This window comes from Mesorhizobium sp. M1428, from assembly GCF_040317515.1.
Classification (GTDB): domain Bacteria; phylum Pseudomonadota; class Alphaproteobacteria; order Rhizobiales; family Rhizobiaceae; genus Mesorhizobium.
This window is the reverse complement of record NZ_JAMYKT010000003.1, coordinates 226,776-282,710: the sequence shown is the minus strand read 5'-3', so window position 1 is coordinate 282,710 and position 55,935 is coordinate 226,776. Positions and strand designations below refer to the sequence as shown.

Annotated in this window: 56 protein-coding genes, 1 tRNA gene and 2 pseudogenes (2 of these 59 running past the window's edge); 32 read left to right on the top strand and 27 right to left on the bottom strand. The window is 62.2% G+C overall.

The window, feature by feature from the left end:
- Both NKG60_RS06540 and NKG60_RS06535 read left to right on the top strand, forming a co-directional pair.
- Positions 1-13, top strand: partial view of a CPBP family intramembrane glutamic endopeptidase gene (locus NKG60_RS06540; RefSeq protein ID WP_352974535.1) — the final stretch only. The gene continues 791 nt to the left of window position 1, outside the view; only the last 13 of its 804 coding nucleotides appear in the window; the start codon falls outside the window, past its left edge; it ends in the stop codon at positions 11-13.
- Positions 14-120: 107 nt separating this feature from the next.
- A pseudogene (locus NKG60_RS06535) lies at positions 121-354 on the top strand (winged helix-turn-helix domain-containing protein); the annotation flags it as partial.
- 249 nt (positions 355-603) lie between these two features.
- Here NKG60_RS06535 and NKG60_RS06530 read toward each other — a convergent pair.
- Complete coding sequence (locus tag NKG60_RS06530) at positions 604-1,104, bottom strand: hypothetical protein (RefSeq protein ID WP_352974676.1); 501 nt, start codon at positions 1,102-1,104, stop codon at positions 604-606.
- Here NKG60_RS06530 and NKG60_RS06525 point away from each other — a divergent pair.
- Positions 1,088-1,633 carry a tetratricopeptide repeat protein gene (locus NKG60_RS06525; RefSeq protein ID WP_352974674.1) on the top strand — a complete coding sequence of 182 codons (546 nt, stop codon included), beginning with the start codon at positions 1,088-1,090 and terminating at the stop codon, positions 1,631-1,633. The two genes, NKG60_RS06530 and NKG60_RS06525, sit on opposite strands and share 17 nt — an antisense overlap.
- 39 nt (positions 1,634-1,672) lie before the next feature.
- On the opposite strand, the gene era is transcribed toward NKG60_RS06525, so the two are convergent.
- From era to rpoZ, 9 genes are all read right to left on the bottom strand, one after another.
- Positions 1,673-2,599, bottom strand: coding sequence for a GTPase Era (gene era, locus NKG60_RS06520; protein ID WP_352974533.1), 927 nt, complete (start codon positions 2,597-2,599; stop codon positions 1,673-1,675).
- Positions 2,596-3,321: a ribonuclease III gene (rnc, locus tag NKG60_RS06515; RefSeq protein ID WP_352667350.1), complete on the bottom strand. Its 726-nt coding sequence runs from the start codon at positions 3,319-3,321 to the stop codon at positions 2,596-2,598. The genes era and rnc overlap by 4 nt, the downstream gene beginning before the upstream one ends.
- Before the next feature lie 4 nt (positions 3,322-3,325).
- The gene (gene lepB / locus NKG60_RS06510; RefSeq protein ID WP_352974531.1) at positions 3,326-4,075 is read right to left on the bottom strand and encodes a signal peptidase I; all 750 of its coding nucleotides are present in this window, start codon (positions 4,073-4,075) and stop codon (positions 3,326-3,328) included.
- 77 nt (positions 4,076-4,152) lie between these two features.
- Positions 4,153-4,566, bottom strand: a complete 414-nt coding sequence (acpS, locus tag NKG60_RS06505) for a holo-ACP synthase (RefSeq protein ID WP_023719885.1) — start codon at positions 4,564-4,566, stop codon at positions 4,153-4,155.
- The gene (locus NKG60_RS06500) at positions 4,563-5,144 is read right to left on the bottom strand and encodes a DUF2062 domain-containing protein (protein ID WP_352667353.1); all 582 of its coding nucleotides are present in this window, start codon (positions 5,142-5,144) and stop codon (positions 4,563-4,565) included. Before NKG60_RS06500 ends, acpS begins: the two co-directional genes overlap by 4 nt.
- A 231-nt stretch (positions 5,145-5,375) precedes the next feature.
- Positions 5,376-5,756, bottom strand: coding sequence for a VOC family protein (locus tag NKG60_RS06495; RefSeq protein WP_352667356.1), 381 nt, complete (start codon positions 5,754-5,756; stop codon positions 5,376-5,378).
- A 13-nt stretch (positions 5,757-5,769) separates the two neighbouring features.
- Positions 5,770-6,348, bottom strand: a complete 579-nt coding sequence (pyrE, locus tag NKG60_RS06490; RefSeq protein ID WP_352974528.1) for an orotate phosphoribosyltransferase — start codon at positions 6,346-6,348, stop codon at positions 5,770-5,772.
- A gap of 59 nt (positions 6,349-6,407) precedes the next feature.
- The gene (locus NKG60_RS06485; RefSeq protein WP_352974526.1) at positions 6,408-8,636 is read right to left on the bottom strand and encodes a RelA/SpoT family protein; all 2,229 of its coding nucleotides are present in this window, start codon (positions 8,634-8,636) and stop codon (positions 6,408-6,410) included.
- Positions 8,637-8,747: 111 nt separating this feature from the next.
- Complete coding sequence (gene rpoZ, locus NKG60_RS06480; RefSeq protein ID WP_352667364.1) at positions 8,748-9,149, bottom strand: DNA-directed RNA polymerase subunit omega; 402 nt, start codon at positions 9,147-9,149, stop codon at positions 8,748-8,750.
- A 279-nt stretch (positions 9,150-9,428) separates the two neighbouring features.
- On the opposite strand from rpoZ, the gene NKG60_RS06475 reads away from it, so the two are divergent.
- Positions 9,429-10,010 carry a LabA-like NYN domain-containing protein gene (locus tag NKG60_RS06475; protein WP_352974524.1) on the top strand — a complete coding sequence of 194 codons (582 nt, stop codon included), beginning with the start codon at positions 9,429-9,431 and terminating at the stop codon, positions 10,008-10,010.
- A complete protein-coding gene (locus NKG60_RS06470) occupies positions 10,007-10,684 on the top strand; it encodes a uracil-DNA glycosylase (protein ID WP_352974522.1) in 678 nt (225 codons plus the stop codon). The genes NKG60_RS06475 and NKG60_RS06470 overlap by 4 nt, the downstream gene beginning before the upstream one ends.
- A gap of 26 nt (positions 10,685-10,710) precedes the next feature.
- Here NKG60_RS06470 and NKG60_RS06465 read toward each other — a convergent pair whose 3' ends face one another.
- From NKG60_RS06465 to dapA, 4 genes are all read right to left on the bottom strand, one after another.
- Positions 10,711-11,136 (bottom strand): hypothetical protein, encoded by a 426-nt coding sequence (locus tag NKG60_RS06465; RefSeq protein WP_352974520.1) that lies wholly within the window; start codon positions 11,134-11,136, stop codon positions 10,711-10,713.
- Between the two features lie 203 nt (positions 11,137-11,339).
- Positions 11,340-12,068 (bottom strand): GH25 family lysozyme, encoded by a 729-nt coding sequence (locus tag NKG60_RS06460; protein ID WP_352974518.1) that lies wholly within the window; start codon positions 12,066-12,068, stop codon positions 11,340-11,342.
- 100 nt (positions 12,069-12,168) lie between these two features.
- Positions 12,169-12,648 carry an SsrA-binding protein SmpB gene (gene smpB / locus NKG60_RS06455; protein ID WP_023768487.1) on the bottom strand — a complete coding sequence of 160 codons (480 nt, stop codon included), beginning with the start codon at positions 12,646-12,648 and terminating at the stop codon, positions 12,169-12,171.
- 25 nt (positions 12,649-12,673) lie between these two features.
- The gene (gene dapA, locus NKG60_RS06450; protein WP_352974516.1) at positions 12,674-13,555 is read right to left on the bottom strand and encodes a 4-hydroxy-tetrahydrodipicolinate synthase; all 882 of its coding nucleotides are present in this window, start codon (positions 13,553-13,555) and stop codon (positions 12,674-12,676) included.
- Between the two features lie 326 nt (positions 13,556-13,881).
- On the opposite strand from dapA, the gene NKG60_RS06445 reads away from it, so the two are divergent.
- Both NKG60_RS06445 and NKG60_RS06440 read left to right on the top strand, forming a co-directional pair.
- Positions 13,882-15,921, top strand: a complete 2,040-nt coding sequence (locus NKG60_RS06445) for a lytic transglycosylase domain-containing protein (RefSeq protein ID WP_352974514.1) — start codon at positions 13,882-13,884, stop codon at positions 15,919-15,921.
- A 158-nt stretch (positions 15,922-16,079) separates the two neighbouring features.
- A complete protein-coding gene (locus NKG60_RS06440) occupies positions 16,080-16,994 on the top strand; it encodes an alpha/beta fold hydrolase (protein WP_352974512.1) in 915 nt (304 codons plus the stop codon).
- 283 nt (positions 16,995-17,277) lie between these two features.
- On the opposite strand, the pseudogene NKG60_RS06435 reads toward NKG60_RS06440, so the two are convergent.
- Together NKG60_RS06435 and NKG60_RS06430 are read right to left on the bottom strand one after the other, a co-directional pair.
- Positions 17,278-18,335 (bottom strand): annotated as a pseudogene (locus tag NKG60_RS06435) (tyrosine-type recombinase/integrase).
- Positions 18,336-18,572: 237 nt separating this feature from the next.
- The gene (locus NKG60_RS06430) at positions 18,573-19,766 is read right to left on the bottom strand and encodes a porin (RefSeq protein ID WP_352974509.1); all 1,194 of its coding nucleotides are present in this window, start codon (positions 19,764-19,766) and stop codon (positions 18,573-18,575) included.
- A gap of 449 nt (positions 19,767-20,215) precedes the next feature.
- Here NKG60_RS06430 and NKG60_RS06425 point away from each other — a divergent pair.
- The 3 genes from NKG60_RS06425 (at position 20,216) to NKG60_RS06415 (ending at position 22,056) form a co-directional block, all read left to right on the top strand.
- Positions 20,216-20,306, top strand: a tRNA-Ser gene (locus NKG60_RS06425).
- A gap of 185 nt (positions 20,307-20,491) precedes the next feature.
- Complete coding sequence (locus NKG60_RS06420) at positions 20,492-20,770, top strand: GIY-YIG nuclease family protein (protein ID WP_502912297.1); 279 nt, start codon at positions 20,492-20,494, stop codon at positions 20,768-20,770.
- 134 nt (positions 20,771-20,904) lie between these two features.
- Complete coding sequence (locus NKG60_RS06415) at positions 20,905-22,056, top strand: porin (RefSeq protein ID WP_352974506.1); 1,152 nt, start codon at positions 20,905-20,907, stop codon at positions 22,054-22,056.
- 263 nt (positions 22,057-22,319) lie between these two features.
- On the opposite strand, the gene NKG60_RS06410 is transcribed toward NKG60_RS06415, so the two are convergent.
- Positions 22,320-23,972 carry a tetratricopeptide repeat-containing sulfotransferase family protein gene (locus NKG60_RS06410; protein ID WP_352974504.1) on the bottom strand — a complete coding sequence of 551 codons (1,653 nt, stop codon included), beginning with the start codon at positions 23,970-23,972 and terminating at the stop codon, positions 22,320-22,322.
- A 121-nt stretch (positions 23,973-24,093) separates the two neighbouring features.
- On the opposite strand from NKG60_RS06410, the gene NKG60_RS06405 reads away from it, so the two are divergent.
- The gene (locus NKG60_RS06405; RefSeq protein WP_352974501.1) at positions 24,094-25,200 is read left to right on the top strand and encodes a pyridoxal phosphate-dependent aminotransferase; all 1,107 of its coding nucleotides are present in this window, start codon (positions 24,094-24,096) and stop codon (positions 25,198-25,200) included.
- 32 nt (positions 25,201-25,232) lie between these two features.
- On the opposite strand, the gene NKG60_RS06400 is transcribed toward NKG60_RS06405, so the two are convergent.
- On the bottom strand, positions 25,233-25,733 hold the full coding sequence (locus NKG60_RS06400) for a MarR family winged helix-turn-helix transcriptional regulator (RefSeq protein ID WP_352974499.1): 501 nt from the start codon (positions 25,731-25,733) through the stop codon (positions 25,233-25,235).
- A gap of 199 nt (positions 25,734-25,932) precedes the next feature.
- Between NKG60_RS06400 and NKG60_RS06395 the strand changes: the two genes are divergently transcribed.
- From NKG60_RS06395 to NKG60_RS06350, 10 genes are all read left to right on the top strand, one after another.
- Positions 25,933-26,211: an acylphosphatase gene (locus NKG60_RS06395; protein ID WP_352974496.1), complete on the top strand. Its 279-nt coding sequence runs from the start codon at positions 25,933-25,935 to the stop codon at positions 26,209-26,211.
- A 149-nt stretch (positions 26,212-26,360) separates the two neighbouring features.
- Positions 26,361-27,023 carry a TetR/AcrR family transcriptional regulator gene (locus NKG60_RS06390; RefSeq protein ID WP_352974494.1) on the top strand — a complete coding sequence of 221 codons (663 nt, stop codon included), beginning with the start codon at positions 26,361-26,363 and terminating at the stop codon, positions 27,021-27,023.
- Between the two features lie 48 nt (positions 27,024-27,071).
- The gene (locus NKG60_RS06385; protein ID WP_352974492.1) at positions 27,072-28,235 is read left to right on the top strand and encodes an isovaleryl-CoA dehydrogenase; all 1,164 of its coding nucleotides are present in this window, start codon (positions 27,072-27,074) and stop codon (positions 28,233-28,235) included.
- 82 nt (positions 28,236-28,317) lie between these two features.
- Positions 28,318-28,710, top strand: coding sequence for an AbrB/MazE/SpoVT family DNA-binding domain-containing protein (locus tag NKG60_RS06380; protein WP_352974490.1), 393 nt, complete (start codon positions 28,318-28,320; stop codon positions 28,708-28,710).
- On the top strand, positions 28,707-29,090 hold the full coding sequence (locus tag NKG60_RS06375; RefSeq protein ID WP_023677795.1) for a type II toxin-antitoxin system VapC family toxin: 384 nt from the start codon (positions 28,707-28,709) through the stop codon (positions 29,088-29,090). The genes NKG60_RS06380 and NKG60_RS06375 overlap by 4 nt, the downstream gene beginning before the upstream one ends.
- 4 nt (positions 29,091-29,094) lie before the next feature.
- Positions 29,095-30,702 (top strand): carboxyl transferase domain-containing protein, encoded by a 1,608-nt coding sequence (locus tag NKG60_RS06370; RefSeq protein ID WP_352974489.1) that lies wholly within the window; start codon positions 29,095-29,097, stop codon positions 30,700-30,702.
- Between the two features lies 1 nt (position 30,703).
- Positions 30,704-31,234, top strand: coding sequence for an O-acetyl-ADP-ribose deacetylase (locus NKG60_RS06365; RefSeq protein ID WP_352974488.1), 531 nt, complete (start codon positions 30,704-30,706; stop codon positions 31,232-31,234).
- A gap of 206 nt (positions 31,235-31,440) precedes the next feature.
- On the top strand, positions 31,441-31,743 hold the full coding sequence (locus NKG60_RS06360; RefSeq protein ID WP_352974485.1) for a hypothetical protein: 303 nt from the start codon (positions 31,441-31,443) through the stop codon (positions 31,741-31,743).
- A gap of 57 nt (positions 31,744-31,800) precedes the next feature.
- On the top strand, positions 31,801-32,175 hold the full coding sequence (locus tag NKG60_RS06355) for a hypothetical protein (RefSeq protein ID WP_352974483.1): 375 nt from the start codon (positions 31,801-31,803) through the stop codon (positions 32,173-32,175).
- A 112-nt stretch (positions 32,176-32,287) separates the two neighbouring features.
- A complete protein-coding gene (locus tag NKG60_RS06350) occupies positions 32,288-34,276 on the top strand; it encodes an acetyl/propionyl/methylcrotonyl-CoA carboxylase subunit alpha (RefSeq protein ID WP_352974481.1) in 1,989 nt (662 codons plus the stop codon).
- Positions 34,277-34,374: 98 nt separating this feature from the next.
- Here the strand turns inward: NKG60_RS06350 and NKG60_RS06345 are convergent, their stop codons facing one another.
- Both NKG60_RS06345 and NKG60_RS06340 read right to left on the bottom strand, forming a co-directional pair.
- Positions 34,375-35,496: an ABC transporter substrate-binding protein gene (locus tag NKG60_RS06345; RefSeq protein WP_352974478.1), complete on the bottom strand. Its 1,122-nt coding sequence runs from the start codon at positions 35,494-35,496 to the stop codon at positions 34,375-34,377.
- 387 nt (positions 35,497-35,883) lie between these two features.
- A complete protein-coding gene (locus tag NKG60_RS06340) occupies positions 35,884-36,150 on the bottom strand; it encodes an SEL1-like repeat protein (protein ID WP_224590565.1) in 267 nt (88 codons plus the stop codon).
- 458 nt (positions 36,151-36,608) lie between these two features.
- Here NKG60_RS06340 and NKG60_RS06335 point away from each other — a divergent pair, with 458 nt between their 5' ends.
- The 5 genes from NKG60_RS06335 to NKG60_RS06315 all read left to right on the top strand — a co-directional run bounded on the left by NKG60_RS06335 (position 36,609) and on the right by NKG60_RS06315 (position 40,351).
- Positions 36,609-36,953 carry a DUF2147 domain-containing protein gene (locus NKG60_RS06335; protein WP_352490872.1) on the top strand — a complete coding sequence of 115 codons (345 nt, stop codon included), beginning with the start codon at positions 36,609-36,611 and terminating at the stop codon, positions 36,951-36,953.
- A 209-nt stretch (positions 36,954-37,162) separates the two neighbouring features.
- Complete coding sequence (locus tag NKG60_RS06330; RefSeq protein ID WP_023718367.1) at positions 37,163-37,315, top strand: hypothetical protein; 153 nt, start codon at positions 37,163-37,165, stop codon at positions 37,313-37,315.
- Between the two features lie 30 nt (positions 37,316-37,345).
- Positions 37,346-37,540 (top strand): hypothetical protein, encoded by a 195-nt coding sequence (locus NKG60_RS06325; protein ID WP_352862695.1) that lies wholly within the window; start codon positions 37,346-37,348, stop codon positions 37,538-37,540.
- A 190-nt stretch (positions 37,541-37,730) separates the two neighbouring features.
- Positions 37,731-39,233: an AMP nucleosidase gene (locus NKG60_RS06320; RefSeq protein WP_352490870.1), complete on the top strand. Its 1,503-nt coding sequence runs from the start codon at positions 37,731-37,733 to the stop codon at positions 39,231-39,233.
- A gap of 80 nt (positions 39,234-39,313) precedes the next feature.
- Positions 39,314-40,351 (top strand): endonuclease/exonuclease/phosphatase family protein, encoded by a 1,038-nt coding sequence (locus NKG60_RS06315; RefSeq protein ID WP_352974475.1) that lies wholly within the window; start codon positions 39,314-39,316, stop codon positions 40,349-40,351.
- A gap of 15 nt (positions 40,352-40,366) precedes the next feature.
- Here NKG60_RS06315 and NKG60_RS06310 read toward each other — a convergent pair whose 3' ends face one another.
- The 3 genes from NKG60_RS06310 to NKG60_RS06300 form a co-directional block, all read right to left on the bottom strand.
- Positions 40,367-40,963, bottom strand: a complete 597-nt coding sequence (locus tag NKG60_RS06310) for a DUF922 domain-containing protein (protein ID WP_352974472.1) — start codon at positions 40,961-40,963, stop codon at positions 40,367-40,369.
- A 110-nt stretch (positions 40,964-41,073) separates the two neighbouring features.
- Entirely contained in the window at positions 41,074-42,753 is a 1,680-nt protein-coding gene (locus NKG60_RS06305; protein ID WP_352974470.1) for an electron transfer flavoprotein-ubiquinone oxidoreductase, read from the bottom strand.
- Positions 42,754-42,859: 106 nt separating this feature from the next.
- Complete coding sequence (locus NKG60_RS06300; protein WP_352974673.1) at positions 42,860-43,042, bottom strand: hypothetical protein; 183 nt, start codon at positions 43,040-43,042, stop codon at positions 42,860-42,862.
- Here NKG60_RS06300 and NKG60_RS06295 point away from each other — a divergent pair.
- From NKG60_RS06295 to NKG60_RS06285, 3 genes are all read left to right on the top strand, one after another.
- Positions 42,993-43,637 carry a hypothetical protein gene (locus tag NKG60_RS06295; protein ID WP_352974468.1) on the top strand — a complete coding sequence of 215 codons (645 nt, stop codon included), beginning with the start codon at positions 42,993-42,995 and terminating at the stop codon, positions 43,635-43,637. The genes NKG60_RS06300 and NKG60_RS06295 overlap by 50 nt on opposite strands.
- 37 nt (positions 43,638-43,674) lie before the next feature.
- On the top strand, positions 43,675-44,556 hold the full coding sequence (locus tag NKG60_RS06290; RefSeq protein ID WP_352974465.1) for a uracil-DNA glycosylase: 882 nt from the start codon (positions 43,675-43,677) through the stop codon (positions 44,554-44,556).
- 105 nt (positions 44,557-44,661) lie between these two features.
- A complete protein-coding gene (locus NKG60_RS06285) occupies positions 44,662-45,480 on the top strand; it encodes a helix-turn-helix domain-containing protein (protein ID WP_352974462.1) in 819 nt (272 codons plus the stop codon).
- Here the strand turns inward: NKG60_RS06285 and NKG60_RS06280 are convergent, their stop codons facing one another.
- The gene (locus NKG60_RS06280) at positions 45,481-46,458 is read right to left on the bottom strand and encodes a DMT family transporter (RefSeq protein WP_502912296.1); all 978 of its coding nucleotides are present in this window, start codon (positions 46,456-46,458) and stop codon (positions 45,481-45,483) included.
- Complete coding sequence (locus NKG60_RS06275; RefSeq protein ID WP_352974671.1) at positions 46,455-46,679, bottom strand: hypothetical protein; 225 nt, start codon at positions 46,677-46,679, stop codon at positions 46,455-46,457. The genes NKG60_RS06280 and NKG60_RS06275 overlap by 4 nt, the downstream gene beginning before the upstream one ends.
- Positions 46,680-46,833: 154 nt before the next feature.
- On the opposite strand from NKG60_RS06275, the gene pepN reads away from it, so the two are divergent.
- From pepN to NKG60_RS06260, 3 genes are all read left to right on the top strand, one after another.
- Positions 46,834-49,479 (top strand): aminopeptidase N, encoded by a 2,646-nt coding sequence (pepN, locus tag NKG60_RS06270; protein WP_352974460.1) that lies wholly within the window; start codon positions 46,834-46,836, stop codon positions 49,477-49,479.
- Between the two features lie 335 nt (positions 49,480-49,814).
- A complete protein-coding gene (locus NKG60_RS06265) occupies positions 49,815-52,142 on the top strand; it encodes a PAS domain-containing sensor histidine kinase (protein WP_352974459.1) in 2,328 nt (775 codons plus the stop codon).
- Complete coding sequence (locus tag NKG60_RS06260) at positions 52,143-52,403, top strand: type II toxin-antitoxin system prevent-host-death family antitoxin (RefSeq protein WP_352974456.1); 261 nt, start codon at positions 52,143-52,145, stop codon at positions 52,401-52,403.
- A 618-nt stretch (positions 52,404-53,021) separates the two neighbouring features.
- Here the strand turns inward: NKG60_RS06260 and NKG60_RS06255 are convergent.
- Complete coding sequence (locus NKG60_RS06255) at positions 53,022-53,501, bottom strand: EF-hand domain-containing protein (RefSeq protein WP_352974454.1); 480 nt, start codon at positions 53,499-53,501, stop codon at positions 53,022-53,024.
- A 146-nt stretch (positions 53,502-53,647) separates the two neighbouring features.
- Positions 53,648-55,935 carry the 3' portion of a bifunctional [glutamine synthetase] adenylyltransferase/[glutamine synthetase]-adenylyl-L-tyrosine phosphorylase gene (locus NKG60_RS06250; RefSeq protein WP_352974451.1) on the bottom strand. 679 nt of this gene lie beyond the right edge of the window, so the window shows 2,288 of its 2,967 coding nt (coding positions 680-2,967); its start codon lies off the right edge, out of view; the stop codon is at positions 53,648-53,650.

Below are 55,935 nucleotides of genomic sequence, written 5' to 3'. Positions count from 1 at the left end.
TGGCGCCGTCTAATTTGCGGCGCCCAAATCCAAAGCACCGCTTTCGGCGGCGACAGACCTTGACCCAGCCCTCCAGCCGTAGGCCAATGCAGGCACGGCTTCAGGGAGCGGGCCGTTTCGATGGCGGTTTCGGCCACTGATCAGGTTTTTCAGTTCGGCGGTTTCACACTCGATCTGGGCAAAGGTACGCTCGGCCGGGCCGAACAGCCGGCCTTCCTTCGGCCGAAAGCCTACGCATCGCTGACGCATCTCGCCCGCCATATCGGCCGTGTGGTGCCGAAGTCGGAATTGATGGATGCGGTCTGGCCGGGTGTTTTCGTCACCGAGGACTCGCTGACACAGTCGATTCGCGAGATCCGTAAGGTGCTCGGCGAGGAAACGATACGGACCGTATCGAAACGCGGCTACATGCTGATCCCTGAAATCGAACCGGTGCCCGAACCCGGCGCGCAGCCGATCGTGGCGGTGCTCAGGTTTCGCAATGACGGCGCCGATCCGGCCGACGAAGCGATCGTCGACGGTATTGCCGAAGACATTATCAACGGCCTCGCCCGCTTCGGCACGCTGACGGTCCTGGCGCGCAATTCGAGCTTCTCGTTTGCCTCATATTCGCCCAGCGAATGGCCTGTCGTACGCTCGCGCATCGGCGCCGACTATCTCGTCGAGGGTTCGGTGCGGCGGCAGGCAGACAGCATCGTCTGTGCGGTCAATCTCGTTGACGCAGCCAGCGCTGCCCAGCTCTGGGGGGATCGCTACCAGGCCGATTACGCCGGCCTGTCCGCCATCCAGCAGGAGATCGTCGAAAAGATCGTCGGCCGGCTGGTGGTTCGGGTGAACAATGCCGGCCTGCAACGTGCCTCGCGGCAGCCGGTAGCCAGCCTCGCCGCCCATGAACTGGTGCTGCGCGGCGTCGCTTTGCTGCGCGATCCTGCGCAAAGCGAACTGAAAGAAGCGGCCGCATTTTTCGAAGCGGCGATCGTCAGGGATCCGGCCTTCGGCCTTGCTTACACCTATCTGGCGCTGGCGCATGTGCTCAACAGCGAATTCGGGCCCGTCAGCGACGCCGTTCTGACGAAAGCCCGCGACCTTGGCCGAGCGGGGCATCGCATGGTCGCCGGACCAGGCAACGGCACACCGCATCCAGTCGCTGGTGCGGCTCAATGTGCGCGACCACGAGGCGGCCGAGCATCATTTACGCATGGCGCTCGAGCTCAATCCTGGCGACGCCGACTGTATCGAGCAGATGGGACATCTGTTGACGATGCGCGGCCGGCCGCTCGACGCGCTCGCCTGGCTGGCGCGCGCCATCCGCATCAACCCGCTGCATCCCCATTGGTGTCAATACGATCGCGCACTCGCGCTATACATGCTGGGCGAATACCGCACGGCTGCCGAGGCGTTGGAGCTGGCGACGCGACCGACGCCGTGGATCCGCACCCGGCTTGCCGCCTGTTACGCTCAGCTGGGCGACATGCAGGAGGCAAGGCGCCAGGCTGCGCTGATCAACGCCGACGGCTCCGATTTCTCGCCGCTCGACTATGCAAGAACGGGCATCCCGTTCGAAAACGTCTCCGACGCCGAACATCTTGTCGACGGCGTGTCGCTGGCCCTTGGGTATCGCTCAATATCCTGAGGCGGCCAACAGGCCGCTCGGCGGATCGCCCAAACAGGCTCAGTGCGGAAATTCGAGCCCCATTTCACGGTAGCGCTCGGGATCGTCGCCCCAGTTCTCGCGCACCTTGACGAACAGGAAGAGGTGCACCTTCTGCTCGAGTATGCCTGCGATTTCCATGCGCGCGGCCTGGCCGATGGCGCGGATCGTCTCGCCCTTATGGCCGAGCACGATCTTCTTCTGGCTGTCGCGCTCGACATAGATGGTCTGGTCGATGCGCACCGAGCCGTCCTTCTTCTCTTCCCATTTCTCGGTCTCGATGTGGGAGGAATAGGGCAGTTCCTGATGCAGCCTGAGATAGAGCTTTTCGCGGGTAATCTCGGCCGCGAGCTGGCGCATCGGCAAGTCGGAGATCTGGTCTTCCGGATAGTACCAGGGGCCGGCCGGCAAGGTCTCGGCGAGATAGTCGAGCAGGTCCCTGCAGCCGGACCCGGTCAGCGCCGAAACCATGAAGGTGCGCTTGAACGGCACCCTTTCATTGGCTGCCGCCGACAATGCGAGCAACGTCTCGTGCTTGACCCGATCGACCTTGTTGAGGATCAACACCATCGGCTGCCGGACGTCCTTCAGCCGCTCGAGGATCGCGTCGGCATCGCCCCGGACGCCGCGCTCGGCATCGATCAAGAGCAGCACGATATCGGCGTCCTTGGCACCGCCCCACGCGGTCGTCACCATCGCGGTGTCCAGCCGGCGCTTCGGCTTGAATATGCCCGGCGTGTCGATGAAGACGATCTGCGCGTTGTTATGGGTGGCAATGCCGCGCACGATAGCGCGCGTGGTCTGCACCTTGTGCGTCACGATCGACACCTTGGCGCCGACCAATTGGTTGACCAGCGTCGATTTCCCCGCATTGGGCGCACCGATCAGCGCGACGAAGCCGGAGCGGGTAGCGGGAGCTTCTGTTGCCGGAGCTTCGGTGGCGGTCATGCGGCACTCCCTTGATTAAGCCAGACGCCTTCCCGCTGCAGAAGTGCCGCGGCTGCAGCCTGCTCCGCCTCGCGCTTGGAGCGCCCGCTGCCGGTCGCCGGCGGATAGGCGCCGACCTTGACGCTGACGGTGAACAGCGGATCGTGGTCCGGTCCCTCGCGGCTGTCGATTATGTAAACCGGCACTGCGCCTGCCGCCTGATGCGCCCATTCCTGGAGTTCGGTTTTCGCATCGCGACGGGCGGCGTCAATGGCTTGCGATCGCGGCTGCCAGTATCTGTGGATGAAGGCACGGGCCGCTTCCAACCCGCCGTCGAGATAGAGCACTGCGATCAGCGATTCCAATGCATCGGCGCGCAGATTGACGCGCTTGCGCCCATCGAGGCCACGTACGTCCGAACCGGCGCGAATAAGTTCCGGCAGGCCGATCTCCTCGGCGATCTCCGCCAGGGCCTCGGCGTTGACCAGCGCATTCAATCTCAGCGACAGCTCACCCTCGGCAGCGTCGGGAAATGCCGCCAGCAGCATATCGGCAACGACAAGTCCGAGAACGCGGTCGCCCAGGAATTCGAAACGTTCGTAGTCGATGCCGGCATGACTGCCGCGAGCGCTGGCATGGGTCAGCGCCCGCTGCAGGCGCTGATGGTCGCCAAAACTGTGGCCAGTACGCTCCCTGAGCGCCTCGGCGAGCGCATCGGCGGTCAGCCGTTTCGTCGCCGCCATGGCCCTAATTGACGAAATGGAACAGGCGCGACGCGCGCATCAGCGACGGCCATTTCCAGATTTCAAGCGGGCTGGCGCTGCCGCCGATCGAGAAGAAAATGAGGTTGGCGCGGCCGACGAAATTCTCGTCCGGCACGAAGCCGACGGTGAAGCGGCTGTCCGACGAGTTGTCGCGATTGTCGCCCATCATGAAATAGTGACCGGGCGGCACCTTGAACTCTTTGGTATTGTCGCCGATCGAGGCCTGCGTCAGGTCGAGCGTGTCGTAGGTGACGCCGTTCGGCAGCGTCTCGCGATAGACATCGACCGGCCCATTCTCCTCGGTGATGTCGCGGTTGTCGATCTGCCCGACCTTGACGCGCGGCACGCCTACGTCGTTGATGAAGAGTTGGCCATCCTTGACCTGGATCTTGTCGCCCGGCAGGCCGACGACGCGCTTGATATAGTCCACGGAAGGATCCGGCGGAAACTTGAACACCACCACATCGCCGCGCTTCGGCTCGGAGCCCCAGATGCGGCCCGAAAAGATGTTCGGCCCGAACGGCAGAGAATAGCGGGAGAAGCCGTAAGACCATTTGGTGACGAAGAGATAATCGCCTTCGAGCAAAGTCGGCCGCATCGAGCCTGACGGAATCGAGAACGGCTGGAACAGGAGCGTGCGGATGACCAGCGCAAGCAGCAGGGCCTGGACGATGACGCTGACGGTTTCGCCAAGTCCGCCGGATTTCTTCTGGGTTTTTTCAGCCACGCTCATGTCGTCCTCGATTGTGCGTTGGATGGTATAGAGTCTCGGCGCGCGCTGGGCAACGTCATGCCGGTGGTCAGATGCAATCAATGTGGCGCTTCTTCGACCGGCAACGCTTCAATGATCACAAAGGCTTGAGCAAGCGGAAAATCATCGGTGATGGTGAGGTGGATCACCGCGCGGTGCCCTTCAGGCAGGATTTCGTCCAGCCGCGCTGCCGCCCCGTTGGTCAGCGCCATGGTCGGCTTGCCGCTGGCCAGATTGACGACCCCCATGTCACGCCAGAACACACCCTGCGCCAGACCGGTGCCCAATGCCTTGGCGCAGGCTTCCTTGGCGGCGAAACGCTTGGCGTAGGAGGCCGCACGCGCCGCGCGGTTTTCGGAGCGCGCCTGTTCGATCTCGGTGTAGATGCGTTGGATGAAGCGCTGGCCATGACGTTCCAGCGACTTCTCGATGCGTCTGATGTCGATGAGGTCGCTGCCGATACCGATAATCATTCGGCGGGAACTTCCGGCCCGGTTTTTCCAGCCTTTGCCGCTCTTTCGGCCAGCCGCTTGCGGCGCTGCTCCTGGAAAGTGACCATGCCCCAGCGGGTGATGCCGTAGAACAGCAGGCCGAAAGCCAGGCCGAGCGGTATTGCGCCGATCGTCATCGGCTTCAGCACCGGTCCCCACAACTGCGCAAAGGAAAGATTATGCAGCATGTCGCCGAGATGCGCGGGTGGGCCATGCGCCGGCAGGTGTTCATGCAGGATCAGCTTGCCGACCTCCCAGGAGGCGGCCCATAGCAGCGGAAAGGTCAGGGGGTTGCCGAAGACCGTGCCGAGTGCCGCCGCGACCAGATTGCCGGCGATCAGCCAGCACAGGATGGCAGCAATGATGAAGTGGAAGCCAAGCGGGAAAAACGACGCGAATACGCCCGCCGCAACACCGGCGGCCACTGCGTGCGGCGTGGCCCTAAGCCGCAGGATGCGCTTGGAAAAATACCGCAGCGAGCGCGAGAACGAGCGGCGCGGCCACAAATAAGTACGCACCCGCTCGAAAAAACCATCAGGCTTGCGCCGTCGAAAAAGCACTCTGTTCCTGTTCCTAGTTCCATCGATGGCTTCATCGCCGGCTTTTCCAGCCAGGCGCGACAGCCCATGCTGCGCTCTGCGGTCGCCGAAAAGCAACTACGACTTTGATATAGCGATGCGCTGGCCGAAGAACAACGAGGCCGAGGGCATCCGCTCGGTGGCCGGTCGCGCCAGCCCTGGGTATCGTCGTTCTGAACAGGGTATGATCGCGGCGAATTTAAGGAGCGCCGCTTAGGTTCGATATTCGCTGACCTCGACGAGGTTGCCGTCCGGGTCGCGGAAATAGACCGATATCATCGCGCCACGAGCGCCGGCACGCTCGACCGGGCCGACCTCTATCACCACGCCATTGGCGGCGAGGCTGGCACATATCTCGGCGAGCGGCCGGCTAGCAATCAAGCAGAAATCTCCGGAGCCCGGCGTCGGCGCCTTGGCCTTCGGCTCGAAGGTACGCCCGACCTGATGCACATTGATCTTTTGCGTTCCAAACAGCAGCGCCGTTGGTCGATCCGGCTCGTCGAGACGCTCGAAGCCAAGCACGCGCTGATAGAAGGCGCAGGTATCGTCCACCGACCGAACTGTCAGCACGAAATGATCGATGCCGGCGATCACGGCAGCGCCTCCGTCATATATTGCGGCTGCCGGGCTTGATCGCCGGTATGGCGGCGAGTTCGGGCGGCAGCCTGTCGGCCGGATAGGCCGGAACTTCATATTCGGCGAGCGCGATCAGCGGCACGCCGACATCGGTCTTGCCGGCCGAGCGGTCGATGATGCATGCGGCGGCAACGACTTCGGCGCCAAGGCCGCGCAGGCAGTCGATGGTCTCGCGGATCGACAGGCCGGTGGTGACGATGTCCTCGACAATGACGACGCGCGATCCCTTGGAGATCTCGAAGCGGCGCAGCCTGAATTCGCCCCCTTCCCGCTCGACCCAAATCGCCGGCGCGCCAAGATGGCGCGAGGTCTCATAGGCCGGGATCAGCCCGCCGATCGCGGGGCCGACGACGTAGTCGATCCTGCCGGGCACGCTAGCGCGGATCTTTTCGGCGAGCGCCTTGCACAAGCGCTCGGTCTTGTCGGCATGCATGAAAACGCGCGCCTTTTGCAGGAAGACCGGGCTGCGCAGGCCCGACGTCAGGATGAAATGCCCTTCGAGAACGGCGCCGGCCTCGCGGAAAATGCCCAGCACTTCATCGGTGTTCATTGTTCGCTCCATGCCCATGGTGAATGGTGAATGGTAGGGAGAGCACTCTCTTTCACTATTCACCCATTCACGCGTCGCGCGTCGCTGACGCTCGAATTGTCCTTTAGCTGCGACAGCAGCCGGTTCAAGTGCTTGAGGTCCCACACTTCGAGATCGATCAGCATTTCGGTGAAATCGGGCGCGGTGCGCACCATCGACAAGGTGTGGATGTTGGCATCGTTGGATGCGACGACTTGCGCAATGTCGGCGAGCGAACCCGGTGCGTTGATGGCGGTGACCGAGACGCGCGCCGGGAACCGCTCCTTGGTGCGCTCGTCAATATCCCAGCGCACGTCGATCCAGCGCTCGGGCTGGTCATCAAAGGCCTGCAGCGCCGGCGACTGGATCGGATAGATGGTGATACCGGTTCCCGGCTGCACGATGCCGACAATGCGGTCGCCTGGCACCGCCCCTTCCGGCGCGAAGCGCACCGGCAGATCGCCGCGCACGCCGCGGATCGGCACCGCATCGTCGCGCGGCTGGTTTTTGTCCTTGCGGGCGGCGCGGCCCGGAATCTGGAACAGCATGCCGGCGGCGTTGCGGATCTTCGACCAGCCCTCCTCGCGCTGCTTGGGCGCGACCAGCGTGACACGCTCGTCCTTGTAGTCGGGAAACACCGCCTTCATGACATCGGTGGAGGCAAGTTCGCCTCGGCCGACCGCGGCCAGCACATCCTCGATGTCCTTGCGCGCCAGCCGGTGCAGCACAGGCTTCAGGCTTTCCTTGGTGAAGGTCTTGCCGGACCGTTCGAAGGCGCGCTCCAGAATGCGGATACCGAGACCCGAATATTGCTTGCGAATAGCGTTCTTGGTCGCGCGGCGGATGGCCGAACGTGCCTTGCCGGTAACGACCACCGATTCCCACGCCGCCGGCGGGACCTGCGCCTTCGAGCGGATGATCTCGACCTCGTCGCCGTTCTTCAGCTCCGTCATCAGCGGCATGATGCGGCCATTGACCTTGGCGCCGACGCAAGTGTCGCCGACATCGGTGTGGACGGCATAGGCAAAGTCGATCGGCGTGGCGCCGCGCGGCAGCGCGATCAGCATGCCCTTCGGCGTGAAGCAGAATACCTGGTCCTGGAACAGTTCCAGCTTGGTGTTTTCGAGGAAGTCCTCGGGATTGTCGCCTTCGGCAAGCTGCTCGATGGTGCGGCGCAGCCACGCATAGGCATTGGTCTCCTTCGAGATCGCATGGGCGGCGCCGTTCATCTTGCCGCCGCTATCCTTATAGATCGAATGAGCGGCGACGCCGTATTCGGCGATCTTGTTCATCTGGTGGGTGCGGATTTGCAATTCGACGCGCTGGCGCGACGGGCCGACGATGGTGGTGTGGATCGAGCGGTAGTCGTTCTGCTTCGGCGTCGAGATGTAGTCTTTGAAGCGGCCGGGCACCATCGACCAGGTGGTGTGGATGGCGCCGAGCGCGCGGTAGCAGTCCTCGACCGTCTCGACAACGACGCGGAAGCCGAAAATGTCGGACAGCTGCTCGAACGACAGCGCCTTGGCCTCCATCTTGCGGAATACCGACCACGGCTTCTTCTGCCGGCTCTTGACCTCGGCCTTGATCGAATATTTGTCGAACAGCGTGGAGAGCGCCTTCTCGATCTCGGACAGCACGCCCTTGTTGCGCTCGAAGATTTCGGCGAGCCGTGCGGTGACGGCGCGGTAGGCTTCCGGATTGATGAAGCGGAAGGCGATCTCTTCCAACTCCTCGCGCATGCCTTGCATGCCCATGCGGCCGGCCAGCGGCGCGTAGATGTCCATCGTCTCTTCGGCAATGCGCAGGCGCTTGGCTTCCGGCACATGGTCGAGGGTGCGCATATTGTGCAGGCGGTCGGCGAGCTTGACCAGAAGCACGCGCACGTCTTCCGAGATCGCCAGCAATAGCTTGCGCAGGTTCTCCGCCTGCTCGGCCTTCTTCGAGACGAGGTCGAGCTTCTTCAGCTTGGTCAGGCCCTCGACCAGCTTGCCCATTTCCGGGCCGAACAATTCGTCGATCTCGGCCCTGGTCGCCGTGGTGTCCTCGATCGTGTCGTGCAGCAAGGCAACAGCAATCGTCGCCTCGTCCATGTGCATTTCGGTGAGGATGGCGGCGACTTCGAGCGGATGCGAGAAATAGGGATCGCCGGAGGCACGCTTCTGGTGGCCATGCTTCTGCATGGCGTAGACATACGCCTTGTTGAGCAGCGCCTCGTTGACGTCAGGCTTGTAGCGCTGCACGCGCTCGACAAGCTCATACTGCCGCATCATGGGCGGGATCTCGCAATGCTGAAATGAATCATGCGCCGCACTGGCGTACGGCGCATGTCATAGATAGCCACGAAACTGCCGACGCGAAAGTGTCGGCAGCTGTCGCTAAGATCAATAATCGTCGCTTTTTTCCGGTGGCACCAGGCCCTCGATGCCGGCCAACAGGTCTTCTTCGGTCATGCGATCGAAGGTGACGTTGTCCTCGGCGTCGTCGGCATCGGTGGCCACAACGGCGCTGCCGGTCTGGTCGGCAATCGCCTCGCCATCGGCTTCCGGCTCATCGACCTCGACATGCTTCTGCAGCGAATGGATGAGATCTTCCTTGAGGTCGTCCGGCGACAGCGTCTCTTCGGCGATTTCGCGGAGCGCAACGACCGGATTCTTGTCGTTGTCGCGCGGTACGGTGATCTGCGCGCCCTGGCTGATCTGACGGGCGCGGTGGCCGGCCAGGAGCACCAGCTCGAAGCGGTTGTCGACCTTGTCGATGCAATCTTCAACGGTTACGCGGGCCATGAGTTGCCCCTTTCATGCCTGGATTTGATGGAAAACAGGCGCGGTCCATAACCCGAACGCCGCCAAAATACAAGCTTCTATGGCGGTGCGCAGCTCTGATGCGGGCCGCCTGCGACGACACAGCGCCGATCACAATTGCTTGCGGTGCGGCATGGTGCCTTGGATTGCCGTAAAACTGGCGTTATCTCGAACGATGAAGGCCAACAGGTCTATTATCAGACCGGCCGATAGTCGCCACGCATTTAGACGACCGCTTATTTCGAAAAAGGACATTTTTCCATGTTCGATCCTCGTGAAAAAATCGCTCTCTTTATCGACGGTGCCAATCTCTACGCCACCTCGCGCGCGCTGGGCTTCGACATCGACTACCGCAAACTTCTGGCGAGCTTCCAGAAACGCGGCTATCTGCTGCGCGCTTATTACTACACCGCGCTGGTCGAGGATCAGGAATACTCCTCGATACGGCCGCTGATCGACTGGCTCGACTATAACGGCTTCAAAGTGGTGACCAAACCGGCCAAGGAATTCACCGACTCGACCGGCCGGCGCAAGATCAAGGGCAATATGGATATCGAGCTGACCGTCGATGCGCTGGAGCTTGCCGACGTCGTCGACCATTATGTCATCTTTTCGGGCGACGGCGATTTCCGCACGCTGGTCGAGGCGCTGCAGCGGCGCGGGCGCAAGGTGTCGATCGTCTCGACCATGGCCTCGCAGCCGCCGATGATCTCCGACGATCTGCGCCGCCAGGCCGACCATTTCATCGACTTGATGACGCTCAAGAATGAAGTCGGCCGCGATCCGTCGGAGCGGCCGATGCGCCGGCCCGAGCCAGCCGAAGTCGACGAGGAAGACTATTGACGGTCGTTGCCTTGACCGCGCCCCTGGTCGTCTCGCCCGAACCCGATCGCGATTGCCCGCTCTGCCCGCGGCTGCACGACTTCATCGCCGAGTGGCGGCGGCGCGAGCCGTCCTGGTTCAACGCCCCGGTGCCGACCTTTTTGCCGCCGGAAGGCGAGGATGCGGTGCGTCTGCTGATCGTCGGGCTGGCGCCTGGCCTGCGCGGCGCGAACCGGACGGGGCGCCCCTTCACCGGCGATTTTGCCGGCGACCTGCTCTACGACACATTGATCGCGCACGGCTTTGCGCGCGGCGAATTCAAGGCGCGACCTGATGACGGGCTGGAGCTTGTCGGTACGGCGATTACCAATGCGGTGCGCTGCGTGCCGCCGGAGAACAAGCCGGTTGGCGCCGAGATAGCGACTTGCCGGACGTTCCTGGTGCCGACGATCGCGCGATTTCCAAACCTGCGCGCTGTGCTGGCGCTGGGCTCGATCGCGCACCAGTCGACCGTGCGGGCGCTCGGCCAGCGCGTCGCCGCCTTTCCGTTCCAGCATGGCGGGCAGCAGCAGGCCAATGGCATCACGCTGTTTTCCAGCTATCATTGCTCGCGCTACAACACCAATACCGGCGTGTTGACGGAAGCGATGTTCGTCAACATCTTCAGTCAGATAGAAGCTTTTCTGAAGACATAGAGTCGGACGAGGCCCGCCGGCAAGCCCTAGATTCGGGCGATCGCGGACAACCAGGCCAGGAGATCCAGCAACCACAGAAACAGTGCAAGCTGCAGCGCGACGCGCAGGCGTTGGATGATCCGCCAATTGCTGGCCATGTCGGATTTGATGCGCAGCGCAAGCGCTCGGTGCATCCCATCCATGGTTGCGGGAGGGTGCTGATCGACGAAATCCTGGAGCAGCTTCTCGGGATCGAAACGGAACGTATAGTTATAATATGGCCACACCATAATCGCGACCAGCAGTCCGATAAGAAGAAGCAATGTCAGCGCCAGCCAGTCCCAAGGCCCTACGCCATCCTGGAGCGCCCTGCCTCCAAGGAGAGAACTCGCGAACACGGTTGCGAAGATCAGATTGCCGGCACGCGTATTAAGACTTTCAACCACGCCCTGCTGGTGCTGGAGGCCACGCACCGCCTCCGCATAGACAAATGCCAGGCGGGGTCGCCGCCGTCCGTCGCAGCAGGCGTGGCGTTGCTGTCATTGGTTGATGAGGGGCGCTCCGGCATCAAATGCATTTAGCACGGCGCCGCCCGCGATATGAATAGCTACACTTGCGAAGGCTCCGTCGTTCCGTCTTCGCGCCACCGAGGGTGCTCCCGTCGACAGGAATAGCGTCAATCCGTCGACATCGCTTCAGGCGCTGCGGCAAACAACGCGGCCAGCGTCGCCGGCCCGCCTTGGAGAACATTCAGGTCGACGTCGCCGCTGATGCCGTCGACGCGGCCCCGGTTGTGGTACTGCCAGTAAATCCAGTCGTCATGGCCCGGCCGCAGCACCAGCGAACGCAGCCAGCGCGGGCGGCCGGCTAGCTGCCCGGCATAGGCTTGCGCCGCCTCGTCGGTCACGTAGAGGATCGCCCTCTTGCCGAACGCCGCCTCGACCGGGCCGAGGAAGGCGGAGAGTTCGGCGCTCAGTTGTTCGGGGGTTGGCCGCTGGGGGCAATTGCCGCCGAACTCGATGTCTACCACCGGCGGCAGCAAAGGCTGATCGCGCGGCACCACCGAGATGAAATTGCGTGCCTGATCCGCACCCGGTCTGCAGAAGGTGAAGAAATGATAGGCACCGACGGCAAGACCGGCGGCGCGGGCCGCGCGCAAATTGGCGGCGAAGGCATCGTCGACATGATCGCCGCCTTCCGTCGCCTTGATCACGGCGAAGGCGACATCGTCGGCGGCAACACGCCGCCAGTCGATCTGCCGCTGATGATGGGAGACGTCGATGCCCCTGACCGGATATTTGCCGCGGTCCGGAGAAAACGTCTGGAAGTAGGTATAGCCGCCGGCCAGAACGAGGCCCGCCAGGAGCAGACCGGCCGCGCCCCATACGACGATCCGGTTTTTCAAACGAGACCTATCCCCTTTGGTCCGCCCTGCCTGCCGCTATGGCTCCGGACGTTCGTCGTTCGAAAGGCCAAATCATTGGCTCCGCCTCGCGGACCGCTCCTCACCCTCGCTCCTTCAGCAGCCGGCCCTTCTCACGCGACCAATCGCGCTGCTTTTCGGTCTCGCGCTTGTCGTGCAGCTTCTTGCCGCGGCCAACGGCGAGCAGCAGCTTGGCACGGCCTTGGTCGTTGAAGTAGATCTTCAGCGGCACCAGCGTCATGCCTTCGCGGTCGACGCTTTGCGCCAGTTTGGCCATCTCACGCTTGTTGAGCAGCAGTTTGCGGCGGCGGCGCGGCTCATGGTTGAAGCGGTTGGCCTGCAGATACTCCGGCAAATAGGAGTTGATCAGCCAGATCTCGCCGCCCTCGACCGAGGCGTAGCTGTCCTGGATATTGGCCTGGCCCTGGCGCAGCGATTTCACTTCCGTACCGGTCAGCACCAGGCCGGCCTCGATCGTGTCGAGCACCTCATAGGAAAACCGCGCCTTGCGGTTTTCCGCAACGGTCTTGTTGTTGGGATCGGCTTTTCTGACTTGATTCATGATGCGGAGAGGTGGCGCCTCATCCCTAGTTTATCAAGCCGGCGTGCTTCATCGCCGCGTCGATCTTCTCGGCGGTCGACGGCTCGACCGTCATTAGCGGCGAGCGCAGCACGTTCTCGACCTTGCCCAGCTTCGACAGCGCATATTTCGCGCCGGAAACGCCGGGCTCCATGAAAATCGCTTTGTGCAGCGGCAACAGACGGTCCTGCAGGTCGAGCGCCTTGGCGCTGTCGCCGGAAAGCGTCGCCTCCTGGAATTCAGCGCAAAGCCTGGGTGCGACATTTGCCGTCACCGAAATACAGCCGACGCCGCCATGCGCGTTGAAGCCGAGCGCCGAGGCGTCTTCGCCGGAGAGCTGGATGAAATCCTTGCCGCAGGTGGCGCGCTGCTCCGAAACCCGCTCGACCTTGCCGGTGGCATCCTTGACGCCGACGATGTTCTTGAAGTCGTGCACCAACTGGCCCATCGTCTCGGGGCTCATGTCGACCGCCGAGCGCGGCGGAATGTTGTAGATGATGATCGGCAGGCTGGTTGCCTTGGCGACGGCGGCGAAATGCGCATAGAGGCCGCGCTGTGTCGGTCTGTTGTAATAGGGCGTGACGACAAGGGCCGCGTCGGCGCCCGCCTTCTCGGCATACTGGACTAGGCCGACCGCCTCTTCGGTGTTGTTGGAGCCGGCGCCGGCGACGACCGGAACCCGGCCCTTGGCGACCTCGATGCAAACCTTGACGACTTGGCGGTGCTCGTCATGCGACAGCGTCGGCGACTCGCCGGTGGTGCCGACCGGGACCACGCCCGTTGTGCCTTCGGCGATCTGCCAGGCGATGAACGCGCGAAAGGCTTTCTCGTCGAAACGGCCGCTCTTTTCGAACGGTGTGACGAGCGCGGTCAGCGAGCCTCTTAGCATGTCGTCCAACTCCTTGGGACTAGCGCATGACCCCGAAAATCGCAGTCGACTTCGGAAAGGATCATGCGCCAATTTAAATTGCTACAGCGTCCTTTGCACGTCTGAGAAGACGCGCGGCGCTGTAGGTGTTTGTCGTGCGCGCCTTCTAGCCGAAAGCGAAGCGGCGCACCATAGTCTCGACATTGTTGCGCGGCAAGCATTGCGCCAGCAATTGCAATTCGAACGACCTCGATAAGGTTTTCTTTACGGGCCCTTCATCACATACGAATAGGCTGCAGTTCATCTGTGCCAGTTGTAGCATCGAAGAATAGGAAATAACCAAATCCATGCCGACCAGGCGGCCTCATCTTTTCGCGCTTCTCGGCGCGATCGTTGTGCTGATCCCCGGCGCGGCGACCGGCGGCAGCGTCGATGGGCAGGTCACGTCGGCGATCCCGATGACGGAGCCGCAGAACAATGCACTGCAGCAGTTCCCGTCGCCATCCGCCAGCGTCGCGGCGCTGAAGAGCGGTCTCGATGCGCTGGCGGCAAACGACATTCAGCGCGCGCGCCAGCTGCGCGAGGCGCTGCCGGCAAAATCGCTCGACCGGCACATCCTTGCCTGGGCGATTGCGCTCTATGGCGGCGACCAGGTGCCGAGCGGCGACGTCGCGGATGCCGCGAAGATGCTGCCGAACTGGCCGGGCACGATCGCCTTGCGCAAGAACAGCGAGCGCGCGCTCTATCGCGAGAACCCCACGCCACAAGTCGTGGTGCGGGCGTTCGACGGCAGCCAGCCGCTGACCTTCGAGGGCGTGGTGATCCTAGCCCGCTCCTATGTAGCGCAGGGCGATACCAAGGCGGCGCGCTCGGTGCTGTCGCCATTCTGGCGCACCGAAAAGCTCGAAGCCAGGGACGAGGCGGCGGTCATCCGCGAGTTCGGCGCGCTGATCCCGACCGCCGACCATCGCTTCCGCATGGAGCGCATGTTCTATGCCGACCGGGTCGCTTCGGCGCTGCGCGTCGCCGATCTCGCCGGCGCCCAGCAATTAGCGGCTGCCTGGGCGGCAGTCACCAAAGGCGACAAGAACGCGGCCAAGCTGCTGAAGGCGGTGCCGGCAGCGCAGCGGGCGGCCGGCTTTCTCTTTGCCGAAGCCGAATATCTGCGCAAGCAACAGAAATTTTCCGACGCCGCCGCGCTGGTGCTGAAAGCGCCGGGCGACCGTGACGCTCTGGTCGATCCGGACGCCTGGTGGGTCGAACGCCGGGTGCTGTCGCGCGAGCTGGTCGACCAGGGCGACATCAAGACCGCCTACAGAATAGTCGCCGCGCATGCTGCCGAAAGTCCCGCCAATGCTGCCGAGGCGGAATTCCATGCAGGCTGGTACGCGCTGCGCGGCCTCAACGACCCGAGCACCGCCGCCAAGCATTTTGCGCGAATCGCGGAGTTCGCCCAAGGACCGATGTCGCTGTCGCGCGCCTATTACTGGCTCGGTCGCGCCGCCGAGGTCGGCGGTCCCGGCAGTGCCAAGGATTATTTCAGCCGTGCCGCCAGCTACGGCACGACCTTTTACGGCCAGCTTGCCGGCGAGCGTGTCGGCCGGCAGACCCTCAACATCGTCTACCCCCAACCAAGTGCCGCCGACCGCCAGAATTTTGCCGCCCGCGAGGCGGTCGGCGCCATCGAGCGGCTGCAGCAGGCCGGCTATGACCGCTATGCCGAAACACTCTACCGAGACCTTGCCGGGCAGCTGAACAGCCCCGGCGAACTGGCGCTGCTTGCGGCGCTCGCGGAAAGACAAGGCAACCATTTCATGGCGCTGAAGGTCGGCAAGATCGCCGGCGCCCGCGGCATCGACGTCGGCGCGCTGTCGCATCCGCTCGGCGTCATTCCCGACACAGCCAACGTCTCCGGCTCGGGCAAGGCGCTGGCCTATGCGATTGCCCGCCAGGAAAGCGAGTTCAACATCGGCGCCGTCTCCAGCGCCGGCGCGCGCGGACTGCTGCAGCTGATGCCAGGCACCGCCAAGCAATTGGCGAAGAAGGCCGGCATGACATTTTCTCAAGCCCGGCTGACCACCGATGCCGGCTACAATGCAACGCTGGGGGCCGCCTTTCTCGGCGAGCAGCTCGGCCGTTTCGACGGCTCCTACGTGCTGACCTTCGCCGGCTACAATGCCGGCCCCGCCCGCGCTGCCCAGTGGGTCGCGAAATACGGCGACCCGCGCGGCAAGGACGTCGACGCCGTTGTCGACTGGATCGAGCGGATTCCCTATACGGAAACAAGAAGTTACGTTCAGCGCGTGATGGAGAATTACGAGGTCTACAAGATGCGTATCTCCGGCAAGTACGACATCGTCGGGGACCTGGTGAATGGCCGAGGGTGACGACCGGGCTTCAAGCCAAGTCAGGTTGCGATCCTTCGCGCCCCCCGCTGTCCCGCCGACATCTCGAAGATTCTCAGCGCCGACGCTTCGATTTGACCGCCCCTGCCCTCGCCTGTAGCAGTCGGGAACGATCCGGCAACTGTGAGGAAGCGGTCCTTATGGCAATCGAGCAAGGCTTCTCCGATTTCTTCTACGCCGCGCCGGACGGGCTGTCCCTGCACGCCCGCATCTACGGCGAAGCGAATTCCGGCGGTTGGCCAATCGTTTGCCTTCCCGGTCTGACCCGCAATTGCCGTGATTTTCACGATTTGGCGCTTTATCTGTCGACGCAGGCGAGGCGTAAGGTTGTTGCTTTCGACTATCGCGGGCGCGGTCAGTCCGCCTACGATGCCGATATCGGCCATTACAATATCGGCATCGAAGCGGGCGATATTCTCGCCGGGCTGGCAGCACTTGGCATCGAGGCGGCTGCCTTCATCGGCACCTCGCGCGGCGGACTGATCATCCATGTGCTCGGGGCGATGCGGCCGGCCGTGCTGAAGGCCATCGTCTTCAACGACATCGGCCCGGTGATCGAGTCGCAAGGTCTCGCCCATATCCGCTCCTATCTCGACCCCATGCCTAGGCCGAAGACATACGCAGAGGTGGTCCGCGATCTGCGCAGCACCCATGGCTCGGATTTTTCGGTGCTGACCGATGCGGATTGGGAGCGGATGGCGTCAGCCCTCTACCGCGAGGCCGAGGAGGAATTTCTGCCCGATTTCGATCCGAAACTGGTCGATACCCTGGCTGGCCTCGATCCCAGCCGGCCGCTACCCGATCTTTGGCCGCAGTTCGACGCGCTGGCGGCCATCCCGATGCTCGTCATACGCGGCGCCAACTCGAAGCTGCTGTCCGCCGAAACGCTCGAGCAGATGCGGACGCGCCATACCGATATCGAGACGATCACTGCCGACGGCCAGGGGCATGCACCGTTTTTGGAGTCCGGGATCCTGCCGGGCAGGATCGCTGGTTTTCTTGACCGGGCCGAGCGGACGGGGCGGCTGGAAGTAACTCTCGGCGGGATGAAGTAGTTTTGGCGCTCGTTTTGCTGATCAAAGCATTATGGCAGCGATCGACAGTTCCGCTTACATTTTCTGTGAATACTTTTAAATGTCGACGGTGCCCCTCATCCGCGTGCCGGCACCTTCTCCCCGTATACCGACGGGGAGAAGGGGGATGATCGCAACGCTGGGGATTAGCGAAATCTTTCGCAAGGACGCCTTTCTCCCCGTCGCTTCACGGGAAGAAAGGCCCGGTAGGGCAATGAGGGCAGCGCAACCCTGAGCGGCTGGCTGATACCTCACGTCAGATCCGTCAGGATTTGGCGCTTCTCTTCGCTGGCTTTGGGGCCTTGCTTGCGGCCGGCTCGCCTTTTGGCCCTCGCCTTGCCGGAGGTGGAGCAGACAAAGCGCTTGCCGCGCCACTGTCCGCGCCACTGGACCGCGGCGTCTCCAGCACAGTAACGCAGCCATCGAGATCGTTGGTGGCCAGATGCGCGTAGCGCATGGTCATCGACAGCGTCTGATGGCCGAGCCACATCTGCACGCGCCTGATGTCGATGCCGCCCTGGACGAGACGCGAGGCACAAGTATGGCGCAATATATGCGGCACGACCTGATCGTCGGCGCCAAGCCCGACTTCGGCCTTGGCATCGTTCCAGATGGCGCGAAACTGCGCTTGGCTGAGCTTGGTGAACGGGCCTTTGGGCCGGCGGCCCTCGGTGGCCGGCAGCTTGATCACCTCTTTTACCCGCTCGGTCATCGGGATGGTGCGGCTGCGGCCGGACTTGGTGATCCAGAAACTGACGCGGTGCTCCTGGATATCGTTCCAGATCAAGCCCAGCGCTTCGCCGAGGCGGCAACCGGTGTCAACGAGAAGACGGAAAGCCGATAAGCGTCCTCGCTGCGGCTCTTGATGGCGGCGAACAGCCGGGCCTCCTCGTCTCTTTCGAGGAAACGAATCCTTCCCGCCCGCTCCTTCTGGCGGCGGAACTCGGGCAGGCTGTGGATATCCCCCATCTTGTAAGCCTTGCGCAGCAGTTTGCTGAGGGCAGCCATCTTCCGGTTGATGGTTGCGTTGCTGTTGCCGCGCTGGCGCAAGGTGCCGATAAGATTGTCAAGGGTGCTTTGGTCAAAGGCGCTGAAACGCTCCCCTAGGAGGATCTCGTCTATCTCGCCGATGAAAGAGCTGACATTGTATTTATGCCGCCCGTCATCCCAAAGTATGTCCCGGTATGCTGAAAAAAGTTCTCCGATCCTGTGCGACTTTACTTCTCGTATCTTGTTGTAACTGTATTTTATTTTTGCAGTTTGAGAAGAAAACATCGAAAAATGATCAGAGGTTCCTCCCTCTTGAATCGCATCGTTCGTCATTATTCGCCACACCCCCGAGTGGATAGGCCTAGACCTACCTGCTTGGCGGTGCCCTTTCAAGAGTTTTAAGCGTTGCGGCCGATTTCATCCACCGGTGGCGGATCCCAACGACATCGTTCCACAACCCTGTTCAGCTACCGAACCCCCTTTTCCTTCTGTTTGCTACCAGTCGCGAAAACAAAAACAGCCCGGGCGTTAAGGCGCCCGGGCTGGATTCACTTGCTTTAAGTCCAGCCCTTAGAACGAGCGCTGGAAGCGGAGGATACCGCCGACGGCGTTCTTCTTGTCGCCCGGGATGCCGGTCCAGTTGTATTCATAGGGACCGATGCCGTCGAAGCTTGAGACCTTATGGCTGTTGTGAGCATAGTCCACTTCGGCCGTGATCGTGAAGCCGGGAACGATGTCGTAGGCGATATTGGCCGCGACGCCAGCTTCCTTGGCTTCGTCATACGACGCCTGAACGTTGAACGAGGTCTTCTCGTTGATGGTGTAAGTACCACCGCCCCAGACTGCCCAGTTACCGCCCCACTGCTTGTAGTAATTGCGCGGAGCGTTGTCGTCAGTGCCGTAGCCGGCCATCAAGAACAGCGACAGGTTCTGCATCGGCGTCACGTCAAGGCGAACCTTGCCGGCCCATTCTTCCAGGCTGCTGTCATAGGCAACAACACCGCTGATGGATCCCCAGCCCTGCGTGTACTTCACGCCGCCAACTACATACGGAACATAGCTGTCGATCGAGTCGTGACCGAAATTGAAGGCAACTGGAGGTCCAACATCAGCAACGACAAAGCCTTCACCCGTTTCCAACGAAGCCACCGCCGAGAAGCCGTTGCCGGCATCGAAGTAATACTGGACGACATTGGTGTCGAAGCCGCCGTAGGGAACGATCGTATCCTGGATAACGTTGCCGGCGTAGCCGGTGAACGTGTTGAAGGCTGTTTCGTCCTTACCGACGCGGAGACCACCAAGCTGGATCCAGGCGAAGTTCAGCGAAACGCCTCTGCTACCAAAGTCGGAAAAGGCGGTGTCGTCATAGTGACCCGTTCCCCAGTTGAAGCGGGTCTCGGTGTAGGTCTTCAAGGTGCCCATCTCGGTTTCCTGGCCGGTCCAGGTCCTCAGCGTGAAGCGAGCCTGCTTGTAGTAGCCGTCGTTGACGTTGTCTTCACCATTGATGGCATCCTTAAGGTCCTGGTACCTGGCGCCGTCGAACGAGCCAGCCTGGCCAACGCCGATGTCATAGCGGACGTAGCCGCCGATGCGCAGGCAGATTTCGGTGCCGGGGATGTAGTAGTAGCCAGCGCCGTAGACGTCGCAAATCTTGACGTATTCAGCGGGTTCCGGCTCGGCGACGACGACAGCGTCGGCGGCGCGCGCACCGGAAACTGCGATCAGTGCCGCAGCGGAGCCGAGAAGAAGGCTCTTGATGTTCATTTTCTGACCTCCAGTCAAAAGTTAAAAAACGGGTCTGGGTATTCTTTGCTGAAGGACAGCGTTCCCTGCCCCATCCCCACTACCGAAAAAGATGCGCACCGCGCCGCTCCTTCAAACCCGACATTACCCATGAGACGGCCGCGTTCAACCACGATCGTACCGGCAAAAGGTTTGTGTTGGCGCTATCCCCCAGCGTTGTTGCACAAATGACACGATTTGGCCTCACTCCGAAAGCTCCCGTTAACCAACAGCCCTTCGCAAGCCGTTGCAAACGGCGGATTCCGGCGACGGTCGGCCCGAAATGTGACCATGACCCGAGTCGCGAACACGGGAATTGCCGCAGAATCGCCACATCGCCGGGCGGCGCTTTGGCGAAGGGTCGATTTTTCAAGGATAATAGCGCCAGCTTGTTGATTGTGCCGGCGCTTTTCTTTATCCACCGGCGCAACGGAGAGGTGGCCGAGTGGTCGAAGGCGCTCCCCTGCTAAGGGAGTAGAGGTCAAAAGCTTCTCGTGGGTTCGAATCCCATCCTCTCCGCCACCCTACACCCGCGGGCTTCGGGTGGCAGGCCATCCTGCTTCGCGCTGCGCGCTTCGCAGGACAAGTCCAACGAATCCCCTCTCCGCGCGAAGCAGGATGCCCTCCGAAGCCGTAGCGAAGGAGGGCCGCAACCTCTTGGAACGCTTGCAAAATCGGGGTTGGCCTATTCGTCCTTGCGAAGGAGGATGCACTCCAATGCGTTGGCGAGGGAGGGCCGGTTCGTGTGGTATGTATATCTGCTGGAAAGCAAGACTGCGGAAGGCGAGCGCTATATCGGTGTGACCTCGGACCTGAAGCGACGGACCGCCGAGCATAACGCCGGAAAATTCAGCCATACCTCCAAATTCCTGCCATGGCGGATCGTGACCTGCATCGCCTTCTCGAACCAAGCCAAGGCGACCTCATTCGAGCGTTATCTCAAATCCGGTTCCGGGCATGCTTTTGCCAGCAAACGCCTTTGGTGACCATCTGCCGCTCCTCACGTGATCGTGCAATAATCAGCGGTTTTCCCAAATAATTACGCAATCTCAGCTACTTACGACAGAAACACACGGTGCCAATTCCGCTCTTTCGTTCGATTCTGACTGGAGGTCAGAAAATGAACATCAAGAGCCTTCTTCTCGGCTCCGCTGCGGCACTGATCGCAGTTTCCGGTGCGCGCGCCGCCGACGCCGTCGTCGTCGCCGAGCCGGAACCCGCTGAATACGTCAAGATCTGCGACGTCTACGGCGCTGGCTACTTCTACATCCCCGGCACCGAAACCTGCCTGCGCATCGGTGGCTATGTCCGCTATGACATCGGCATCGGCGACGTCGGCTCATTCGACGGCGCAAAGACCACCGATCAGCAGGACGGCGACTCGCAGGATACCTACTACAAGCATGCCCGCTTCACGCTGAAGACCTGGACCGGCCAGGAAACCGAACTCGGCACCTTAAAGACCTACACCGAGACCCGCTTCAACTGGGGTAACCACAACGATTACCTTGATGACAACTTCAATGGCGGTACGAGCGTTTCGCTGAACTTTGCCTGGGTCCAGCTCGGTGGTCTGCGCGTAGGTAAGGACGAATCGGCCTTCAATACGTTCAGCGGCTACGCCGGCAACGTCATCCAGGATACGCTGGTCCCCTATGGTGGCTTCGACACCAATGTCGTGCAGTACTACTTCGATGCCGGCAACGGCTTCTCGGCCGTGGCATCGTTGGAAACCGGTTCGGGCAGTGCCGCCGCTGATCCTGGCATTTTCCAAGACAGCAACAGCGGCAATGATTCCATCGACAGCTATGTCCCGTATGTTGTCGGCGGTATCAAATACACGCAGGGCTGGGGCTCGATCACCGGTGTCGCCGCCTATGACAGCACCTGGGAAGAGTGGGCCGGCAAGGTTCGCGTCGACGTTACGCCGATACAGAACCTGACACTGTTCCTCATGGCCGGTTACGGTTCGGACGACAACATCGACCGCAACTTCTACAAGCAGTGGGGCGGCAACTGGGCAGTATGGGGTGGTGGCACCTACACCATCAACGAGAAGACCTCGTTCAATCTCCAGGCCTCGGCTGACGACGACAAAAACTACGGCGTCGCTACGAACATTGCCTACGATATCGTTCCCGGTCTCACGATCACGGCCGAAGTCGATTGGGCCCGCGACGGCCAGTTTGACAAAGCCTACGATCGCAACTGGACCAACGCCGACGACAAGGACAGCGTCGGCGGCATGCTCCGCTTCCAGCGCTCGTTCTAACAGACCGAGCGTGATTTGAGATTGAACCCGGCGGGCAACCGCCGGGTTTTCGTATCGGCGCGACGCAGCTGTCAACTCTCGATGCATAATGCAGGCTGCTGCTGAGCAGCCGATCGCAGGACCGGTCGAATGCAATGCTCGCTCCGCACGCTTGTTCGTGCAAAAGAAAAACTTGGGCCGATCTGAAGAGCTGGCCTACCGGATCAATGTATTTCGACGGCAAGTCACGATCGACCTCGACCGATCGGGCGCATCCTACTTGTTCAAATTTCAGCCAGATCGCCCAAGGCGTCAATCAGCGGCTGAATTGCGCTCTCATAATTTTTCCAGCGTTTGACGGATGAACTATAGACCGGCTGCCGCACCTGCCAGCGGCTGAGGGTATTGACCGACCCGCTCGTCTCGAAAAAGCGCAAGCAGGCATCGTCCCAGGTCAATCCAAGATGATCGATGAGACGGCGCGACTGCTTCTCCTGATCCGTAACCAGCGTCTCGTAGCGGCTTTCAAAAATACGTCCGGGAAAGACCTTATTCCAATGCCGCATCAGGCGATCATATTCACGGTAGTACAGCCCGAGAGTCTTAAGGTCGGCGTTATAGCCGTGCTCCTTGTTGAACCTCAAGACGAAGCAGGAGACGCAATTGTCAATGGCATCGCGGCGGCAATGAATGATGCGCGCGTTGGGAAAGAGAATTCCGATCAAGCCGATGACCTCGAAATTATGAGGCATCTTGTCGACGATGCGTAACGCGCCAGGCCCGTGTTGACGCAGATAGGACAGGTATTCTTCGGCCAGCGCCCTAGACTGGTCCCTCGTCATTGACATGATCGAACTGCGCGAGGCCTCATCCGACTGCGTTCCGAAACCCATCAAGCCCGCCATTCGCCGTAGTTTAGAAAGCTCCCCGGCGCCATGGACATCCGGATGGCTCGCGCAGATTTGCTCGGTCAGCGTCGTCCCCGACCGGGGCATGCCCAGCACAAACACAGGCACTTCGGACGGACTGCCGTGGCCAGCCTTGGCTTCCAATAGAGACGGGCTGAATATCTCGATCATGGAATCGATGCTGCGCCGGAAGGACTCCAGATCGAAACCATGGCCAGCGGCCTTTTTTGCCTTCTGGAAGTGATCCATCGCCTCTTCATAACGCTGAAGATCGTTCAGCACTTTGCCTGCGGCGTGATGGAGCTGCGATGCAACATCCGGGTCAAGCTTGGGATTGGAGAGTTCGCTCAGGATAAAGTCGAGTTCGGCAGGTTTTTCGGTGAACTTGCGCGTGTCGACCAGACTATTGTAGGCCTCTCCAACATCGACGCGACGTTCGATTGCCTGCTTCAGATACGCTCCGGCTTCGTCCATGCGACCGACGCTGGTGAGTGCACCGGCCAGACCAATCCGGACCATGGGATGATCGCTGTTGATCTTCAGCGCCGTCTCGTAAAGGGGCAAAGCCATCTCGGCCTTGTCGAAGTTGACGTAGGCACGTGCTAGTCCGCAAAGCGCTTCCACCAGGTCGGGCTTCAATTCGCAGGCCCGCTGCAGGTGCCTGATCGCAAGCAAGCTGTCGCCAAGCTTCAGACCGGCCTCTCCCAGGCTGAGGTGGAAATATGGATTTTCAGGCGCCTGGCTTGCCGCCCGCGCGAAATATTTGAGAGCCAACTCATCGTCAACACCGAGCCCCAGCGTGCCGAGGATGTACAGCGAAAGCGGGTGGTTGGGCGTGCGGGCGAGAACGCGATGGCATAATTCCTCGGCCTCCGGGAGTCGCTTGGCTTGCTGGAGTTCGAGCGCCTGTCGCAACAGCATGTCGTCAGCCTGCGCCCGCGACGGCGGCTTCGCCTTCGGCGGTTCCGCTTTCGGGGCCGGGCGGGACTTTATGTGCTTGGACCAAGCGGGCGGCAGTCGGTTGCTCATCATGTCTCGCTAGCAAAATGGTCCGGGAGAATCCAGCCTGACCGTTGCCGCCGGCCGTGGAACTTGCGCCGGCCAAGCCGGCAGGCTAGCAAGAAGGCCCCTTTTCGAACGAGCCTTTGCCATGCGCCCTCCCCTTACGCCGCTCATCGACGCGCTTCCCTCCACGGTGCCGTTTGTCGGCCCTGAGGCGCAGGAGCGCGACCGCGGCCGCGCCTTTCGCGCCCGCATCGGCGCCAATGAGAGCAGCTTTGGCCCTTCGCCGCGCGTCGTTGCCCGCATGGCCGAGATTGCCGGCGACATGTGGTTGTATTGCGACCCCGACAATTACGATTTGAAGGTAGCCGTAGCCCGGCATCTCGACGTCGGCGCCGAAAACGTCGTCATCGGCGAAGGCATAGACGGGCTGCTCAGCTTGGTTGCGCGCATGTATGTGGCGCCCGGCGACGCGGTGGTGACCTCGCTCGGCGCCTATCCGACCTTCAACTTTCATGTTGCCGGCGTCGGCGGCCGGCTGGTCGCAGTGCTCTACGAGAACGATCGGGAAAACCTCGACGGCCTGCTGGCGGCAGTGGCCAGGGAAAAGGCGCCACTGGTCTACCTGTCCAATCCGGACAATCCGATGGGCAGCTGGTGGGAAGCCGCCGAGATCAGCCGCTTCATCGAAGCCTTGCCGGAGACCACAATGCTGGTGCTCGACGAAGCCTATGGCGAATTAGGGCCAGCCTCAGCGCTGCCGCCGATCGATGTGGCGCGGCCGAACGTCATCCGCATGCGCACCTTCTCCAAGGCCTATGGGCTGGCCGGCATACGCTGCGGCTATGCGGTGGCCGAAGCCCAGGTGATTCGCGATTTCGAAAAGATCCGCAATCACTACGGCGTCAGCCGCATGGCGCAGATCGCCGGTGTCGAGGCACTTGCCGATCAGGCCTGGCTGGAGAGCGTGGTGCCGCGGGTCGCCGCCGGGCGCCGGCGCATCGCCGGAACAGCCGAGGCGAACGGGCTGAAGCCGCTGGCTTCGGCGACCAATTTCGTCACCATCGACTGCGGCCGCGACGGCGCTTTCGCACTAAAAGTGCTGCAGGCGCTGTTGTCGCGCGACGTCTTCATCCGCAAGCCGATGGTGCCGGTGCTCGACCGCTGCATCCGCGTCAGCGTCGGCCTCGACCACGAGCTCGACATCTTTGCCGAGGAACTGCCTGGCGCACTGGCAGCAGCACGGGGGAACTGAAGAGCGCAACGCCGGAATCCCGGTGCTGCCCGCTATTTCTCCCCGAGCAGGCGCATGACGCGCTTCAAAGCGTCCGATAATTCGGCAGCCGCTTCATCGGCGAGGCCGGCCGTCAGCTGGGCGAGGTCGCGATCCGCCGCAGCCTGAAGCCTGGCGAGCTCCGCACTTCCGCGAGCGGTCAGCGACAGGATGCGTCTGCGCCGATCGGCTGGGTCAGTGCGCATCTCGGTCAGGCCGGCGGCGGCGAACCCCCTCAGGACGCGTATGACATGCGCCGGATCGAGCCGGAGCTCGGCAGCGATTTCGGAGGACGCCGGTCCGAGATCGAGGTGGAATGCCCGCGCAAAAAACCCTGCCTCACCGCCGCTATTGGCGGCAGCATGGGACCGGCGGCCCAGTTCGAACAGCAGCCGCGCCTCGCCCAGCGTATAGGCACTATGCGTCAGGGTCTGGTCGAGCAGACCGATCAGGCACGTGTAGAAGCGGTTGAAGCCGCGGATCTCCGCGACAAGGGCATTCCGTTCGGCCGGCATGTCGACCTCCTTCGAGCTGATCGCTCCGTAAGGACCATGATCGCCGTTTATTTGACTTAGTCAATCATCGGTGGAGGCGCCATCCATGTCGCAGTGCGAAATCTGGCGGATAGCGACCGCAGAGAGACCTTCGATGCACGTTGCGTGGTTGAATTTGCACGGCGATGCGCCAGACTCGATTCAGAGGATGGAGAGCGCGATGACCGACCGGACGGTGCAACTACGCATTTATGGCAAGGTGCAAGGCGTCAGCTACCGGGTTTGGGCGCGGCGCGAGGCGTCGGCGCTTGGCCTTGCCGGGTGGGTGCGCAACGAAGTTGACGGCTCGGTGACAGCCTTGATTGCAGGGACCGATGCGGCGGTCTCGACAATGATCGAACGTCTTTGGCAGGGGCCGCCAGGGGCAGCAGTTTCGAAAGTAGATGTCGAGGAGATCGAGGCTCGCGACGTGTCCGCGGGTTTCAGGATTGTTGCCTAGCAAGGCATGATGATGCTCATTCGCTTCCATCGCACAAAATCTCCAGCGTGCAGATAGAGAAAACCTGAAGCCAACGCCCTGCCTCGACATGCCTCCGTCCTTGAATTAATTGAACGTTTGTTTTATTGTCTACAAAAAGGCGGCTTGTCATGGCGCGTACGACCGGCTCCGACGGAGAGAAGACCGAAGCTGCGGTCCGCGAGGCGGCGATCAGCCTGATTGCGCGTCTCGGCTACGAGGCGATGTCGATGCGCCAGCTGGCGGCCGAGGTTGGCGTGCAGGCAGCGGCGCTTTACCGCTACTTCCCGACCAAGCAGGACCTTCTGTTCACCCTGATGCGCGAGCATATGGAAGGCCTGATCGAGGCGTGGCGCGCAACACGCCCTGTCGGCGCCGATCCGTTAGCGCGGCTTGCCGCTTATGTCGAAAACCACATCACTTTCCATATCGAACGCCGCCACTCCACCCATGTCTCGAACATGGAGCTGCGCAGCCTGTCGCACGAAAAACTCACACAAATCCTGCGCATGCGCACGGCCTACGAGAAGGAGCTGCGCGCCATCCTGCGCGACGGCGTCGAAGCGGACTTGTTCAGCATCGAAGACACAGGGCTCACCGCGATGGCGCTGATCCAGATGATGACCGGCGTCATCGTCTGGTTCCGGCCGGGCGACCGGCTGTCGATCGCCGAAGTCACCGCTACATATCTAGCAATGACAATGCGCCTTGTTGGAGCAAAGACCGATGGCGCGTCAACGAGCCACGACGCCGCGCCCCTATTCGGGCGCGCAAAGGACGCTCTAGCAACTTGATTTCGCGCACGATCCCGATTTTCGGGATCGTGCGCCGGGAGGAACGGCATGTACACGCATACGCTCAACTTCGGGCTTGACGAAGACATCGAGGCACTGCGCGACCTGGTGCGGCGCTTTGCCCAGGAAAAGATCGCACCGATCGCCGCCGAAATCGACCGCTCGAACGAATTCCCGGCACATCTGTGGGCGGAGCTCGGCGGGCTTGGCCTGCTCGGCATTACCGCCGATCCCGATTTCGGCGGCAGCGGCATGGGCTACCTGGCCCATGTTGTCGCGATGGAGGAGATTTCGCGCGCCTCTGCCTCGGTCGGCCTCTCCTACGGTGCTCATTCCAACCTCTGCGTCAACCAGATCAACCGCTGGGCAACGCAGGCGCAGAAGGAAAAATATCTGCCTTCGCTCTGCAACGGCGAGAAGGTCGGCGCACTGGCGATGTCGGAATCGGGTGCCGGCTCCGATGTGGTGTCGCTGCGCCTGCGCGCTGAAAAGCGCAACGATCGCTATCTGCTCAATGGCACCAAAATGTGGATCACCAACGGGCCGGATGCCGAGACGCTGGTCGTCTACGCCAAGACCGATCCGGAACTCAATTCGCGCGGCATCACCGCTTTCATAGTCGAAAAGGCCTTTGCCGGTTTTTCCGTGGCGCAAAAGCTCGACAAGCTCGGCATGCGCGGCTCGAACACCGGCGAGCTGGTGTTCGAGAATGTCGAAGTGCCGTTCGACAATGTGCTGCACGAGGAAGGGCGCGGCGTCGAAGTGCTGATGTCGGGCCTCGACTACGAACGCGCCGTGCTGGCCGGCGGCCCGATCGGGCTGATGGCGGCGTGCCTCGACGTGGCGATCCCTTATGTGCATGAACGCAAGCAGTTCGGCCAGCCGATCGGCGAGTTCCAGCTGGTGCAAGGCAAGCTCGCCGACATGTACGCGACGATGAACGCGGCGCGCGCTTACGTCTATGCCGTAGCCGCCGCCTGCGATCGCGGTGAGACGGCCCGCAAGGATGCTGCCGGCTGTATTCTCTTCGCCGCCGAAAAGGCGACCCTGATGGCGCTCGACGCCATCCAGCTTTTGGGTGGCAACGGCTACATCAACGATTACCCGACCGGCCGGCTGCTGCGCGACGCCAAGCTCTACGAGATCGGTGCCGGCACCAGCGAAATCCGTCGCTGGCTGATCGGGCGGGAAATCATGGCGGAGGGCGCCTGATGGCATTCTTTTGAGATTTTGCCAGAAGCTGCACGATGTGGCACACTTCGGAATATGTGCCACAACACAGGCGAGACGGACCATGGCTGGCAAAACGGGAAAGTCCGGACTTGAAGAAGATCCGCAAGCACGGTTCGATGCCGGCGCTCGCCAACCACAGCTTCGGGTTCCGGCGAAACGCGAGCGGGTCAAGCTTGGCGAGGGCGGGCGCTTCGTCATCCCGGCCGCGATGCGGGAGGAGATGGGCCTGAAGCCTGGCGAGGACATGATTCTTCATGTCGAAAACGGCGAGCTGCGGGTAAGATCGTGGCTGCAGAATCTGCGACGCGTGCAGGCCGAATTGTCAGCGCTGAAACGGCCCGGTGAAAGCGTCGTCGACGAATTTCTGAAAGAGCGACGGGAAGAGCAGCGTCGAAGCGACAAGCGTCTCGACCGGCTTCACGCCGAAGGCACAACGGGAAAGCGGGCGAAATGAAGCCGTACGTCATGGACAGCTCGGCGGCGCTCGCAATCCTGCTCAACGAGCAAGGCACCGACAATGCGTTGGGGTTCGCGCCGGACGCACAATGCAGTTCAGTCAATGCGGCCGAAATCATCGCCAAGCTGATCGACAAGGGTCGCAGCATGGAACAGGCCGCGGACGACCTCGCCAGTCTCGGCATGCCGATCGCCGTTTTCGACGACGCGATGGGCATCGCGGCCGGGCAGCTTCGCCAATTGACGCGGCATCGCGGCTTGTCGCTGGGCGATCGGGCTTGCCTGGCGCTGGCAATTCGCGAGAATGCCATTGCCGTCACCGCCGATCGCGACTGGGGCGACCTCGATGTCGGCTGCAAGATCGAGCTGATCCGGTAACGCTATGGCCCCCCTCACCTCGCAGATCTCGCCCGCCTCCGACGCCTTCCGCGCCAATGCCGAGCGCATGCGGGCGCTGGTCGCCGACATCGCTGAAAAAGCTGCCGCCATCGAGCGCGGTGGCTCGGAGGAAGCGCGTGAACGGCACGTCTCGCGCGGCAAGCTCCTGCCGCGGCAACGCCTCGCCCAATTGCTCGATACCGGCTCGCCCTTCCTCGAAATCGGCCAGTTCGCCGCTTGGTCGATGTATGGCGAGGACGTCCCTTCGGCCGGCCTCATCGCCGGCATCGGCCGCGTCGAAGGCACCGAAGTGATGGTCGTCGTCAATGACGCCACGGTGAAGGGCGGCACCTACTATCCGCTGACGGTGAAGAAGCATCTGCGTGCACAGGAGATCGCATTGCAGAACAATCTGCCTTGCGTCTATCTGGTCGACAGCGGCGGCGCCAATCTGCCCAACCAGGACGAGGTGTTTCCCGACCGCGATCATTTCGGCCGCATCTTCTACAACCAGGCCAACATGTCGGCCGCCGGCATTCCGCAGATCGCCTGCGTCATGGGTTCGTGCACGGCCGGCGGCGCCTATGTGCCTGCGATGTCGGACGAGACAATCATGGTGCGCAACCAGGCAACCATCTTTCTCGGCGGGCCACCGCTGGTGAAGGCGGCCACCGGCGAGGACGTCACCGCCGAGGACCTCGGTGGTGCCGACGTGCATACAAGGCTTTCCGGCGTTGCCGACCACTATGCGCTCGACGACGAGCATGCGCTGGCCATATGCCGGCGTATCGTCAAAAACCTGAATCGGAACAAAACTGTAAGCCTGGCCCTGAAGAAATCGATTCCGCCGCTTCACGATCCACATGAACTCTACGGCATCGTACCGACGGATCTGCGCCAGCCCTACGACGTGCGCGAGGTGATCGCCCGCATCGTCGACGGCTCCGAATTCGATGAGTTCAAGCAGAATTACGGCACCACGCTGGTCACCGGCTTCGCTCATCTCAGCCGCATGCCGGTCGGCATCGTCGCCAACAATGGCGTGCTGTTTTCGGAAAGCGCGCTGAAGGGCGCGCACTTCATCGAGCTGTGCTGCCAGCGCAGGGTGCCGCTGATTTTTCTGCAGAACATCACCGGCTTCATGGTCGGGCGAAAATACGAGGCCGGCGGCATTGCCAAGGACGGCGCCAAGTTGGTGATGGCGGTCGCCACCGCCAAGGTGCCGAAAGTAACGATGATCATCGGCGGCTCGTTCGGCGCCGGCAATTACGGCATGTGCGGACGCGCCTATTCACCACGCTTCCTGTGGATGTGGCCGAATGCCCGCATTTCGGTGATGGGCGGCGAGCAGGCGGCAACGGTACTGGCCGTCGTCAAGCGCGAAGGCATCGAGCGCAAGGGCGGCGAATGGAGCGCCGAGGAGGAAGCGAAATTCAAGAAGCCGATCCTGATGAAGTACGAGCACGAGGGCCATCCGCTCTATTCGTCGGCAAGGCTCTGGGACGACGGCATTATCGACCCGGCCAAGACCCGCGAAGTGCTGGCGCTCAGCCTTTCGGCCGCGCTCAATGCCGAGATCGAGGAGACACGCTTCGGCGTGTTCAGGATGTGAGATGAGAGAAACCGGCCAGAGGATTCGCATTCAAACCGGCGACATCACGAAGCTGGCGGTCGATGCCATCGTCAACGCCGCCAACACCTCGCTTCTCGGCGGTGGCGGCGTCGACGGCGCCATTCACCGCGCGGCCGGCCCCGAGCTTCTGGCAGAATGCCGGACCTTGAATGGCTGCAAGGTCGGAGACGCAAAGATCACCAAGGGCTACAGGCTGCCCGCGCGCTACATCATCCATACGGTCGGGCCGGTCTGGCAAGGCGGCAGCAAAGGAGAGGGCGAACTGCTCGCCTCGTGCTATCGCCGGTCGCTCGAAATAGCCGCCGCAAAAGACTGCCGGACGGTGGCGTTTCCAGCGATCTCGACCGGCGTCTACCGCTATCCGAAGGATCAGGCGACGCAGGTCGCCGTTGGCACGGTGAGCGCCTTCATCGGCCAGCACGCGGTTCCGGAAATCGTCATTTTCTGCTGCTTCGACGAGCCGACGGCCGAATTGTATCGGCGGGTCGTTGCTGCACTCGGCAGGGTGTGACCCTGCGCCGGCGGCACCCGTCCACATCTCCATAACTATTTTTTGCTTCTTGATCTGGCCAGACGAAAGAATCGCGGCTATTGATCATCGCAAATACCAATGGGGATTGGGCGAAGATGAGGCGGCGGGTTTTTCAGAGAACAACTGTGCATATACTTGCGGGGTTGCTTATATTAGCGACGCCTGGCGTCGGTGCAGCGGAGTCGTTGGCAGGAAGCAAGGGCGAGACCCGTTTCTATCCCTATTTGCCGCAGAACCCGAAGGATCCATGTACCAAGGCCTACAAGGCCTATGCAATCGGAGGCTGCGGCAAGAATTACAAGGACTATGTGGCGGCTGGCGGTCACTCGGCCTACGCGATGACGCCGTTCAACTGGGCAACCGAATTCACTATTTGCGGTGCTTATCTGAATGCAACATCCCAGAAGGCTGCCGAAGCGCTGGCGTTGAAGTCCTGCCAGTCCGCGCGCAGCAAGTACAAGGTCACGACTGCAGGGCATGCGCCATAGCTGCCTCCAAATAGGCCGACACTCGGCGCCTTCGACGTTTCCAATGGGTGGGAAAAAATGAAGTCTATCAGCGTCAAACAAGCAGTCGTCTTGCTAATAACTGGGTTGCTTCTAATCTCGAGCCCCAATGTCGGCACGGCGGAATCACTGGCTGGAAGCAAGGGCGACGTCCGCTTCTACCCGTATTTTCCGGCAACCGCGGATCGGCCATGCACCAAGGCATATAAGGCCTATGTGGCGGCCAGCGGCCATTCAGCTTATGCGACCACTCCGTATTCCCGGGTGCGTTCGTTGTACATCCTGTGCGGCTCACGCTTGAATGCGCCCTCGCAAAAGGCTGCCGAGGATATGGCGATGAAATCCTGTCAGGCCACCCGCAACCGTTACAAGGTCACGACCGGGGGAGCTTGCGAAATCGCGGCCTCAAAGTAGGCAGGCCTCGCTTGCCTACCCTTTGACCGCCAGACTACAAAGCAGGGCATCGCCGCAGCTCGCGTGACGAGAATTCGCGCCGTTGGCGGCAAGCTCTGCCTGTGGAGGCCCGATGTTCGCCAAGATCCTGATCGCTAACCGTGGCGAGATCGCCTGCCGGGTGATCCGCACGGCACGCAGGATGGGTGTGCGCAGCGTCGCCGTCTATTCCGACGCCGACGCTCACGCCTTGCATATCGAAATGGCCGACGAAGCGGTGCATATCGGCGCCTCTCCCGCCACCGAAAGCTATCTGCGCGGCGACAAGATCATCGCGGCGGCCTTGGCCACAGGTGCCGAGGCCATCCATCCGGGCTACGGCTTTCTTTCGGAAAACCCCGATTTCGTCGACCAGGTCGCGGCGGCTGGGCTGATCTTCATTGGGCCGTCGGCGGCCTCGATCCGTGCCATGGGACTGAAGGACGCGGCCAAGCGGCTGATGGAAAAGGCCGGCGTGCCTGTCGTTCCGGGCTACCATGGCGAAGCGCAGGAGATCGTGTTGCTCGCCTCCAAGGCGCGCGAGATAGGCTACCCGGTGCTGATCAAGGCGCGCGCCGGCGGCGGCGGCAAGGGCATGCGGCGTGTCGAGCATCCCGATGATTTTTCTGAAGCACTGTCGGGCGCACGGCGCGAGGCGAAAGCCGCGTTCGGTGACGACCGCGTCTTGGTGGAAAAATATGTCGACAAGCCGCGCCACATCGAAGTGCAGGTGTTTGGTGACAATTTCGGCAACGCCGTGCATCTTCACGAACGTGACTGCTCGGCGCAGCGCCGCCACCAGAAGGTGATTGAGGAGGCGCCTGCCCCGGGCATGACGCCAGCACTGCGCAAGGCGATGACCGAGGCGGCGGTGAAAGCCGCCAAGGCAATCCACTATTCCGGCGCCGGTACCATCGAGTTCATCGTCGATGCCTCGCAAGGTCTGAAGGCCGACCGTTTCTGGTTCATGGAAATGAACACCCGCCTGCAGGTCGAGCACCCCATCACCGAAATGGTCACTGGCATTGACCTGGTCGAGTGGCAGCTACGGGTAGCCTCCGGCGAAAAACTGCCGAAGACGCAGAGCGAGATCGCGCTCTCCGGCCACGCCTTCGAGGCGCGCATCTATGCCGAGGACGCGGCAAGAGGGTTTTTGCCGGCGACCGGCACCTTGCACCATCTGAAATTTCCGCAGCCGTCACCGGAGGGTGCGACCATGCGCATCGAAACCGGTGTGCGCGCCGGTGATGCGATCTCGCCGTTTTACGACCCGATGATCGCTAAGCTGATCGTTCATGGCAAGGATAGACGGGCGGCGCTCACGGCACTTGGCGAGGCGTTGTCGCAGACAGAAATCGCCGGCTCGACGGTCAACACTGCCTTTCTTGCCGCGCTGGCCGCTGATGCGGATTTTGCGGCGGGCGATGTCGATACCGGCCTGATCGCCAGGCATCAGCAGGCGTTGACGGCGGTTCCGCCGCCGAGCGGCGAGACGATTGCGGCCGCGGCACTTGCTGCTTCCGGTGCGGGCGACTTGCCATCCTCGGACGATCCTTGGTCGTCGCTGGCCGGCTATGCGCATTTCCACGCTGTAGCACGGCGCACCCTGCTGAAGTTTGGCGAGCAGGAGATCGTCGCGCGTGTGTCGGTGCGGCCGGACGGACGGTTCGAGGTGGCGCTGGATGCGCCCTATGAGAGCGTCAATTCGCATGATCTTCGCGCGGCGCCTCGCCTCGCCCGCTGGCCGGGCCACGTCACGGTCTTCGATGGCGCCATCGGCTACGGTTTTGCCGTGCCGGATCCGCTGGCGCGAGCCGACGAAGCCGCGGCCGCTTCCGGCAGCCTGCGCGCGCCAATGCCCGGCCTGGTCAAATTGGTGCGTGCAGCCAGAGGCGAGTCCGTGATCAAGGGCCAGCCGCTGCTGATCCTGGAGGCGATGAAGATGGAGCACACCATTGCCGCCCCGCATGACGGGGTTATCGCCGAGATCGCTGCCGAAGGCGCGCAGGTCACCGATGGGACCGTGCTGGTTCGCTTTGCCGAGGAACCTCAGCTGGCTGCTGTTTCCCTATCCACGAAGTGATCTCGAACGCGTCACAAAGGCGTCGCCAAAAACAACCTGGCCGGGTTTGACCCCGGCCATGTTCGATTACAGCAGCGCGTCTTGCGGCGCCGCGGCCATCACGGCTGGATCGGCGCGTATTTGCCGTCGTGCCACTGGTTGATGTCGTAGCTGACGTTCTTGAGGTCGCCCTTCTCGTCGAAGGTGACTGAGCCGACAACCGTGCTGATCGGCTGGCCGTTCTTTAACGCTTCGGCGACTTTTGTCGGATCGTCGCTGCCGGCGCGTTTGATGCCTTCGGCGAAGGCCTGGATCACCGCGTAGGAAAACAGCGTGAAGCCCTCCGGCACGAAGCCGCCGGCCTTGATCTTGGCGATGGCTTCCTTGGCTTCGGGCTTCGCCTGCGGATCGGACGGGAAGACGAACATGGTGCCTTCGCCGGCCGGACCGGCAACCTGCCAGAATTCCGGCGAAGCGATCGAGTCGGGCATGATCAACTGGAACTTGAGGTTCTGCTCCGCCGACTGGCGCAGGATGAGGCCGGCCTCGGGGTGATAGCCGCCGAAATAGACTACGTCGGCTTTCAGCTCCTTGAGCTTGGTAACAAGCGCGGAATAGTCCTTCTCGCCAGCGTTGATGCCCTCGTAGAGCACTTCATTGAGACCGTTCTGGTTCATCGTTGCCTTCACGGCATCGGCCACGCCCTGCCCATAGGCGCTCTTGTCATGCAGGATGATGACGTTCTTGCCGGCATATTTCTTGGCGATCCAGGGACCGATGAAAGCGCCCTGCGCATCGTCGCGCGTATAGAGGCGCATGATCGTCGGCCAGCCGGCTTTCGCCGCTGCGTCGGTCAGCACCGGGTTCGAGGAAGCTGGACTCATCATCAGCGCACCGGCTTCGGCGTAGACAGCGGAGGCCGGGATGCTGGAGCCCGAGCAGGCGTGGCCATCGATGAACTTGACACCATTGGCGATGATGCGGTTGGCGACCGAAACCGCCTGCTTCGGATCGCACTGGTCATCCTCGATGTCGAGCTTGATCTGGCGGCCGTCAACGCCGCCCGCCGCATTGATCGCGTCGGCGGCGGCTTGCGCGCCTTGCTTAAACTGATCGCCGATGGTGGCAAGCTGACCGGTCATCGGTCCGACCACTGAAAAGGTGATGTCATCGGCGAAGGCGACCGGCGCGGTCATCATCAGGCCAAATATGGCTGCGCTGAAAATACTGAATTTCTTCATGGTGACACAACTCCTCCACTCTCGCGCGACCATCCCGGCCGCGCCTCTTCCAGAGTGGCGGGAGAATTTCATCCTTCACCGGAGCTGTCTAGACGCATCGTCGGCACTCGATTGGGCCTGCAACACGCTGTCCCAAAGACAAAGCCGCGCCAGCCTTGTTCCGGCCGGTCGCGGCTTTTGTCACCGAGCTTCCCGAGGTATCAGCACCGGGATCCGCTCGCCTTCCCTGTTTGTACGGTTTATTGCACGGCTCGTCCGCCTGCCGTGTTCTTGTTGGCCCAGCCGTCTTGCGCGGCCTTGATTTTCGGGTCCAGCCCTCTGCGCGGCCTTGACCCGAAGCGTCCCTGTTGTGAGGTCAGTACCCCTGTGAAGTCGATGCCCGCGAATTCAGTGCATCGTCATCCATTCGCGGGCTTCGCGCAGCGCCTTGGCGATCTCGACCTTCGACATGGCGGCCGACAATTCAGAGCGCAGTTCCGCGGCGCGGCCCGAGCCCTTGATCGCGGCGATGTTGAACCATTTGTGGGCGGCGACGACATCGGTCTCGCAATCGCGGCCGGTCGCATACATCATGCCCAACTCGAAAAGAATATCGGCCTGGGCAGTTGCCCCCATGGCGCCGAAGCCGGCTTCAAGCATTTCAAAACGTGCCATTTCAAATCCCCTGTTCTGGCTCCCGAGAGCTGTCTCCGTCTGTCCCTCGGTGTCCTTGATTACCTTCGGGGGCGGCCGCTCTTTCGATGCTTTCGAGAATGCCGCGGAGGCTTGAATCCGTCGTTAAATGGCGTGCTTAATTTGAAGAAAACAAAGCTAAAACAAGAGGTAAACGCGAAAATTCGTTAAGGATACAAAGCCAGCAATCGCGCCGGTTTGCACAAAATTTAAAGAAAACTTGCGAGGCGCGGATCAAGACTCCGCTAACCACAGAAGACAAAGACGTGTGCGGCCCGTTTCATTTTTCGCCGGCGCGGCCGTTCGGGAGCGGGCAAAAACCCGCAACCTTCTGTCGCAGCACCGCTTTTGTTTTTCCGGGAGCTGGACTAGCTTACGTTTGCGTAAGGGGCAGACAGCCGGGGCGGAGCGCGATTGGATTTGCCTGAGGGAGGAGAGACATGTTTCGACAAGTGAGCCTGGCCCTCGCGGCCGCAATAGTGATGACCGGCGCGGCATGGGCCGATCCGATCGAAGGCAATTGGAAAACGCAAGCCGGATCGACTGCCGCCATTTCGGGTGGCGGCGGGGCATTTTCGATTACGCTCAAATCCGGCAAATTTGCCGGCAAGAACATCGGTTCACTGAAGGTTGCCGGCGACAACAAATATGCCGGCACCATAACCGACCCGGAAACGGACAAGACCTATTCGGGCAAGGCTTCGCTTTCCGGCAGTTCGCTCAAGATGAGCGGCTGCGTGCTCGGCGGGCTGATCTGCAAGAGCCAGACCTGGCACAAGCTCTGATCGTGCTTTTCCTGCCGTGGTGAGCGGGGCCAGTCGGCCCCGTTTTCATGTTATCGGTCTCGCAGCCATGGCGTCGCCATGGGTCGCTGCACTCAAGGCGGATCCTCTCAGAGATCATCAACCATTTTGAACCCCAGATGAACGCCGGGATCAGAGCCGGTTCAGCCTGGGCAAGGCATTGTCATGCGTGTTGAAGGAGACACCGCGCAATGCTTGCCCGCCGCTTCACCATCGTCTGCCTGTTGATGAGCCTGTTCGGCATGCTGTTCGCCGTCCTTGTCGCCGAAGCCGGCCGTCCGGCCCGCGCCTGGGACGTCGCCATTTCCTGCCGGCTCGGTTGCCCGAACCAGCTTCGCCACTGAACCCGCCAGCGAGACATAGAAAACCACGCCATGACCCGCCTCACTGCCAATGTCGTCAAGACCCTTCGGCTTCTGCCGCGGACGGCGCTCATCCTGATCCTCCTGGCGGCCCCTGTCCTGGCCGTGCCGACGATGCGCGCCGATGCCGGTTCGACCATCGAGGCGCCTGCGCTGAGGAAGTCCGGCGTCGGCTTTGTGCTGCTGGTCAGCTTGCGGCGCGGCTGATGCATGTCGCGCAAAAAGTGTGCAGCGGTTTTGCGATGACGGCATGCATGATAGCAGGGACCTGAAGCGTGTCACATTAGGCCGGATGGGCGCGACGCGCTTTAGGCCACTGGGAAGAAAAACGCCCACAGCGCGTCCTGAAACCGCCTTACCCCCTCCCAACGGCGCACCCAACTCTCTATATTAGGTCATGGAAAAGCGAATCTATCCCCGAGCCATCGAATCTGTCGTTACGCCGGAGCCGTTTAGCCGACAGAGCTTCGACGATGCCAAGAAGGCGGTTGCCGCCTTGCAGGTGCTTTACGACCGCAATACCAAGTTCCTGCGCGATTCATTTACCGCGCTCGCCGCCGGCGGTGACAACAACAAGCGCTACCGGGCCTTCTACCCGGAGATCGGCGTCACCACGAGTTCATTCACACAGATCGACTCGCGGCAGGCCTATGGCCACATGCCGACGCCGGGACATTTCTCAACCACCATCACCCAGCCTGCTCTTTTCGAAAGCTACCTCACCGAACAGCTTCGCCTGATCATGCGCAACCACGGCGTTCCGGTCACAGTCTCGGAATCGACCACTCCCATCCCGCTGCATTTCGCTTTCCTCGAAGGCACCCATGTCGACGGCACTGCTGCCGAACGCATCAAACGGCCGATCCGTGACCTGTTCGACGTGCCGGACCTCGACGGCACTGATGACCAGATCGCCAACGGCACGTTCGAAGTGGGATTGGGCGAGGCACGGCCGCTGGCACCGTTCACCGCGCAACGCATCGATTATTCGCTGCACCGGATGTCGCACTATACGGCGACCAGCCCCCAGCATTTCCAGAACTTCGTGCTGTTCACCAACTACCAATTCTATATCGACGAATTCGTCGCCCGTGCACGCGAATTGATGGCCAATGGCGGTGACGGATATGTCGAGTTCGTCGAGCCGGGCAACATCGTAACCAAAGTGGGAGGCGGCGCGCCCGGTGAGAGTGCTGCGCCATCTCGCCTGCCGCAGATGCCGGCCTATCATCTGAAGAAGCCGAACCATGGCGGCATCACCATGGTCAATATCGGCGTTGGTCCTTCCAACGCCAAGACGATCACCGACCATATTGCGGTGCTCCGGCCGCATGCCTGGGTGATGCTGGGCCATTGCGCCGGCCTGCGCAACACGCAGGCGCTGGGCGATTATGTGCTGGCGCATGCCTATGTACGGGAAGACCATGTCCTTGACGACGATCTTCCGGTCTGGGTGCCGATCCCGCCGCTAGCCGAAATCCAGGTGGCGCTGCAGGAAGCGGTCGCCGAGGTCACCGGGCTTTCCGGATATGATCTCAAGCGCATCATGCGCACCGGCACCGTCGCCACTATCGACAACCGCAATTGGGAGCTGCGCGACCAGCGCGGGCCGGTGCAGAGGCTGTCGCAGTCGCGGGCGATCGCGCTCGATATGGAATCGGCGACGATTGCCGCCAATGGCTTCCGCTTCCGGGTGCCCTATGGCACGCTGCTTTGCGTATCCGACAAGCCGCTGCATGGCGAATTGAAGTTGCCGGGCATGGCGACCGAGTTCTACAAGCGGCAAGTAGCGCAGCACCTGACCATCGGCATCAGGGCGATGGAGAAGCTGGCTGAAATGCCGATGGAGCGACTGCATTCGCGCAAGCTCAGGAGCTTTTCGGAAACTGCCTTCCAGTAAATGCCGAATTGCATGTGTCGGTCCAGGTCAGGACATTTCGTCATCTTGATTGAGACGCATTTCTGCCGATAGACAAAGCCATGGCACATGTTCGGGACATGACGGTTGCTCTGGCATTCGTCGCAATGCTTGCACTCTCGGCGGCGCTGGTGGCCGGGTTCTTCGGATCGCTGCATCCAGCCCTCGATTCCTTTGCTCATTTCCGCGTCCATTTTTCGGTGCTGATGGCGCTTTGCGCGCTGCCGCTGCTCGCCACCTCGTTTCGCCTGCAGGCCGCGGTCGCATTGCTGTTTGCGATAGCCTCCCTTGCCACCACGTCGAATGCCTTGCCGCTTTCGCGGCTATGGCAGGTGCAGGCCGCCTACGAAGTCAAACCCGGTGGCGGGGCGGTCTACCGCTTGCTGCAGATGAACCTCAGATTCAACAATCCAACGCCTGAGAAGGTGCTGTCGCTGATCGGCCTGACCCAGCCCGATGTGATCACCCTCGACGAGGTGTCCGAAATGTGGAAGGAAAAGCTTGGGCTGCTGTCCGGCGCCTATCCCCACCGGATCCTCTGCCCATATCCCAATGGCGTGTTCGGCGTTGCGCTGCTGTCCAGACGACCGTTTGCCATAGGCACGGAGCCGCACTGCGACAGCCGCGGCGCGATGGCGATCGCCACGGTCGATTTCGGCGGAACCGACGTCGATGTCGCCGCCATCCATCTCACCTGGCCATGGCCGCACAACCAATCACGGCAGATTGGAGGGTTGTCTGACGAAATCGCCTCGCTTGGCGAGACGTCGATCCTGGCGGGCGACTGCAACGCAGCGCCATGGAGCGCCGCCGTCCGGCGCGTCGCATCGCTTGGCAAGCTGACTGTAATGCCGTCGGTCGGCCCGACCTGGCTCTACAGAAGGCTGCCGGATTTCCTGCGCTTCGCCGGACTGCCGATCGACCAGGTTTTCAGCAAGGGCGCCATCGTTATCCGTTCGGCGTCGACCCTTGAGGACACCGGCTCAGACCATCTGCCGGTGCTGGTGGAGTTTTCGCTACGGTCGGATGAACAAAAGCCGCTCGACGAGCACCAGACGGCGACCGCGCTTGCGGCGCTGCCTGGCGGGACGCGAAGCTGAAAATCCGCAGTCCAATTATTGGCCGACAAAAGCGCGGATGAGGTGCTCGACAGGGCCGCCGTCGCGATGCTCGTGCACATCGAAGGCGATCTGCTTTGCCTCGTATTCGGCATAGATGGCATTGATCCGGCGCTTTGCCTCGCGACGTGCCTCGAAACAGTGCGGGTCATCACCGACTGCCAACCCTCGAACCGACTTTTCGGTGGCCCGCATCATCTGTCTGGCGATGCGGCCATGGGTCTGTTCATGGGCGCGGACGCCAGCGAAGAACCGTTTCCACCGCTTCTGCAGCGCCGGCGACGTGGCTGAGACTAGTTTGGGATAGGTATAGAAGAGATTGAGCGTCCCGTTGGCCTGGCGCAGGCGGCAGACGCCGTTTTCCGTGTAGGCGTCGAAGGTCCAATCATCGACGCTGTAGCCGGTCTGGGCGATGGCGTGGGTCATGAAGCCGTGCTTCGGCCCACTGCGATCCATGGCCTCGATCAGGGCCGCGCCGGTGGTTCCGGCAATGTTGTAAGTTCGTGTCTTGACCAATACTTTAGTGTCGGCCAAGGCTGAGGGGGTGCACAACGCCCCGATCGCCACAACGCTCGTCAGAACTGCCAGACGCATTTTCCTTCCTCCCTGTCGTCACAGAAAGGAAACACAGGCAGGCGGTCTATTCAACAATCCTACGGTTGCGCTGCTCCTCATCTTGTTTGGTCCGGAGCAAACCTTGTGACTTACATGTTCTGGTAGACCGGGCCCTCGCCTCCCTGTGGCGGCACCCAATTTATGTTCTGGTTCGGGTCCTTGATATCACAAGTCTTGCAGTGCACGCAGTTCTGCGCGTTGATGACGAAGCGCACATCCTTGGCGGCAGGATCGGCGGCGGCATTGCCGTCCTTGTCGACCCATTCGTAGACGCTGGCCGGGCAGTAACGCGTCGAGGGCCCGGCATAGACGTCATGCTCGGAGCGCTTCTGCAGGTCCATGTCGGCGACGAGCAGATGCACCGGCTCGTTTTCCTCGTGGTTGGTGTTGGACAGGAACACCGACGACAGCCGGTCGAAGGTCAGCACCCCGTCCGGCTTCGGGTAGGCGATCTTCTGGTGCGCGGCGGCCGGTTCCAGCGTGGCGTGGTCGGCCTTGCCGTGCTTCATCGTGCCGAAGGGCGAAAAGCCGAACAGCGTGTTCAGCCACATGTCGAGGCCGCCAAGGCCGACGCCGACAATGGTGCCGAAGCGCGACCATAGCGGCTTGACGTTGCGCACTTTCTTCAGGTCCTTGCCGATATCGGTGGCGCGCCAGGCGGCCTCGTAGGAGGCCAGTTCGTCATTGGCGCGGCCGGCGGCTATCGCATCACAGACATGCTCGGCCGCCAGCATTCCCGAGAGCACGGCATTGTGCGAGCCCTTGATGCGCGGCACGTTGACGAAGCCGGCCGCGCAGCCGATCAGCGCGCCGCCGGGGAAGGACAGTTTCGGCACCGACTGCCAGCCGCCTTCGGTGATGGCGCGGGCACCATAGCCCAGACGCTTGGCACCTTCGAAGGTGCCGCGGATCGCCGGATGGGTCTTGAAGCGCTGGAACTCGTCAAACGGCGACAGATAGGGGTTCTTGTAGTTCAGGTGAACGACGAAGCCGACTGCCACCTGATTGTCCTCGAGATGGTAGAGGAAGGAGCCGCCGCCGGTCTTCATATCGAGCGGCCAGCCGAAGGAATGCTGGACAAGGCCCGGCCGGTGGTTTTCCGGTTTGACCTGCCAGAGTTCCTTGAGGCCGATGCCGTACTTTCCGGGCTCACGGCCGTCGGAAAGGTGGTATTTGGCGATCAGCTGCTTGGCCAGCGAGCCGCGCGCGCCCTCACCAATCAAGACGTATTTGCCCATCAGCGCCATGCCCGGCGCAAAGCCCGGACCGTGCGTGCCGTCCTTCTCGACACCCATGTCGCCGGTGACGACACCGGTGACCGCACCGGCCTCGTTGTAGAGCAGGCCGACCGCGGCAAAGCCCGGATAGATCTCGACGCCCAGCGCCTCGGCCTTGGTCGCCAGCCAGCGGCAGACATTGCCGAGCGAGACGATATAGTTGCCGTGATTGTTCATCAGCGGCGGCATCAGGATATTGGGCAGACGGAACGAGCCGGCCGGGCCGAGAACCAGGAAATGGTCGTCGGTGACCGGTGTCCTGAAGGGATGACCCTCCTCTTCGCGCCAGCCGGGCAGCAGCCGGTCGATGCCGATCGGATCGACGACGGCGCCGGACAGGATGTGCGCGCCGACTTCGCCGCCCTTTTCCAGCACGACGACGGAAAGCTCGGGACTGACCTGCTTGAGACGGATGGCGGCGGCAAGGCCGGCCGGGCCGGCGCCGACGATGACCACGTCGAATTCCATGCTTTCGCGTTCGATATCGCTCATCGACCCCTCACTGGCTCGCCATTTCCGGCATCTTGCTGGCTCACGCGCTGCATAGCGCATCAAATAGCGACGGGAAACCGGCGCGGACGTGACAATACCGATTTCGTCAAAAAGTCGCGTCCTGCCGCACAGATTCGCCGTGGCGAGCATCAATCTTCAATCCTATTCCGTTTGCACAGATATGTCGCACCGATGTTTTTAATTGTTCGACGGCTTGCTTATCGGCCATACTTCTCGCCATGCGCATATTCGGGCCGGCTGGTTTTTCATCGACGCGCTTTTTTTTCACGCCCGGCCGGATTTGCCGTGCGGCGCTCTTGGCGCTTCTGCCGCTCACGGCCCTGGATGCCCATGCCGAGCAGCAACTGGTCTGGGCGACAGGCGCCTATTCCTTTTCCGATGAGCGCGGCGGCTTCCACATCACCGGGGCTTCCGGCATCGGCACGAAGGAGGATCCGCTAGTCATCACCGAAGAGCTGAATTCAGCGACGCCGGTAACGCTGGCCATTCGCACGACAAAGCCGATCCAGCCGTTCGGCAAGGCGGGAGACTTCGCCAACGGTCTGATGTACATGCGCATCGACGTGCTCAACAATAGCGGCCAGGCCTGGGTCGAGTTCCAGTTCGAACTCCAGGAGATCCTCGATCAGCCGAGCGTGTTCGGCGACGGCCTGTCGTTCGACCAGCGCAACAAAACGCCCGAAAATATCTGGTCGAGCAGCTACGCCGATTTCGACCGCAATTTCGAACCGTATGACCGCCTGCTGTTCAAAAACGGCAAGATCGACCCGCTGAAGACCGCCAGCTTCTATTTCCTGATCACCGACTACACGCCGCGCTGGACGTTCTATCTGGTGCAGGATCCGCGCATACCGTCGAGCTGAACTTGCAAATTCAAGCGCCGCGGCCGAATGTGAAACCATGACTGCCGCCCCCCACAATAGCCGAGCCGATCTCGCCGAGTTGCTGGCCTTCTACGCCAGCGCCGGCGTCGACGAGGCACTTGAAGAACAGCCGGTAAACAGGTTTGCAGAAGCCAGGCCGCCGGAGCGGGCGCCCGCGGCGGCCGCTCTGCCGGCCGGTGAAAATGCGGCGCCACAACGTTCGAGGAGCGTGTCGCGCGCCGAAATGGGCGAGAGACCGAATACGGCACCGGAAGTGCGAACGTCCCCGGCCATGTCAACGGTGCCCGATGAGGCGCAAGCGGCATTGGCGCGGCAACTGGCGAGGTCGGCGGCAAACCTCGACGAGCTTCGCCAGCACATGGCGACCTTCGACGGCTGCAATCTCAAATTCACCGCCAAGAACCTGGTGTTCGCCGACGGCAATCCGACTGCCGCGGTGATGCTGGTCGGCGAAGCACCGGGCCGCGACGAGGACATAGAGGGTCTGCCGTTCGTCGGCCGTTCGGGCCGGCTGCTCGACCGCATGCTGGCCGCGATCGGTCTTGATCGGAATTCTGTCTATATCGCCAATGTCATTCCCTGGCGGCCGCCGGGCAACCGCACGCCGACGCCGCACGAGACCGAGATCTGCCGGCCGTTCATCGAGCGGCAGATCGAACTGGTCAATCCGAAGGTGCTGGTCAATCTCGGCGGCCCGTCGGCAAAGACCCTGCTCAACACCTCCGAAGGCATATTGCGGCTGCGCGGCAACTGGCGCGTCCACACGACCCCGTCTGGCGTCGCCATTCCCGCCATGCCGACCCTGCATCCGGCCTACTTGTTGAGAACGCCGGCGCACAAGAAGCTGGCGTGGCGGGATTTCCTGGAAGTGAAGGCGAAGTTGCGAGCGCTTGGGTAATGGCGCAGAGCGCGTCTTCCGTTCTCCCCTTGCGAGCAAGGAAAGGGCGGCATCATGACCTCGCAGGTAATTGAAATGCGCCCACTTCCGGCTTAGTCGTCCGTCATGACAGCAGCCCAGATTTCCGCCGGCAGTCTCATTCGCGAATGGCGTACACGCCGGCGTATGAGCCAGCTCGACCTTGCTATGGAGGCCGAGATCTCGCAGCGGCATCTGAGTTTCGTGGAAAGCGGCCGCGCCGCACCCTCGCGTGATATGGTGTTGCATCTGGCAGAGCAGCTCTCGATCCCGCTCAGGCAGCGCAACCAGCTGCTGCTGGCCGCCGGCTTTGCTCCGAGCTTCAGCGAACGACCACTTGACGATGCCTCGATGGCACCGGCGATGGCGGCGGTCGAGACCGTGCTCAAGGCGCACGAGCCGTTCCCGGCGCTTGCCGTGGACCGGCATTGGAACCTGGTATCGGCGAACGCCGCCATCGGCCCGTTCCTCGCCAATGTCGCCGATGCCTCCCTGCTGAAGCCGTCGGTCAACGTGTTGCGCCTCAGCCTGCATCCCGGCGGCATCGCGCCGCGCATCGTCAACCTTGCGGAGTGGCGGACGCATCTTCTGGAGCGGCTGAAGCGGCAGAACGACGCTACCGCCGATCCGGTTCTGGTCGAGCTCGAGCGCGAGCTTCGGGCCTATCCGTCCGGCCTTAAAGGCAGCCGGCCGGCGCCGGTCGAACCAAACGCGATTGTCCATCCGCTCAAGCTTGCCCATGGCGACGCGGTGCTGTCGTTCATCAGCACCATCACCGTGTTCGGCACGCCGCTCGACGTGACGCTGTCGGAACTGGCGATCGAATCTTTTTTCCCCGCCGACGAGCAGACGCGGGCGGTGCTGATGCGGCTGGCGAAACAGCGGACCGACGCAGCGAAAGGCTGATCACCCTTCCGGCGCGACGGCCTTGCGGGTGCGGGTGCGTTCGAGACCCAGCTGGCGCTCGCGCCAGATGATGAAAATCCCCGCCGCAACCACGATCATGCCGCCGACCAGCATGTTGATCGTGGCGACGTCGCCAAAGACCAGATAGCCGACGACGACGCCGAGGATCATCGAGGTGTATTCGAAGGGTGCCACGACGGAAGCCTCGGCATGGCGATAGGCCGAGGTCATCAGGATCTGGCCGAGCCCGCCGCAAAAACCCGCGGCAATCAGAAACCCCGCCTGCACTGGCGTCAGCGCCTGCCAGCCGAATGGCAGCGAAAGCAGCGCCATGACGCTCGCGGTCACCGAAAACCACAGCACGATGGTCGCCGTCCGCTCGCTCTGGACGAGGTTGCGAACCAGGAGCATGGCGATGGCCGAGATCGCCGCGGCGATGAGGGCGGCGATGACGCCGAGCACCTCCTGATCGCCAAGGGCAGCGCCCGAACTGAGCAGCGTCAGTTCCGGCCACGAGATGATCAGCACCCCGACCAGGCCGACGGCAACCGCACTCCAGCGATAGATGCGGATGGCTTCGCCGAGGAAGATCGAACTGAACACCACGACCAGCAGCGGCTGCGCGTAGTTCAGCGTGATCGCCTCCGGCAGCGGCAGCCGCGTCAACGCAAAGAAGCCGAGCCCCATGGCACAGACACCGACGACGCCGCGCGCAATGTGGTTGAGCGGGCGCTTCGTCGAAAAGGCGGTTCCGAGTTTTCCCTGGAAGGCGAGGAAGGCGATGATCGGAAAGATCGCAAAGAAGGAGCGGAAGAAGACAATCTGGCCCGCCGGCACGGTGCCCGCCGCCTTGATGCAGGACGACATGCCGACGAAGACCGCCACGGATACGATCTTGAGCACGATCCCGGTCAGCGTGCTGTGTTCGCCGGCGTGGTCGCCGGCAGCAAGCACTGGCAAGTCCGGCTCGGCTGTCACGCCCCGTTTGCTTCCTCGATCGCCGCCCAGATGCGCGCCGGCGTTGCCGGCATGTCGTTAAGCCTGATGCCGTAGGCGCGGTAGAGCGCGTCGGTCACCGCATTGAGCGCCGCAGGCGTCGACCCGATCGTACCCGCCTCCCCGGCGCCCTTGATGAAGGCCATATCCTCGCGACGCGACGTAGAGGCGCCCATCCCGAATTTCGGCGTGAGGACGGTCATGGAAGCCTCGCGATGATGCTTGGGAAATGATCGCCTGAAATAGACGTCGCTGCAGTTTTGTCGAGGGAGCGTTTCGTGTAAAGAGCGCAGACTTCAAATTATTTGGACCAGCGGACCCGCCCGCCGCACCCGGATCGACAGGAAAAATCAAGGAATGCGCACAGATACCGGCCAGGTCTTCAAGCTCGAAGACTATCGCCCCAGTGATTATCTCATTCCGGAAACCAGCCTGACTTTCCGCCTTTCGCCTGAAGCAACGCATGTCACCGCCGTGTTGACGGTCGAACGTCGCGACGGGATTGCGGCGTCCGTGCCACTGGTGCTGGATGGCGACGGGCTGACGCTTCGCAGCATCGCCATCGACGGCCAGGAACCGAGCCCTGGAGATTTTATCGCCACGCCCGATCAACTGACAATCATCAGCCCCCCTCCGACAAGCCGCTTCCAGCTGAGAATTGAAACCGTGCTGGCGCCGGCTCAGAACGAAGCGCTGATGGGCCTCTATCGCTCCAGCGACGTCTATTGCACGCAATGCGAGGCCGAGGGCTTTCGCCGCATCACTTATTTCCTCGACCGCCCCGACATCCTGTCGGTCTATACGGTGCGCATCGAAGCTCAGCGCCGTGAGGCGCCGCTGCTTTTGTCCAACGGCAACCCGGCCGGCAGCGGCGAGCTTGCCGGCGGCTGGCACTATGCGGTCTGGCACGACCCCTTCCCCAAGCCGTCCTATTTGTTTGCGCTGGTGGCGGGCAACCTCGGCAAGATCTCGGACAGTTTCGTTACCCTGTCTGGCCGCAACGTCGAGCTCGGAATCTATGTCGAACCAGGCAAGGAGAGGCTCGCCGGCTACGCCATGGACGCTTTGAAACGGTCGATGAAATGGGACGAGGAGGCATTCGGCCGCGAATACGACCTCGATGTCTTCAACATCGTCGCCGTGTCCGACTTCAATATGGGCGCAATGGAGAACAAGGGTCTCAACATCTTCAACGACAAATACGTTCTGGCCGACCAGGAAACCGCGACCGACGCCGATTTCGCCAATATCGAGGCCATCATCGCGCATGAGTATTTCCACAATTGGACAGGCAATAGAATCACTTGCCGCGACTGGTTCCAGCTTTGCCTGAAGGAAGGGCTGACGGTTTTCCGCGACCACGAATTCTCGGCCGATCAGCGCTCGCGCGCCGTCAAGCGCATCGCCGAGGTGCGTACGCTGCGCGCCCATCAGTTTCCCGAGGACCAGGGGCCGCTGGCGCATCCGGTCCGGCCTCGCCGCTACCGCGAGATCAACAATTTCTACACGGCGACGGTCTACGAAAAAGGCTCGGAAGTCGTGCGCATGATCCATACCATCCTCGGCGCCGAGACGTTCCGCGCCGGCATGGACCTCTACTTCGAACGCCACGACGGCCAGGGGGCGACGATCGAAGACTTCATCAAGGTGTTCGAAGACGTTTCCGGTCGCGACCTGTCGCAGTTTTCGCTGTGGTACCATCAGGCCGGTACGCCGAACCTGACCGTCAGTTCGGCGTATAATCCCGCGGCGCGGGAATTCACGCTCGAAATCGAGCAGTCGGTGCCGCCAACACCGGCGGAAAGCCGCAAGCGGCTGATGCACATTCCGCTTGCCTTCGGCCTGGTTGGCGCCGGCGGCCAGGCGATAGCCCATAGCGGCGTCGAAGGGGCGAATGTCGAGGACGGTGTCATCCATATCCGCAAACGCCGCCATGTCGTCAGGTTTTCCGGGATTGGCGAGCGGCCGGCCATGTCGCTCAACCGCGGCTTTTCGGCGCCGGTGACGCTTTCGGTCGAGCAGCGGCCCGACGACCAGTTTTTTCTGGCTGGCCACGACAGCGACGCCTTCTCGCGCTGGCAGGCGTTCAACACGCTTTTGACCGATGCGCTGATTGCAGCCTTCCGCCAGATCCTGGACCATAGGCAACCCGAGTTCGGCGCCCGGCTGACCGGGCTTGCCGGCAAGATAGCCGGCGACGAAGCGCTCGAACCCGCCTATCGGGCACTGGCGCTGGCGCTGCCCGGCGAGGCGGATATCGCCCGCGACATCGGCAAGAACATCGACCCCGATGCCATTTTCGCGGCGCGCGAGGCGCTCGCGGTTGCGATCGCCGAGGCCAACAGCGAGATATTCTCCAACCTCTACGATCGGCTCGCCGACAATGGTCCGTTCAGCCCTGACGCGGCCAATGCCGGGCGGCGGGCGCTGCGCAATGTCCTGCTTGACTATCTCTCCTTGCTGCCGGGAGGCGCGGAGCTCGCCGCCCGGCACTTCCAATCGGCGACCAACATGACGGATCGTGCCGCGGCGTTGACCGTGCTTGCGCACCGTCACCACGGCTCACCTGAGGCGACTAAGGCGCTGGCCGATTTCGAGGCGAAATATGCGACCGATCCGCTGGTCATGGACAAATGGTTCCAGATCCAGGCCAGCGTGCCCGGCCCGCAAACCGTCGACGCAGTGCGCGCCTTGATCAACCACCCGGCGTTCTCGATGGCCAACCCGAACCGGGTACGGGCACTCATCGGTACGTTTTCCAGCACCAACCAGACCGGCTTCCATCGCGCTGACGGCGAAGGCTACCGGCTTTTCGCCGAAACGGTGCTGCAGGTCGAAAAACGCAACCCGCAGGTGGCCGCCAGGCTGGCGACGGCGCTCAGGTCGTGGCGCTCGCTCGAACCCGTGCGGCAGGCCAAGGCGAGGGAAGCGCTGCTGTCGATTGCCAATGTCGAGAACCTGTCAGCCGATTTGCGAGACATCGTCGAGCGCACCCTGGCGTAAGGGTTCCCCTCCCCCTCGACGGGAGGGTGGACAGCCGCCGAAGGCGGATGGACGGGTGGGGTCATTGCGGCAGTGCGCGGCTTCGACCGACCCCACCGGCCTCGACCGTTGATCAAAGATGGAGCGCTTCGCTGAGGACCCCTCCCGGCCCTACGGGCCACCCTCCTCCACTCTAGGGGGAAGGATAGTCGGCGCTCGAACTATTTTAGTCGATTTTTAATCTTTTTTCGCCGCGCCTCTGGACAAGGCGAATCACCTTTGATTCTTTAGTGACGATTCGGAAGTGCGGCGTTGCCGGATCGTCAAGCGGGACAGAAAATCGGGGAGTGCCATTTATGGCGAAGGCGGACGCGTGGGGCGCGCCCGGTGGGACGGCGTTTGAGCGTCGCGAGGCGCGAAGCGACGGTCTCGCAGGCAATACGCGGCTCATCGCCGAACCTGCCTACCGACGGCTGCTGGCAGCCGAGCCGCTGTTGCGGCGATCGATACCGGCCCTCATTATTATGTTTCTGTTGATCATCGCAGTACTGCGCTTTCTGTCGCTGATGAACGAGCGCGACGAGATCGAGCGCGACGCCAAGGCGATCCTTGCGCTGGCCGCCGGCCAACTGGCCAGTTCGATCGCCGCCGACGCGACCATGGTTTCCGCGCCCGGCGCGATCCAGGACCTGCTGGAAAGCACCGGTCGTCAGGGCGCGATGGGCCGAAGCCACGTACTGGCGATCACCGACAGCGCCTTCAAGATCATTGCCGTATCGCCGCAGTCGATGCACTGGGAGGGGCGATCGCTCGATGGTGTCGTGCAGGGCGGGCAGCCGCTATTCATGTTCGGCGACCGCGCCGGGGTAATGAAGGTCAGCATCGGCGGACAGGACTGGTACGCAGCAGTGAGCCTGGCGAATGGCCGAAGGGGTGCCGCGGCAGCGTTCGTGCCGCAGGAGGCAGTTTTTGACGCCTGGCGCAAGACGGTCTCACTCAACGTCACCCTGTTCGTGCTGACGGCCGGCGTGCTGATCATCATCCTCTACGCCTATTTCGGCCAGGCGGCGCGCGCCCAGGCCGCCGATCGCATCTATCTCGAAGCCCACCAGCGCATCGACATGGCGCTGGTGCGCGGCCGCTGCGGCCTTTGGGACTGGGACATGGTGCGCGGCAAGATGTACTGGTCGCGCTCGATGTACGACATGCTGGGCTACGAGCCTTGCGACACGATGCTGTCGTTCGGCGAAGTCGATGAAATCATTCATCCCGAGGACGGCGATCTGTTCGAACTCGCCAACAGGATCGTCGCACGCGAGATCGACCATATCGACCAGGTGTTCCGGATGCGCCATGCCGACGGACAATGGGTTTGGATGCGGGCAAGAGCACAGGTTATCGATCCGGAAGCGCCGGAGATCCAGCTGATCGGCATCGCCGTCGACGTCACCGAGCAGCGGCATCTGGCGCTGCGCTCCGAAGCCGCGGACCTGCGCCTGAGGACGGCCATCGAAAACATCAACGAATCCTTCGTTTTGTGGGATTCGTCCGAGCGTCTGATCATGTGCAATTCCAAATACCAGCAGGACAACGGCCTGTCGGATCGCGACGTGATGCCGGGCGCCCCGCGCGCCGTGCTGGAAGAACGCATGCTGGCCTTCGCCTCGGAGCGGCGGCTTGCCAATACCAACGGACCACAGGGGGGCGTCACCTTCGAGCGCCAGCTTGCCGACGGCCGCTGGCTGCAGGTAAACGAGTTGCGCACAAGGGACGGTGGCACCGTCTCGGTCGGCTCCGACATCACCCAGATCAAGCTGCACCAGGAGAAGCTGGTCGACAGCGAGCGCCGGCTGATGGCGACAATCCACGACCTCAGCCTTGCCCGCCGCGCGGAAGAAGAACGGGCTCGTGAGCTCGTCGAACTCAATCGCAAATACATGAAGGAAACCGAGCGCGCCGAAGCGGCAAACCGGGCCAAATCCGAATTCCTGGCCAACATGTCGCACGAGTTGCGCACCCCGCTCAACGCGATCATCGGCTTCTCGGAACTGATGGAACGACGGCTGTTCGGGCCGCTGGGTTCGTCGCGCTACGAAGAGTATGCCACCGACATCAACGGCAGCGGCAAATATCTTCTCGGCGTGATCAACGACATCCTCGACATGTCGAAGATCGAGGCCGGCCAGTTCGCGCTGGATCAGGAAGAAATCGATCTCTGCCCGCTTATCAGGGAGACGGTTCGCGTCGTCTCGCTGCAGGCGGCGGAAAAGTCGATCACCGTCGAAACCCGCATTGCCGATTCGCTGACGCTGTTCGCCGACCGCAGGGCGATCAAGCAGATCCTCATCAACCTTCTGTCCAATGCGGTGAAGTTCACCGGGCAAGGCGGCCACATCTCGGTCAGAGCCCGCAGCATTTCCAGCGCGCTGATCCTGACGATCGAGGACAATGGCTGCGGCATCCCGAAGGCGGCGTTGAGCAAGCTGGGGCGGCCATTCGAACAGGTGCAAAACCAGTTCTCCAAGAGCCATGCCGGCTCCGGCCTCGGCCTCGCCATCTCGCGCTCGCTGGCCGAGCTTCAGGGTGGCGCGTTGAAGATCCGCTCGACCGAAAGCATCGGCACGATCGTCTCGGTACGCATCCCGATCAAGAAAGCCGCGCAGGCGGTCAGGGCGGCTGCCTGAATGACTTCGTCACCAGGCCAGCATGATCAGTCGAACATGCGCTTGCGCGCCGCCCCAACGCGAGAACTTTCCCTTGATAGGTCTATCTATTTTAGAGAAAGGGGGCTTGTGATGCGAGTGACCTCAACGGAATTCCAGCAGAATGTCGGACGCTTTCAGGATGCCGCCCAGCGTACGCCGGTTGCAATCACAAAGAATGGCCGGACCCATACAGTACTCCTGTCAGCGGCCCGGTCGAGGAATTGGACGACGAGACGCTGAACGCCATCGGCGAAAGCGCCGTCCCGACCCAATACGCCGGACTTGATGCAATGCTCAAAGACTGGACACCGTGAGCCTCCCAAAACCTGTCCCCGGTCTGGTGATTTCCTACTCCTATCTCTAGGCGAGAGAAAACAACAAAGGCGCGGAGGAAGGCCGCAAAAGCCGGCCCTGCGCAATTGTCGCCGCCCGTCGCATCGTGGAGGGGCGTGAAGTTGTAACGGTGGTTCCGATTACCCACTCAGCTCCGGCTGATCATGCGGTGCAATAGAAATACCTGCGCCACTCAAAACCCACCTCGGTCTCGACGAAATGCCGTCGTGGATCATCGTGACCGAGATCAATGAATTCCTTTGGCCGGGTCCCGATTTGAGGCCCATTCCAGGGACTAAGCCGTCCCGCTTTGTTTACGGCATGCTGCCGCCGCGCTTCTATGCCCATCTCCGCGACCGGATTTTGCAGGTCCACACAAGCCGCGCCCTGCACCGGACTCAGCGAACAGAGTAGCTGAATGCGGTGGGAAACACCGTCCGTTCGCAATTGGGCCGATCTGATGATTCAGGCATCGACGCGCACATAAGTCTCCGGCGGCTCGCGCCGCCGGAGCGTTTCCAATTTTCACTGCACGCCGTCAGCGCCATCATTGCCCTCGCCGTCCCATTGGCGGTGACGGCCCGGACCCTTCGGCAGTTCGTTCTTCTCGATCTTGCCGTCATTGTCACGGTCGAGCATGGCGAAGACCTTCTTCTGGCGGCTGGTGATGTCGTCGGCGGTCAGCGTGCCGTCGCCCTTGGTGTCATAACGGGCGATGATGCGCCTGGCCATCTGCTCGAAGCGTGCCTTCTCCAGCGCGTCGGCGAGCTGTGCCACGGTCAGCTTGCCGCCATTGTCAGCGACCATCTTCTTTAGCCGGGCGTTCATGGCGTCGGAGAACTGGTCGAAGGTGATGGCGCCGTCATTGTCCTTCATGACCTTGCCAAGGCGCATCATCATGCCGTCGCGCGGCCCGGCGCCGGAGTGCTCGTCTGCATAGGCAGCGGTGCCGACGGCGCCGGCCAGGGCTGCGAAAACGAGTGCAAGTCTGGTTGTCTTTCTCATGGTCTTCTCCTGTTGCATCGTCACCCCCGATGCTAGAGCGGCGGACCTTCAATCCCCCGCTCTATCTCTTTGATTGAACATCGGAACCTCCCAAAAGCAGGTCGTAATTTTGGGTCCGATGCTCCCATCCGTACGGCTGGTTGCAGTCACGGCTGTTTCGCACGAAGCAGAAGGTCGAAATCCTTTCTGACCTTCTGCGACGTCTCCTTGAGATGCGCTTCAAGCACACCGAAATCCGGCAGATCGGTGACCGCCAGAAGCAGATCCGAAAGCCCTGGCGGAACGTCGTCGCGTTCGAACGCGCCGGTGAGGCAAAGCCGTATCATCTGGGTCAGCGCCAGATAGAGCGAATAGGCATCCACCAGTTCCTGCCTGACCTGGGTGCTGGCGAAATCCGGCGCCAGGCGCGACAGGACCTCAGCCGTGCCGGTGGCCCTGCGGCCTGCCTCGATCTTTCCCGTGATCACCGCAACCTGGGCTATGAATTCGAGATCGATGAGGCCGCCCGGGATCAGCTTGATGTCCCAGGGATCGCGCGGCGGCTTCTCCTTGTCGATCATGGCGCGCATCTCGGATGCCTCGGATATCACCTTGGCTGGATCGCGCGGCAGAGCGAGCACGGCGGCAACTTCCTCCTCGACCTCGCGGCACAGCTCGGCATCCCCGCCGATCGCGCGGGCCCGCGCCAGCGCCATGTGCTCCCACGTCCAGGCGTCCTGGCGCTGATACTTCTTGAAGGCATCGACATGCGTGGCCACCGGCCCCTTGTTGCCGGACGGCCGCAGGCGAAGGTCGACCTCGTAGAGCACGCCCTCGGCGGTCGGCGCGGAAACGGCGGCGATCAGCCGCTGCGTCAGCCGGCTGTAGTAATGCGACGGGGCAAGCGGCTTGTCGCCGTCGGACTCCTCGGCATCGGCGTCGTGATCGTAGAGCAGGATGAGGTCGACGTCGGAACCTGCCGTCAGTTCGCGGCTGCCGAGCTTGCCCATGCCGAGCAGCGCCACCCTGCCGCCGGCAATATAGCCATGACGCACTGCGAATTCCGCCATTACCGCCTGCAATGCCGCCTCGATGGTCAGGTCGGCGAGATCGGAAAAAGCGCGACCGGCGCGCGGCGGGTCGATCGACCCGGCGAGCAGCCTGACACCGATCAGGAATTTTTGCTCCGAAGCAAAGATGCGCAGCCGGTCGAGCACGTCTTCATAGGCTCTGTCGCCTTCGAGGAAGGCGACAAGGCGCGCCGACAGATAGGCGCGGTTGGGCAGTTCGCTCAGCAGCGCCGGATCGAGCAGGCCATCGAAGACGTGCGGCCGGCGCGTGATGATGGCGGCTAGCCGCGGTGCCGCGCCCATGATCGTTGCCATCAGCTTCAGCAAAGCCGGATTCGACTGCAGCAGCGAAAACAGTTGGATGCCGGCAGGCAGGCCGGCAAGGAATTCGTCGAAGCGGATCACTGCCTCGTCCGCCCGCCGCGTCTGGCCGAAGGCTTGCAGCAGCGCCGGCGTCAGTTCCGTCAGCCGCTCGCGCGCTTCCGCCGACCGGGTGACGCGGTAGCGGCCGAAGTGCCAGCCGCGGATAACCCGGCAGATGTCGCTCGGCCGCTGGAAGCCGAGCCGCTGCAAGGTCTGCAGGGTATCGGGATCGTCGACGTCGCCGGTAAAGACCAGATTGCCGATGCCGGCCGAAAGCTCCGGCGCGGTTTCGAACAGCGCTGCATAGTGGCGCTCGACCTGGTGCAGCGCCGCGCGGAACGTTTCGGCAAAGCCTGCCGCATCGGCAAAGCCCAGCATGCGGGCGACGCGCTCCAGCCCCTCTTCGTCCTCCGGCAGGATATGCGTCTGCTGGTCGGCAACCATCTGGATGGCGTGTTCGACGCGGCGCAGGAACCAGTATTGCCTGGTGAGCGCATCGCGCGCGTCGGCGGTGATCCAGCCGCGCGCGGCGAGCTCGCCGAGCATCGGCACGGTCTCGCGGCCGCGCAGTTGGGGAAAGCGGCCGCCGGCGATGAGCTGCTGGGTCTGGACGAAGAACTCGATCTCACGGATGCCGCCGCGACCGAGCTTGACGTTGTGGCCTTGGACCGCGACCTCGCCATGGCCCTTGTGGGCGTGGATCTGGCGCTTGATCGAATGGACGTCGGCAATCGCCGCATAGTCCATGTATTTGCGCCAGATATAGGGCTGCAGTTCCTTCAGGAACGCGGCGCCGGCGGCAACATCGCCGGCCACCGCACGCGCCTTGATCATGGCGGCGCGCTCCCAGTTCTGGCCGCGCGCCTCATAGTAGCGCAGCGCCGCCTCGACCGGGATCGCCAGCGGCGTCGAGCCGGGGTCGGGACGAAGCCTGAGATCGGTGCGGAAGACGTAACCGTGCTCGGTGCGGTCCTGGAGGATACGGACCAACCGGCGGGTCAGTCGCGAAAACAGCTCTGTGG

Bases quoted from the DNA above. Each gene is read 5' to 3' on its own strand.
- era (WP_352974533.1), bottom strand. From the start codon at position 2,599: ATGACCGCCACCGAAGCTCCGGCAACAGAAGCTCCCGCTACCCGCTCC.
- NKG60_RS06330 (WP_023718367.1), top strand. From the start codon at position 37,163: ATGCTTGCCCGCCGCTTCACCATCGTCTGCCTGTTGATGAGCCTGTTC.
- lepB (WP_352974531.1), bottom strand. From the start codon at position 4,075: ATGAGCGTGGCTGAAAAAACCCAGAAGAAATCCGGCGGACTTGGCGAA.
- pyrE (WP_352974528.1), bottom strand. From the start codon at position 6,348: ATGAACACCGATGAAGTGCTGGGCATTTTCCGCGAGGCCGGCGCCGTT.
- NKG60_RS06370 (WP_352974489.1), top strand. From the start codon at position 29,095: ATGGCCCCCCTCACCTCGCAGATCTCGCCCGCCTCCGACGCCTTCCGC.
- NKG60_RS06325 (WP_352862695.1), top strand. From the start codon at position 37,346: ATGACCCGCCTCACTGCCAATGTCGTCAAGACCCTTCGGCTTCTGCCG.
- NKG60_RS06335 (WP_352490872.1), top strand. From the start codon at position 36,609: ATGTTTCGACAAGTGAGCCTGGCCCTCGCGGCCGCAATAGTGATGACC.
- NKG60_RS06315 (WP_352974475.1), top strand. From the start codon at position 39,314: ATGGCACATGTTCGGGACATGACGGTTGCTCTGGCATTCGTCGCAATG.
- NKG60_RS06265 (WP_352974459.1), top strand. From the start codon at position 49,815: ATGGCGAAGGCGGACGCGTGGGGCGCGCCCGGTGGGACGGCGTTTGAG.
- NKG60_RS06285 (WP_352974462.1), top strand. From the start codon at position 44,662: ATGACAGCAGCCCAGATTTCCGCCGGCAGTCTCATTCGCGAATGGCGT.
- rpoZ (WP_352667364.1), bottom strand. From the start codon at position 9,149: ATGGCCCGCGTAACCGTTGAAGATTGCATCGACAAGGTCGACAACCGC.
- NKG60_RS06350 (WP_352974481.1), top strand. From the start codon at position 32,288: ATGTTCGCCAAGATCCTGATCGCTAACCGTGGCGAGATCGCCTGCCGG.
- NKG60_RS06355 (WP_352974483.1), top strand. From the start codon at position 31,801: ATGAAGTCTATCAGCGTCAAACAAGCAGTCGTCTTGCTAATAACTGGG.
- NKG60_RS06430 (WP_352974509.1), bottom strand. From the start codon at position 19,766: ATGAACATCAAGAGCCTTCTTCTCGGCTCCGCTGCGGCACTGATCGCA.
- NKG60_RS06310 (WP_352974472.1), bottom strand. From the start codon at position 40,963: ATGCGTCTGGCAGTTCTGACGAGCGTTGTGGCGATCGGGGCGTTGTGC.
- dapA (WP_352974516.1), bottom strand. From the start codon at position 13,555: ATGCTAAGAGGCTCGCTGACCGCGCTCGTCACACCGTTCGAAAAGAGC.
- NKG60_RS06395 (WP_352974496.1), top strand. From the start codon at position 25,933: ATGACCGACCGGACGGTGCAACTACGCATTTATGGCAAGGTGCAAGGC.
- NKG60_RS06305 (WP_352974470.1), bottom strand. From the start codon at position 42,753: ATGAGCGATATCGAACGCGAAAGCATGGAATTCGACGTGGTCATCGTC.
- NKG60_RS06375 (WP_023677795.1), top strand. From the start codon at position 28,707: ATGAAGCCGTACGTCATGGACAGCTCGGCGGCGCTCGCAATCCTGCTC.
- NKG60_RS06345 (WP_352974478.1), bottom strand. From the start codon at position 35,496: ATGAAGAAATTCAGTATTTTCAGCGCAGCCATATTTGGCCTGATGATG.
- NKG60_RS06405 (WP_352974501.1), top strand. From the start codon at position 24,094: ATGCGCCCTCCCCTTACGCCGCTCATCGACGCGCTTCCCTCCACGGTG.
- NKG60_RS06365 (WP_352974488.1), top strand. From the start codon at position 30,704: ATGAGAGAAACCGGCCAGAGGATTCGCATTCAAACCGGCGACATCACG.
- NKG60_RS06475 (WP_352974524.1), top strand. From the start codon at position 9,429: ATGTTCGATCCTCGTGAAAAAATCGCTCTCTTTATCGACGGTGCCAAT.
- NKG60_RS06410 (WP_352974504.1), bottom strand. From the start codon at position 23,972: ATGAGCAACCGACTGCCGCCCGCTTGGTCCAAGCACATAAAGTCCCGC.
- NKG60_RS06445 (WP_352974514.1), top strand. From the start codon at position 13,882: ATGCCGACCAGGCGGCCTCATCTTTTCGCGCTTCTCGGCGCGATCGTT.
- NKG60_RS06530 (WP_352974676.1), bottom strand. From the start codon at position 1,104: ATGCCCCGCTCGGCCAAGGTCGCGGGCTTTCGTCAGAACGGCGTCGCT.
- NKG60_RS06295 (WP_352974468.1), top strand. From the start codon at position 42,993: ATGCGCATATTCGGGCCGGCTGGTTTTTCATCGACGCGCTTTTTTTTC.
- NKG60_RS06260 (WP_352974456.1), top strand. From the start codon at position 52,143: ATGACTTCGTCACCAGGCCAGCATGATCAGTCGAACATGCGCTTGCGC.
- NKG60_RS06320 (WP_352490870.1), top strand. From the start codon at position 37,731: ATGGAAAAGCGAATCTATCCCCGAGCCATCGAATCTGTCGTTACGCCG.
- acpS (WP_023719885.1), bottom strand. From the start codon at position 4,566: ATGATTATCGGTATCGGCAGCGACCTCATCGACATCAGACGCATCGAG.
- NKG60_RS06275 (WP_352974671.1), bottom strand. From the start codon at position 46,679: ATGACCGTCCTCACGCCGAAATTCGGGATGGGCGCCTCTACGTCGCGT.
- rnc (WP_352667350.1), bottom strand. From the start codon at position 3,321: ATGGCGGCGACGAAACGGCTGACCGCCGATGCGCTCGCCGAGGCGCTC.
- NKG60_RS06440 (WP_352974512.1), top strand. From the start codon at position 16,080: ATGGCAATCGAGCAAGGCTTCTCCGATTTCTTCTACGCCGCGCCGGAC.
- NKG60_RS06420 (WP_502912297.1), top strand. From the start codon at position 20,492: ATGCACTCCAATGCGTTGGCGAGGGAGGGCCGGTTCGTGTGGTATGTA.
- NKG60_RS06255 (WP_352974454.1), bottom strand. From the start codon at position 53,501: ATGAGAAAGACAACCAGACTTGCACTCGTTTTCGCAGCCCTGGCCGGC.
- NKG60_RS06380 (WP_352974490.1), top strand. From the start codon at position 28,318: ATGGCTGGCAAAACGGGAAAGTCCGGACTTGAAGAAGATCCGCAAGCA.
- NKG60_RS06390 (WP_352974494.1), top strand. From the start codon at position 26,361: ATGGCGCGTACGACCGGCTCCGACGGAGAGAAGACCGAAGCTGCGGTC.
- NKG60_RS06385 (WP_352974492.1), top strand. From the start codon at position 27,072: ATGTACACGCATACGCTCAACTTCGGGCTTGACGAAGACATCGAGGCA.
- NKG60_RS06290 (WP_352974465.1), top strand. From the start codon at position 43,675: ATGACTGCCGCCCCCCACAATAGCCGAGCCGATCTCGCCGAGTTGCTG.
- NKG60_RS06400 (WP_352974499.1), bottom strand. From the start codon at position 25,733: ATGCCGGCCGAACGGAATGCCCTTGTCGCGGAGATCCGCGGCTTCAAC.
- pepN (WP_352974460.1), top strand. From the start codon at position 46,834: ATGCGCACAGATACCGGCCAGGTCTTCAAGCTCGAAGACTATCGCCCC.
- NKG60_RS06415 (WP_352974506.1), top strand. From the start codon at position 20,905: ATGAACATCAAGAGCCTTCTTCTCGGCTCCGCTGCGGCACTGATCGCA.
- NKG60_RS06485 (WP_352974526.1), bottom strand. From the start codon at position 8,636: ATGATGCGGCAGTATGAGCTTGTCGAGCGCGTGCAGCGCTACAAGCCT.
- NKG60_RS06340 (WP_224590565.1), bottom strand. From the start codon at position 36,150: ATGGCACGTTTTGAAATGCTTGAAGCCGGCTTCGGCGCCATGGGGGCA.
- smpB (WP_023768487.1), bottom strand. From the start codon at position 12,648: ATGAATCAAGTCAGAAAAGCCGATCCCAACAACAAGACCGTTGCGGAA.